This window comes from Neoluteolibacter marinus, from assembly GCF_014904755.1.
GTDB lineage: Bacteria > Verrucomicrobiota > Verrucomicrobiia > Verrucomicrobiales > Akkermansiaceae > Haloferula > Haloferula marina.
The window spans coordinates 1-55526 of the sequence record NZ_JACZFQ010000091.1; the positions used below are offsets into that span (position 1 = coordinate 1).

The 55526-nt window shown below is 67.3% G+C and carries 47 protein-coding genes and 2 pseudogenes; 32 read left to right on the forward strand and 17 right to left on the reverse strand.

The genetic code is table 11. From position 1 onward, the window contains the following. On the reverse strand, positions 1 to 967 hold a 967-nt coding region (locus IG178_RS17215), incomplete at its 3' end, for a hypothetical protein (RefSeq protein ID WP_193213815.1). 171 nt (positions 968 to 1138) lie between these two features. Beyond that, entirely contained in the window at positions 1139 to 2017 is an 879-nt protein-coding gene (locus tag IG178_RS17220; RefSeq protein WP_193213816.1) for a LysR family transcriptional regulator, read from the reverse strand. Positions 2018 to 2100: 83 nt separating this feature from the next. Here IG178_RS17220 and IG178_RS17225 point away from each other — a divergent pair, with 83 nt between their 5' ends. The 5 genes from IG178_RS17225 (at position 2101) to IG178_RS17245 (ending at position 6605) form a co-directional block, all read left to right on the forward strand. Continuing rightward, on the forward strand, positions 2101 to 2892 hold the full coding sequence (locus IG178_RS17225; RefSeq protein ID WP_193213817.1) for a sterol desaturase family protein: 792 nt from the start codon (positions 2101 to 2103) through the stop codon (positions 2890 to 2892). Further along, entirely contained in the window at positions 2889 to 3374 is a 486-nt protein-coding gene (locus IG178_RS17230; protein ID WP_193213818.1) for a hypothetical protein, read from the forward strand. Before IG178_RS17225 ends, IG178_RS17230 begins: the two co-directional genes overlap by 4 nt. Positions 3375 to 3480: 106 nt before the next feature. Further along, a complete protein-coding gene (locus IG178_RS17235; RefSeq protein ID WP_193213819.1) occupies positions 3481 to 4695 on the forward strand; it encodes a DCC1-like thiol-disulfide oxidoreductase family protein in 1215 nt (404 codons plus the stop codon). Between the two features lie 57 nt (positions 4696 to 4752). After that, complete coding sequence (locus IG178_RS17240; protein ID WP_193213820.1) at positions 4753 to 5793, forward strand: permease; 1041 nt, start codon at positions 4753 to 4755, stop codon at positions 5791 to 5793. After that, positions 5790 to 6605 carry a TIGR03943 family putative permease subunit gene (locus tag IG178_RS17245; RefSeq protein ID WP_193213821.1) on the forward strand — a complete coding sequence of 272 codons (816 nt, stop codon included), beginning with the start codon at positions 5790 to 5792 and terminating at the stop codon, positions 6603 to 6605. The genes IG178_RS17240 and IG178_RS17245 overlap by 4 nt, the downstream gene beginning before the upstream one ends. A gap of 124 nt (positions 6606 to 6729) precedes the next feature. Here the strand turns inward: IG178_RS17245 and IG178_RS17250 are convergent, their stop codons facing one another. Continuing rightward, on the reverse strand, positions 6730 to 8610 hold the full coding sequence (locus IG178_RS17250; protein WP_193213822.1) for a heavy metal translocating P-type ATPase: 1881 nt from the start codon (positions 8608 to 8610) through the stop codon (positions 6730 to 6732). A gap of 128 nt (positions 8611 to 8738) precedes the next feature. Here IG178_RS17250 and IG178_RS17255 point away from each other — a divergent pair, with 128 nt between their 5' ends. Further along, positions 8739 to 10616 (forward strand): ankyrin repeat domain-containing protein, encoded by a 1878-nt coding sequence (locus IG178_RS17255; RefSeq protein ID WP_193213823.1) that lies wholly within the window; start codon positions 8739 to 8741, stop codon positions 10614 to 10616. Between the two features lie 7 nt (positions 10617 to 10623). Here the strand turns inward: IG178_RS17255 and IG178_RS17260 are convergent, their stop codons facing one another. The 3 genes from IG178_RS17260 to IG178_RS17270 form a co-directional block, all read right to left on the reverse strand. After that, positions 10624 to 12213 carry a trypsin-like peptidase domain-containing protein gene (locus IG178_RS17260; RefSeq protein WP_193213824.1) on the reverse strand — a complete coding sequence of 530 codons (1590 nt, stop codon included), beginning with the start codon at positions 12211 to 12213 and terminating at the stop codon, positions 10624 to 10626. Positions 12214 to 12291: 78 nt separating this feature from the next. Then, positions 12292 to 13002, reverse strand: coding sequence for a 3-keto-disaccharide hydrolase (locus IG178_RS17265; protein ID WP_193213825.1), 711 nt, complete (start codon positions 13000 to 13002; stop codon positions 12292 to 12294). A 48-nt stretch (positions 13003 to 13050) separates the two neighbouring features. Then, a complete protein-coding gene (locus IG178_RS17270; protein ID WP_193213826.1) occupies positions 13051 to 14652 on the reverse strand; it encodes a ShlB/FhaC/HecB family hemolysin secretion/activation protein in 1602 nt (533 codons plus the stop codon). A gap of 260 nt (positions 14653 to 14912) precedes the next feature. On the opposite strand from IG178_RS17270, the gene IG178_RS26240 reads away from it, so the two are divergent. Both IG178_RS26240 and IG178_RS17280 read left to right on the forward strand, forming a co-directional pair. Next, positions 14913 to 18056, forward strand: coding sequence for a S8 family serine peptidase (locus IG178_RS26240; RefSeq protein ID WP_193213827.1), 3144 nt, complete (start codon positions 14913 to 14915; stop codon positions 18054 to 18056). After that, complete coding sequence (locus IG178_RS17280) at positions 18014 to 20671, forward strand: CHAT domain-containing tetratricopeptide repeat protein (RefSeq protein WP_193213828.1); 2658 nt, start codon at positions 18014 to 18016, stop codon at positions 20669 to 20671. The genes IG178_RS26240 and IG178_RS17280 overlap by 43 nt, the downstream gene beginning before the upstream one ends. 9 nt (positions 20672 to 20680) lie before the next feature. Here IG178_RS17280 and IG178_RS17285 read toward each other — a convergent pair whose 3' ends face one another. Genes IG178_RS17285 through IG178_RS17295 form a run of 3 tightly spaced genes read right to left on the reverse strand, consistent with a single transcriptional unit; the run spans position 20681 to position 23467 of the window. Then, the gene (locus IG178_RS17285; RefSeq protein WP_193213829.1) at positions 20681 to 21787 is read right to left on the reverse strand and encodes a two-partner secretion domain-containing protein; all 1107 of its coding nucleotides are present in this window, start codon (positions 21785 to 21787) and stop codon (positions 20681 to 20683) included. Beyond that, positions 21784 to 22410: a hypothetical protein gene (locus tag IG178_RS17290; RefSeq protein WP_193213830.1), complete on the reverse strand. Its 627-nt coding sequence runs from the start codon at positions 22408 to 22410 to the stop codon at positions 21784 to 21786. Before IG178_RS17290 ends, IG178_RS17285 begins: the two co-directional genes overlap by 4 nt. 13 nt (positions 22411 to 22423) lie before the next feature. After that, a complete protein-coding gene (locus tag IG178_RS17295) occupies positions 22424 to 23467 on the reverse strand; it encodes a hypothetical protein (RefSeq protein WP_193213831.1) in 1044 nt (347 codons plus the stop codon). Between the two features lie 159 nt (positions 23468 to 23626). On the opposite strand from IG178_RS17295, the gene IG178_RS17300 reads away from it, so the two are divergent. The 5 genes from IG178_RS17300 (at position 23627) to IG178_RS17320 (ending at position 28790) form a co-directional block, all read left to right on the forward strand. Then, positions 23627 to 24067: a hypothetical protein gene (locus IG178_RS17300; RefSeq protein ID WP_193213832.1), complete on the forward strand. Its 441-nt coding sequence runs from the start codon at positions 23627 to 23629 to the stop codon at positions 24065 to 24067. A 48-nt stretch (positions 24068 to 24115) separates the two neighbouring features. After that, complete coding sequence (locus tag IG178_RS17305; RefSeq protein WP_193213833.1) at positions 24116 to 25954, forward strand: DUF8740 domain-containing protein; 1839 nt, start codon at positions 24116 to 24118, stop codon at positions 25952 to 25954. A gap of 35 nt (positions 25955 to 25989) precedes the next feature. Next, on the forward strand, positions 25990 to 27405 hold the full coding sequence (locus IG178_RS17310) for a serine hydrolase domain-containing protein (RefSeq protein WP_193213834.1): 1416 nt from the start codon (positions 25990 to 25992) through the stop codon (positions 27403 to 27405). A 464-nt stretch (positions 27406 to 27869) separates the two neighbouring features. Further along, on the forward strand, positions 27870 to 28292 hold the full coding sequence (locus tag IG178_RS17315) for a biotin/lipoyl attachment domain-containing protein (RefSeq protein WP_193213835.1): 423 nt from the start codon (positions 27870 to 27872) through the stop codon (positions 28290 to 28292). A 30-nt stretch (positions 28293 to 28322) separates the two neighbouring features. After that, positions 28323 to 28790: a hypothetical protein gene (locus IG178_RS17320; RefSeq protein WP_193213836.1), complete on the forward strand. Its 468-nt coding sequence runs from the start codon at positions 28323 to 28325 to the stop codon at positions 28788 to 28790. 104 nt (positions 28791 to 28894) lie between these two features. Here IG178_RS17320 and IG178_RS17325 read toward each other — a convergent pair whose 3' ends face one another. After that, positions 28895 to 30970: a prolyl oligopeptidase family serine peptidase gene (locus IG178_RS17325; RefSeq protein WP_226895532.1), complete on the reverse strand. Its 2076-nt coding sequence runs from the start codon at positions 30968 to 30970 to the stop codon at positions 28895 to 28897. Positions 30971 to 31167: 197 nt separating this feature from the next. Between IG178_RS17325 and IG178_RS17330 the strand changes: the two genes are divergently transcribed. The 5 genes from IG178_RS17330 (at position 31168) to IG178_RS17350 (ending at position 37806) form a co-directional block, all read left to right on the forward strand. After that, a complete protein-coding gene (locus IG178_RS17330) occupies positions 31168 to 31914 on the forward strand; it encodes a hypothetical protein (RefSeq protein ID WP_193213838.1) in 747 nt (248 codons plus the stop codon). Further along, complete coding sequence (locus IG178_RS17335) at positions 31911 to 32468, forward strand: hypothetical protein (RefSeq protein ID WP_193213839.1); 558 nt, start codon at positions 31911 to 31913, stop codon at positions 32466 to 32468. The genes IG178_RS17330 and IG178_RS17335 overlap by 4 nt, the downstream gene beginning before the upstream one ends. Positions 32469 to 32518: 50 nt before the next feature. Continuing rightward, positions 32519 to 34750 carry an FdhF/YdeP family oxidoreductase gene (locus IG178_RS17340; RefSeq protein ID WP_343226001.1) on the forward strand — a complete coding sequence of 744 codons (2232 nt, stop codon included), beginning with the start codon at positions 32519 to 32521 and terminating at the stop codon, positions 34748 to 34750. Positions 34751 to 34817: 67 nt separating this feature from the next. Then, complete coding sequence (locus IG178_RS17345) at positions 34818 to 36182, forward strand: HEAT repeat domain-containing protein (RefSeq protein WP_193213840.1); 1365 nt, start codon at positions 34818 to 34820, stop codon at positions 36180 to 36182. Positions 36183 to 36195: 13 nt separating this feature from the next. Then, complete coding sequence (locus IG178_RS17350) at positions 36196 to 37806, forward strand: hypothetical protein (RefSeq protein ID WP_193213841.1); 1611 nt, start codon at positions 36196 to 36198, stop codon at positions 37804 to 37806. On the opposite strand, the gene IG178_RS17355 is transcribed toward IG178_RS17350, so the two are convergent. The 7 genes and pseudogenes from IG178_RS17355 to IG178_RS17385 form a co-directional block, all read right to left on the reverse strand. Continuing rightward, a complete protein-coding gene (locus tag IG178_RS17355) occupies positions 37745 to 38479 on the reverse strand; it encodes a DUF2459 domain-containing protein (RefSeq protein WP_193213842.1) in 735 nt (244 codons plus the stop codon). The genes IG178_RS17350 and IG178_RS17355 overlap by 62 nt on opposite strands. Positions 38480 to 38555: 76 nt before the next feature. Then, positions 38556 to 39329 (reverse strand): formate dehydrogenase accessory sulfurtransferase FdhD, encoded by a 774-nt coding sequence (fdhD, locus tag IG178_RS17360; protein ID WP_193213843.1) that lies wholly within the window; start codon positions 39327 to 39329, stop codon positions 38556 to 38558. A gap of 59 nt (positions 39330 to 39388) precedes the next feature. Next, positions 39389 to 40216, reverse strand: a complete 828-nt coding sequence (locus IG178_RS17365) for an alpha/beta hydrolase (RefSeq protein WP_343226002.1) — start codon at positions 40214 to 40216, stop codon at positions 39389 to 39391. 71 nt (positions 40217 to 40287) lie between these two features. Then, a complete protein-coding gene (locus IG178_RS17370; protein ID WP_193213844.1) occupies positions 40288 to 40644 on the reverse strand; it encodes a lysozyme inhibitor LprI family protein in 357 nt (118 codons plus the stop codon). A gap of 26 nt (positions 40645 to 40670) precedes the next feature. Beyond that, positions 40671 to 41339: a glycoside hydrolase family 127 protein gene (locus tag IG178_RS17375; protein WP_193213860.1), complete on the reverse strand. Its 669-nt coding sequence runs from the start codon at positions 41337 to 41339 to the stop codon at positions 40671 to 40673. 51 nt (positions 41340 to 41390) lie between these two features. Continuing rightward, positions 41391 to 41642: pseudogene (locus IG178_RS26380) on the reverse strand (beta-L-arabinofuranosidase domain-containing protein); the annotation flags it as partial. 12 nt (positions 41643 to 41654) lie between these two features. Continuing rightward, positions 41655 to 41999, reverse strand: a complete 345-nt coding sequence (locus IG178_RS17385) for a beta-L-arabinofuranosidase domain-containing protein (RefSeq protein ID WP_193213845.1) — start codon at positions 41997 to 41999, stop codon at positions 41655 to 41657. A gap of 136 nt (positions 42000 to 42135) precedes the next feature. Between IG178_RS17385 and mgtE the strand changes: the two genes are divergently transcribed. The 14 genes and pseudogenes from mgtE to IG178_RS17455 all read left to right on the forward strand — a co-directional run. Beyond that, the gene (gene mgtE / locus IG178_RS17390; RefSeq protein ID WP_193213846.1) at positions 42136 to 43533 is read left to right on the forward strand and encodes a magnesium transporter; all 1398 of its coding nucleotides are present in this window, start codon (positions 42136 to 42138) and stop codon (positions 43531 to 43533) included. A 133-nt stretch (positions 43534 to 43666) separates the two neighbouring features. Continuing rightward, positions 43667 to 45871 carry a TonB-dependent receptor family protein gene (locus IG178_RS17395; RefSeq protein ID WP_193213847.1) on the forward strand — a complete coding sequence of 735 codons (2205 nt, stop codon included), beginning with the start codon at positions 43667 to 43669 and terminating at the stop codon, positions 45869 to 45871. Positions 45872 to 45975: 104 nt separating this feature from the next. Further along, positions 45976 to 46242, forward strand: a complete 267-nt coding sequence (locus tag IG178_RS17400) for a hypothetical protein (protein WP_193213848.1) — start codon at positions 45976 to 45978, stop codon at positions 46240 to 46242. Further along, positions 46239 to 46673 carry a periplasmic heavy metal sensor gene (locus IG178_RS17405; RefSeq protein WP_193213849.1) on the forward strand — a complete coding sequence of 145 codons (435 nt, stop codon included), beginning with the start codon at positions 46239 to 46241 and terminating at the stop codon, positions 46671 to 46673. Before IG178_RS17400 ends, IG178_RS17405 begins: the two co-directional genes overlap by 4 nt. Beyond that, entirely contained in the window at positions 46651 to 47241 is a 591-nt protein-coding gene (locus IG178_RS17410; RefSeq protein ID WP_193213850.1) for an RNA polymerase sigma factor, read from the forward strand. The genes IG178_RS17405 and IG178_RS17410 overlap by 23 nt, the downstream gene beginning before the upstream one ends. Next, positions 47208 to 47540, forward strand: a pseudogene (locus IG178_RS17415) (VOC family protein); the annotation flags it as partial. The gene IG178_RS17410 and the pseudogene IG178_RS17415, both read left to right, overlap by 34 nt. A 112-nt stretch (positions 47541 to 47652) precedes the next feature. Next, positions 47653 to 49719, forward strand: coding sequence for a TonB-dependent receptor plug domain-containing protein (locus IG178_RS17420; RefSeq protein WP_193213852.1), 2067 nt, complete (start codon positions 47653 to 47655; stop codon positions 49717 to 49719). A gap of 62 nt (positions 49720 to 49781) precedes the next feature. After that, positions 49782 to 50516 (forward strand): DUF3450 family protein, encoded by a 735-nt coding sequence (locus tag IG178_RS17425; RefSeq protein WP_193213853.1) that lies wholly within the window; start codon positions 49782 to 49784, stop codon positions 50514 to 50516. Continuing rightward, a complete protein-coding gene (locus IG178_RS25625) occupies positions 50513 to 51859 on the forward strand; it encodes a MotA/TolQ/ExbB proton channel family protein (protein ID WP_226895533.1) in 1347 nt (448 codons plus the stop codon). The genes IG178_RS17425 and IG178_RS25625 overlap by 4 nt, the downstream gene beginning before the upstream one ends. Next, positions 51856 to 52422 (forward strand): MotA/TolQ/ExbB proton channel family protein, encoded by a 567-nt coding sequence (locus IG178_RS17435; protein WP_193213854.1) that lies wholly within the window; start codon positions 51856 to 51858, stop codon positions 52420 to 52422. The genes IG178_RS25625 and IG178_RS17435 overlap by 4 nt, the downstream gene beginning before the upstream one ends. After that, positions 52419 to 52823 (forward strand): ExbD/TolR family protein, encoded by a 405-nt coding sequence (locus IG178_RS17440; RefSeq protein WP_193213855.1) that lies wholly within the window; start codon positions 52419 to 52421, stop codon positions 52821 to 52823. The genes IG178_RS17435 and IG178_RS17440 overlap by 4 nt, the downstream gene beginning before the upstream one ends. Further along, positions 52820 to 53527 (forward strand): energy transducer TonB, encoded by a 708-nt coding sequence (locus IG178_RS17445; RefSeq protein ID WP_193213856.1) that lies wholly within the window; start codon positions 52820 to 52822, stop codon positions 53525 to 53527. Before IG178_RS17440 ends, IG178_RS17445 begins: the two co-directional genes overlap by 4 nt. Further along, entirely contained in the window at positions 53527 to 54882 is a 1356-nt protein-coding gene (locus IG178_RS17450) for a tetratricopeptide repeat protein (protein WP_193213857.1), read from the forward strand. The genes IG178_RS17445 and IG178_RS17450 overlap by 1 nt, the downstream gene beginning before the upstream one ends. After that, positions 54882 to 55526, forward strand: a 645-nt coding sequence (locus IG178_RS17455; protein WP_226895534.1) for a tetratricopeptide repeat protein, incomplete at its 3' end; no start/stop codon positions are given. The genes IG178_RS17450 and IG178_RS17455, both read left to right, overlap by 1 nt.

The window sequence follows — 55526 nt, forward strand, 5'->3', positions numbered from 1 at the left end:
TGGCGCCGGCGCTGGCGCTGGTGGCGGCGATTCCGCTGGCGGCGAGGTTTGCCACGACCGGTGGCAGCGGCAGGGTCTCGAATGATTCCGCGGCCTGTGGCCAGGAGGATCCGGAGCCGTTGGTGGCCCGGAAGGTGAAATAGTAGGGGGTGCCCGCGGCGAGGCCGTTGACGGCGATCGAAAACGCGCCGCTGTGGAAACCGGGCAGATCCGCCGAGTGCTGCCAGGCGCCGGGGTCGATGCCGCCGTTGGTGGTGCCCCAGAATGCGGTGACCGCGGGCGCGGCGTTGCCGATGTCGGTGATCCCGCCGTTGAGGGTGGCGGTGGTGGTGGTGACCGAGGTGGCGGCCTGGAGCTCGACTGTCGCCCCGCCGGCCGGGACCAGCGAGGTGGCTTCGAGGCGGATATGGTCGAAGTGCGATCGACCGGCGCCGCGGGCCTGGAGCAGGATGCGGATCGTTTGGCCGACCGCGGACGGGGAGTTCGGGGTGTCGAACACCAGGGCCGGGGCGTCGGCGAAAGTCTGGGCGGGCTGGGTGGACGCGTCGAAGACGCCGGTGGCGTGGATCGCGCCGCTGCCGTCCGCCAGCAGGTACTGGCTCTGGTTGCCGGGATTCGTGCTGCCGGTGCGGTGGCCGGTGGCGACCGTCAAGGTGTAGCGCGTGTTCGGCTGATAGGTGACGCCGAGGTCCTGCCAGACGTCATGGCCGAGTTGCATGCCGAGGTGATCGGTGCCGTCGGCAGCGAAGCCGGTGATGTATTCCTCGAAGCCGTTCCCATTGCCGGGGCCGTTGGTCTCCAGCCACTCAGGGCCGAGGTTGTAGTGGTACCCTCCGGGTCCCAGCTGGTTGCTCGCGCCGGCGCCGCTGTTCACTTCGAACGACGGGTCGCCGATCGACACGGGGGTGGCGAGGGCACCGCTGCACAGGACGGCGGCGAGGCACGCCGCGCGTGGGAGGAGAGTCATGGGTTTTGGGCTGGTTTTGGCAGTTGGGGGAAGAAACCATCAAAAAAAATGACGAAAACTACCTTACCAACTCCCTAATACGCCGCGTCCGACTTGTCCATTGCCCAATCGGGTAGCTCTCACCCGGGCGCATTCCCGCTTCACCCCCGGGCATCCGGTCGTCGCCGCCGGTCAATCGGGCTTCGCCCGCCGCCGCAGACCGTCGAGGACCAACGCGGCGAGGGGCGAGAGCTTGCCCCGCCACGCGGCGGCAATCACCAGCTCGGGGCAGTCGGGGATCTGCCACAGGCGGGTGCCTTCCGGGGCGGCGATCCCGGGGGCCTTGATGCTGAGACCGGCGCCGAAGCCGCTGGCGACGTAGGCGTGGACCAGCTCCAGCGAGTTCACCTCGATCCGCGCCGGCCAGTCGAGGCGGGCCTTGGTGAGGGCCTTGGAAAAAAGGCGGCTCATCGAGGTCTCTGCCGGCGGCCGGATCAGCGGCAGGTCGACCGCCATGCCGTGCATGCCGGACCGGGCGATCTTGTACGACGCCGGCAAGAGCAGCATCAGCGGCATCGAGATCAAGACTTCGCTGCGGATGCCGGCCGGCGGGCGGCCGTCGAGTTCGCAGATCGCGAGGTCGACTTCCTCCCGCTCCAGGAGGTCATAGGCGCCGCGTTGGTCGGTGTCCACGAGGGCGAGCTCGAAGTCCGGCCGGGCCTGGCGCACTGCCGCAAGCACGGTCGGCAGGTGCTGGCGGATGACGGTCGCCGGTGCGGCGAGCCGCAGGCGGCGCGAGGCCTTTCCGGCGATCCGCGCGGCGACGTCGGGCAGGGCGCCGAAGAATGGCGCGAGGAATTCGTAGAGTTCGCGGCCCGCCGGGGTGAGCTTGAAGGGCCGGCGTTGGAAGAGCCGCACCCCGAGTTCGCCCTCCAGTTGTGAGATCTGGCCGCTGATCGCCGGCTGCTGGATGCCGTAGGGCATGCTCCGTGCCGCCGCGGTGATCCCGCCGTTGCGGGCGACGTGATAGAACAACTCGAGGTGGTGGAGGTTCGGGGGCAACTGCGTCATCGGCTAAGAGCATCGACAAAAACGATGAAGGCGCAAATTCAATCGACTCACGGGATGCCGCTGGCCGGGCCTATCGTCGCGCCATGCTTTTCCTCCTCGCACTGATCGCGGCGCTGATGCTGGTCATCGAGCGCCTGTGGCCGGGTCAGGCGCTGCCGGTGGTGAAACACTGGAAACTCCGCCTGCTGCTGGTGAACGCCGCCCAGCTCGGCATCGTCATCCTGGCCGGCCTGACCTGGGACCGCTGGCTCGCCCGCGCGTCGCTGTTCCATCTGAGCGATCACCTGCCCGCGCTGCCCGCGGCGGGGGTCGCGTATGTCATCTCCACCTTCGTCTACTATTGGTGGCATCGCTTCCGCCATGAATCGACGTTCTTCTGGAAGCTCTGCCATCAGCTCCATCACTCGGTGAGCCGGATCGAGGTGCTGGCCAGCTTCTACAAGCATCCGGTGGAAATCTGGATCAACTCGGTGATCAGCGCGCTGCTCGTCTACACGGTGCTCGGCTGCTCGATGGAAGCCGCGGCCTGGTACACGGCGATGACCGCGGTGGCGGAGTACTTCTACCACTGGAACATCCGCACGCCGCGCTGGATCGGCTGGCTGGTGCAGCGCCCGGAATCGCACCGGGTCCACCACCAATACCGCCACCACACCCAGAACTTCGCCGACCTGCCAATCTGGGACATGCTCTTCGGCACCTTCCACAATCCGGAAGACTCGCCCCGGCGCTGCGGCTTCGACCGGCGGAAGGAGGCGCGGGTGGCGGAGATGATGGTTTTCCGCGACGTCCACCGCCAGCCGGAGATCCCGCTCGGCTGCTTCGGCTGCCGCAAGCGCTGGGCTTGCCATATGACGAAAGGAGGCCGGTCGTGAAGTGGCGCAACGCGGTGGCGATCGCCCTCGTCGTGGTGGGCTCGCTGCAGATGGCCGGCTACCTGGTCGGCTCGAAGGTCCTGCGCGGGCTGGGTGCGGCCGGGGTGTTCGCCCCGTTCCCGAAGGTCTTCTGCGAAGTGTCCGGCTACGAGGCCTTTGCGGCGTCGTTTTTCCTCGAAGGCGTGCAGCCGGACGGCAGCGCCTGGTCCTGTCCCCTGACGCCGGAGCGCTATGCACGTCTGGCCGGTCCGTACAACCGCCGCAATGTCCACGGCGCGACCCTGGCCTTCGCGCCGCGCTTGCCGGAGGAGCTGCGGGCCGCGCTGCTGGAACGGGCGCTCGCCGCCGACTCCGCGCTGCTGCGTGAACTCGGCGTGCCGGCGGGCTTGAGCGGGCTGCGGGTCCGCATCGTGCCGCGGCCGGGAGCAAGCGACGGCCCGTGGATCTTCGGTGCCACCCCGATTCCCGGCCGGGATGCCTAGGGTGGGTGGGATGATCCTGGAAGCTGCCACCCGCTCCATGACAGGCGGTCTTTGAATTTCATCCCATCCACCCTATCCATCCCGGTCGGCGACCCTTTTCGGACTCATGAAAACCATGTCACCCTGGCAGTTCACGATCTTCCGGATCGTCTTCGGGCTCTACCTCGCGGTGCACTTCGCGCAGCTGGTGGCGTGGGCGCCCGAGTTGTTCGGGGCCCGCGGGGTGCTGCCCGACCCGGCCTTGAATCCGACCCACGGCCTGTTTCCCAACCCGCTCGACCTCGATCTACCCGACGGCGTCGTCAGCGCCTTCGTCGGCGGGCTGGCGGTGCTGGCGCTGCTTTTCGCCGCCGGGGTCTGGCGGCGCACGATGTCGCTGCTGCTGTGGTTCGGCTGGGCCTGCCTGTTCCACCGCAACAACCTGATCTCCAATCCCGGGATTCCCTATGTCGGCCTGTTGCTGATCCTCTGCGCGCTGGTGCCGGCCGGCGAACCCTGGAGCCGCGGGAAGCCCGCCGCGGCGTGGTACATGCCGCTCTGGGTCTATCGCGCCGCCTGGATCCTGCTGGCAGCCGGCTACACCTTCAGCGGTTACACCAAGTTGTTCTCGCCGAGCTGGGTGGACGGCAGCGCCTTGCGCTATCTGTTGGAAAACCCGCTGGCCCGGCCCGGCTGGCCGCGCGAGCTGATGCTGGCCCTGCCGGCGGGGTGGCTGGCCGTCGGGACCTGGGCGACCCTGGCCGCCGAGCTGTTGTTCGCGCCGCTCGCGCTGTGGCGGAAGTCGCGGCCGTTCATCTGGCTGGCGCTGGTGCTCATGCACCTGGGCATCGTGATGCTGGTCGACTTCGCCGACCTCAGCCTGGGCATGCTGATAATCCACGCGTTCACCTTCGATCCCGCCTGGCTGCCGGCCCGGCGCGGGAAGAACCCGCCGCTGGTACTGGCCTTCGACGGCGAGTGCCTGATGTGCAGCGGGGCGATCCGATTCCTGGCCGGTGAAGATGCGGCCGATGCGCTGCGTTTCGTTCCCTTGCAGGGCCCGCGCGGGCAGGAGGTGGAACGGAAAGCCGGCGACGGGCCGTTGAAAACCATGCTGCTGGAGTGCGACGGTGCCATCCTCGCCCGCTCGGACGGGGTCCTGCGCGTGCTGGATGCCCTGGGCGGGCACTGGCGGGTCCTGGCCACCGCAGGCCGCCTGATTCCGCGTCCCCTGCGCGATGCCGCCTACAACTTCATCGCCGCCCGCCGCCACCGGTGGTTCGGCAAGGGCGATGCGTGCGCCCTGCCGGACGAAGCGCTGCGGGCGCGACTGTTGGAGTAGCCGCGCGACCGGCGTCCGGGGTTTGACAGTACCTCCGGCAGCGCCTTTCCTCCGTCCGTGTCGCCGGACTCCAAGCAGGACTTCGCATTCGCTTTCCTCAGCATCCTGTTCGAGGGCGCGCCGTTCATTCTGCTCGGCACGCTGATCAGCGGATTCATCGACATCTATCTGCCGTCCGGCACGATGGACCGCCTGCTGCCCAAGCGGCGCTTCCCGGCGATCCTGGTGGCCGGCTTGTTGGGAATGGTCTTGCCGGTCTGTGAGTGCGCCGTCGTCCCGGTGATCCGGCGGCTGGTCAAGAAGGGCCTGCCGGTGTCCTGCGCGCTGACCTACATGATCGCCGCGCCGATCGTGAACCCGATCACTGCGCTGAGCACCTGGAAGGCTTTCAAGGGGCCGCAGATTCCCTTCGGCGAGGAACTCAGCTATTCCGCCAGCCTGGTGATGACCGCCTCGCGGCTCGGGCTAGGCTTCCTCGTCGCGGTGGCGGTCGGGGTGATCGTCGCGCGGATCCCCTTGGCGAAAATCCTCCGGCAGCGCCTGGTCGACAGCCTCGCCAAGGAAAGCAGCCACAACCACCACCACGATCACGGCCATGACCACGATCATGATCACTGCCACGACCATGGTCACGGCTGCTGCGGCCACGACCATCACCACGACGAGAGAAGCGACAACCGGATGGTGGCCGCCTTCCGCTCGGCGATGCGCGACTTCGTTGATGTCGGCGTTTACTTCACGGTCGGCGTGGCCATCACGGCTCTCTTCAACACCGGCATCGCCCCGGGCGCGGAGTGGCTCGACAGCCTGGCGGAGAACCAGGTCATGGCGCCGGCGGCACTGATGGTGCTGGCCTTCGTCCTCAGCCTTTGCAGCACCTCCGACGCCTTCATCGCGGCCACCCTCGACAAGTTCACCTATGGCGCGAAGCTGGCCTTCTTGGTCTTCGGGCCGATGCTCGACGTGAAGCTGCTCTTCCTCTATCAGACCGTGCTGCGCCGCCGCTTCATCATCGGCCTGGCCATCGGTCTCTTCGTCGCCATCGGCGCGGCTGCCATCGCCTGGCAGTCGGTCATCACCTCGCTTGCCGCCCCGTGAATCCGAAACTCCAGCGCGTGGTCTTCTCGCTCGCCCTGATCGCCTGGGGCGCGGTGATCATCTATTTCTACGCCACCGGCCGGATCACCAAGTACCTCGCGCCGGACTTCCGCCTGATCGCGCTGGCGGGTGGCCTCGGGCTGGTGGTGGTGGGGCTCTTCAACGCGCTGACCTCCGGCCAGGAAGCGTCCTGCGGCCACGATCACGGTCCGGACGACGCCCATGACCACGAGAGCCTCGACGTCCATCCGCTCGCGGCGTTCCTGATCCTGGTTGTGCCGCTCGGCCTCGGCGTGGCCTGGACCAAGGACGAGTTCTCGCTCGGTTCGCTCACCCGCAAGGGCTTGCTCGACTCGCCTGCGGAAAACAGCGCGCTGTTTCTCAACGCGGTGATGCCGAAGCTGACGAAAGAGATCATCGAAAAGCAGCACCCGCAGGACGCCGCCGGCTATCATGACTTCAGCCTGATGGAGTTGTTTTTCAGCAGCGGCGATCCCGAGATGCGCGAGCTGGTCGAGGGCATGCGGGTGGTCACCGAAGGGCGGATCGTCAAGGATCCCGAAGGCGGGATGAACCAGCGGCGGCTCTACCGCCTGTTCATCACCTGCTGCGCCGCCGACAGCCGCGCGATCCCGATTATTGTGCGCTTCCAGGACGCCCCGCCGGAAGTCGAGGAGAACAGCTGGATGAAGATCTCCGGCACCATGCGTTATCCGGATGAAGGCATGGGATTCGTGCCGGTGCTCGAAGTGGACTCGGCCGCCGAAGCCGCGCCGCCGCCCGAGGAGTCGATGCTGCGGCGGGGTTTCTGACCTTGGAGTGCGGTGGCAGAGCGCAGCGGCGACACCGCTTTTTAAGAGGGCATGGCGGATCGCCATACCGGATCGCTCCCCCCAGCACGTAAAAGCTCCGTCGCTGCCGGCGCATTCCAAGGACTCATCGGAACAGTAGGCGCAGGCTGTTCAACACCACGATTACCGTGGAGCCCTCGTGGCCAAGGACGCCGATCGGCAGCGGGATCCAGGATCCCAGCGCGGCGATTCCCAGCAGCACCACGACGCCGAGCGAAATCGCGAGGTTCTGGCGGATGACGACGCGGCAGCGGCGGCTCAGCTGGAGGGCATCGACGATTTTCTCCAAGCGGTCCTGGGTGAGCACCACGTCGGCCTGCTCGAGGACGGCATCGCTGCCCCGCAGTCCCATGCCGATGGAAATATCGGCGGCGGCCAGGCTGGGCGCGTCGTTGACCCCGTCGCCGGCCATGGCGACGCGTTCCCCCTGTTCCCGCCATTCCCGGATCGCCGCGACCTTGTCCTCCGGATGCAAGCCGGCACGAAAATCCTCGAGGCCGAGCTCGCCGGCGACGAGCCGGGCCGACTCCGGCCGGTCGCCGGTCAGCATCGTCACCCGGATGCCTTCCGCGGCCAGCTGACGGATCAACGGGGCGGCTTCGGGGCGCGGGGCATCCCGGAGCAGCAGCCGGCCTTTCAGGTCGCCGGCCTTGACCAGCACCTCGGTCAGCCCCGGCTCGGGATCCGGCAGGCCGGTGAGCCCCTCGTCGTCGGCGAACATCATCCGCCGGCCCTGGCTGGCGGCGGTGCCGGCGATGGTGGCGCGCAGGCCCTGGCCGGCGATCGATTCGAAATCCGCGACCTCGCCCGCGTCCGGCAGCTCCCGGCGCAGCGCTTCTTTCACGATCGCGCGCGACAACGGGTGGGTTGAATTCCCCGACAAGGCGGCGGCGACCGAGACGAGTTCGTCCCCGCGCCCTGGCGGGAGGGTCTCGGCGTCCACCAGTTCCAGTTCGCCCTTGGTCAGGGTGCCGGTCTTGTCGACGGCCAGCCGGCCGATGGTGGCGAGGTTTTCCACCGCCACGCCGCCGCGGAAGAGGATGCCGTTGCGGGCGCCGGCGGCGATGCCGGCGAGGATGGCGCTGGGAATGGAGATCACCAGGGCGCAGGGCGAGCAGACCACCAGCAGGGTCATCGCCCGGTAGAAGGCGGATCTTTCGCCGTGGTCGAGGAAGGCCGGGATGCCGTCGACGAAATGCCAGAACAGGAACATCACCAGCGCGAAGGACAGGATGGCGACGGTGTACGACGTGCCGAAGCGGTCGGTGAACCGCTGCGACGGCGCCTTGCTCGCCTGGGCCTCGCGGATCAGCCGGATGATCCGGGCGTGGGCGCTGTCGCCGGGCGGCCGGCTGACCCCGACCTCAAGCAGGCCCCAGGTGTTGATGGTGCCGCCGAAGACGGTGTCGCCGGGGCCCTTGTCGACGGCCACCGACTCGCCGGTCAGGCTCGATTCATCGGCGGCGCTCTCCCCGCGGGTGATCATCCCGTCCGCGGGGAATTGCTCGCCGGGCAAGACGCGGACGGTCATGCCGGTGTCGAGATCGTCCACGGCCACCTCGCGCGTCCGGCCATCGTTTTCCACCACCAGCGCCTGCTTTGGCGCTTCGTGGAACAGGCTGCGGATCTCGCGTTCGGTGCGCGCCATGGCCATCGCCTCGAGGGCGCCGCTGAGCGAAAACAGGAACAACAGGGCGGCCCCTTCCCACCAGGCGCCGATCACCGCCGCCCCGACCGCCACCGCCAGCATCAGGAAATGGATGTCGAGGCTGAAGCGGCGCAGCTTGCCATAGGTCTCGAGCGCGGCCTCCCAACCGCCGGCAAGATAGGCCAAGGCATAGAGACCGGTCGCGACCTGCGGCGGCGCGGACGTGCGCTCCAGCCAGATGCCGGCGAGCGCGGCCAGCCCGCAAATCCCGGCGGAGGCCAGCAGCTGGGGCCACTCTTCCCTGGCGTGATCGTCCATGTCCCACGCTGTCGTAAGGGCGATGAACCGGCAAGGCGCCGTCTGCGAAATGCCGCGCGCCGCCTGCGGAAAGTTCGCGGATCCACCTTGTTTCCCCCTCCGGGCCGTGTTATGCGGGCCGGGTCGTGATGTCGCCGTATCATGCACTTCGAACCGGTCTGGTCGCGCTGCTCGCGCTGTCCCTGGCCGCGTGCAGTGATTCCCGCCGCGACGCGCTGCGCGAACTCGGCCGCAGGGGCGTGGAAGCGTCGGGCTCGGCGCTGCTTGAATCGGTGGAAAACGGCGAGACCGAGGTCACCCGCTTGTTGCTGCAGGCGGGGGTCTACTCGGGTCAGCGCGATGCCGCGGGAAACAGCCCCCTGCAGGTGGCGCTGGAGCGGAAGCACCTGGCGATCGCCTGGGCGCTGATCGACCACGGTGCAGACCTCGCCACCGCGAATCCGGCCGGCGTGACCCCGCTCTCGCTCGCGGTTTACCAAGGGGAGACGGCTTTGACCGACCGCCTGCTCGAGGCCGGTGCGCCGCCGGTCGGCATGACCCCGGACGGTGACAAGGTGCTGCCGTGGGCGATTCGCAACGGCCGCCTCGCCTTCGTCCGCCACTTGATGGAGCGGGGTGCCGACCCGCACCAGAATGATGCCGCGGGCAACCCGCTGTTCCATGTCGCGATCGAAGCCGGCCGCCGGGATCTCGCCGAGGAACTGCTCGCGCTCGGGGCCGATGCCGCGGCGGTGAATGCCGCCGGCGAGTCCGCGCTGGTCGCCGCCATGCGCAAAAGCTGGCGCGATCTCTACAAGCCGCTGGTTCTTGCAGGAGCGGATCCCAACCTGCCCGACCGCCACGGCCGGCTGCCGCTGCAAGCGGTCATCGAGGCCGGCAACCTCGAGCTCGCGAGGATACTCGTCGATCTGGGCGCGCGGCCCGCGGGCGGATCCTGGGCGAGCGCCCTGTGGCAGGCGATCGAGGCCCGCGACCTCGGCGTCTGCCGCCTGTTGCTGAGCCTCGGGGTGTCGCCGGAAACCCGCGGGCCGTCCGGGTTGCGGCCGCTCGAGGCCGCGCTGGCGGCCGACCGGCCGGACTTCCTCCACCTGTTTCTCTGCTACGGCGCCGACGGCGATCCGCTCTACTACGAAGCTTGCCGTAGAAAGATGGACCACCAGGTCAGCCTGCTGATCGCCCACTGCGGGCTTCCCCGGCCCTTGCCGGCGCCCTTCCTCGATACCCCGCTGGGCCTGGCGATCCGTCACGGCGACCGGCGTGCCGCATCGTTGCTGCTGTCCCGCGGTGCCTCGCCCGAACAGCTGGTGGCGGAAGGCCAATCGCCGCTGTGCCTGGCGATCGTCCTCGGCCGCACGGGCATCGTCGAGGAGTTGCTGGCCCGCGGGGTCGATCCGAACCAGCAGGTGCGCTTGCCGGTTTCGAGCTCCTTTTCGCGGATCGTCCGCGGCGGCACCATGCGCTGGTTGCTGAAAAACGACCGCAACATCACGCCGATCATGCTGGCGGCGGATTCCGGCAAGCCCGGGACCGCCCGTGCGCTGATGAAGGCGGGTGCCAAGACCAGCGTCTGGACCCGCCGCAACCACATGTGGCCGATCAACATCGCGGCGCGCAAGACCGACGTGAAGATGATGCGGGTGATGCTCGGCAAGGATCCCGAGGTCGAGCAGCGGCGGCTGGTGGTGGATCTGTCGGAGCAGCGGGTCTGGGTTTACGACTCGTCCGGGCTGGAGCTCTACACGACGAAGATTTCCACCGGCAAGAAGGGCTACGCGACGCCCACCGGGACCTTCGCGATCACCAACAAGTACCGCAACTGGACATCGACGCTCTACGACGCGAGCATGCCCTGCTTCCAGCGCCTGAGTTGCGGGGACTTCGGCTTCCACCAGGGCTACGTGCCGGGGTATCCCGCCTCGCACGGCTGCATCCGGGTTCCGCCGGGGAACGCGCAGAAGTTGTTCGCGCTGACCGAACTCGGCGACCGGGTGGAGATCCGGCAGTAAGGGAACCTCACTCGGCCAGCTCCACCCGGACCCGGGCGAAGCCGGCGGGTGGCGCCGCCGGCCAGCTGACGGTCCGCTGCACGAAGCCCGGGACGGCGGGGGCGAAGGGTGCCGCGGAAGATGCCGCACCCGGAGGCAGGCCGGGCAGCCAGGACGAGACTTCCATCATTCCGGAGGTTTCGATGACGTACGAAAGTCCCCGTAGCACGGCGTCGTCGCGCTCGGGGAAGGAGATCGAGACCGTGCCGCCCGACTCCGTCATCACCGGAACCAAGGGGTGGTCGCCGGGCAGGCGCATGAGCCCGCTTTCCGGGTCGCCGCCGAAGGCGTACTCGAGCAGGTTCTCCAGCGTGTCCTGGTCCGGGTCCTCGGTTTGTCCGGGCTGGGTGAGACCGTCCGCCCATTCGGCGTAGGACGGGGCGAGGGTGAACGACGGCGAGGCGTCGACGGTCGCGGCGGTGTCGGAGCCGGCACTCAGATCGACGGAGATCGATGGCAGGTCCGGCAGGGCGGTCCAGCTGGCGGTGAAGGCGAGGCTGGTGCCGGCGTCGAGGGTCGCCTTGCGCAGCTCCCAGCTGCCGGAGCCGGTGGCCTCGACCACCGCGCCCGGGGCGCTGATGGAGTCCGGCTGGTGCCCGGCAGGGAAGGTAAGGGTGACGGCGAGGTTGCCCGTCAGCGCGGCCCCGACGTTGGCCACCGAGAAGTTCACGCTGCCGGGATTCAAGCGGCGGAGTGTGGTGGGGCTGGAAGCGGAGGACGGGATGGCCAGCGTGGTGGCGGTGAAGGTCGCCCGCGCGAGGCGGTGACCGGCGGGGGCCAGAATGGCGTCGACTTTGGTCACGTAGTGGGAAAGCAGGGTGTCGAAGCTGGTCGTCACGAGTCCAGTGGTGCCGGCCGCGTGGTGGGTGCCGACAAGGGCGGGTTTGCCCCCCACCAACGAGAAACTCGGACCGCCTGAGTCGCCGGGAGAGAGGGCGCACGCATTGACCGGCGCTAGGGCTGAATTATAGGTCCAGGTGACATCGTAGGTTCCCTCTACAATGGGCCCATCTTCGTCGTCGAATCCCGTGAGGATGGCTTCGCCCGCCCTCGGTGTGCCGTTTGGGTTCTGTCCGAGCACGATAAGGGACTGCCCCTGATAGGCAGCGTCTCCTCCGGCCAGATTGTGCCACGGATAATGGGCGACGGTGGCCGGGAGCGGAGAGGTAAGGGTCACCACGCACAAATCCGAGTTCTCCATCGCGTCGTTCTCTACCACGCCGAAGGATCCGACGGTCCGGTCCACTTGGGTTCCGTTGGAGTCGATGAAGTGCACCACTTTGCCGGGGCCTGCCAAGGCATGGGCGGCGCAGACCAAGTGGCGGGGGCTCACTGCGCAGATCGGTGAGTAAATCGTCCCGTGGTTTGCCGAGATGTAGACCCACCAGCCGACGCCGGTGTAGTTCGATGCTCCATAAATGAAGTTCGGATTCATCAGCGGCGCGCCCGGGAAGCCGGTGAAGCGGTCGTGATCGGTGGCGTTGTAGCCTTGGACCACGAGCCCCTGGGCCGGTAGGGTGGCGGCGAGGAGCAGGCAAAGGTGGTGCGGGTGATTCACTTGCGCTGAATCTACACCGGGGTGAAGAAAACGGCCAGTGCGGGTATTCAAGGCGACCCGCTGGAATGCGGTCCGGGGCTACTCCAGCAGGGGCGCGGTCTCGGCTTCTGTCGCCATGCCGGCGGGCAGCTCGAGGATCCTGATGTTGCGGAAGTGGATCTCGGCACCTTCGGACTCGAGGCAGAGGTAGCCTTTCTTGACCGACGAGTTGCGGATGCCGTTCACGAACTTGCCGTTGATGGCGAGCTTCACCGTGCCGTCGACGCAGACCACGTCGTAGCTGTTCCATTCGCCGTGCGGCTTGCACCGGAGCTCGCGTGACATGCTGCGCTCGCCGCGCGGGTTGTCGGGGGTGCCGGTCAGGCCGTTGGCGCCGAAGAGTTCGCCGCTGATGTAGCCGGCCGGGGCGGGATTGCCGTCGGGATCCTTGTGCTGGTGGATCCAGTCGAGATCAAGCATCTGGACTTCCATGCCCGAGGGCAGGCGGTTGGCGGATGGCCTGGCGTCGCTCCACACGAAGACCCCGGAGTTGCCGCCCGGCTGCATGTGCCGCCACTCGATGTGGAGGATGAAGTTTTCATAGGGACGGTCGCTGCGCATGACGCCGATCGGCTGCCCGCTGCAAATCAAGAGGCCGTCGCGCACGGTCCAGGTTTCGGGCGAGGTGTTGACGTCGACCCAGCCGGCGAGGTCCTTGCCATTGAAAAGAAAGCGCCAGGCGGGTGCCGCGTCTTGGGCCGGCAGGCGGGTGGCGAGGAACAGCAGGGCGAAAAGGGTGGGACGAATCATGAGCCTTCCTACGGCCGCGGTCGCGCCGGCCTCGCGCCGGGACGGCTGTTAGAAGGAAAACATCATTCCGGCGTGGACCTGCGCGCCGGAGCCGTCTTTGAGTCCCCACCCGATGTCGAGCCGGGCCGTGCCGGTGCTGCCGAGGGCGAGACGCGAACCCAGGCCGATGCCGGTCAGCGATTCGTCACCGTCCCCTTCGCTCCAGCCGTGGCCGTGATCGATGAAGACGAGGCCTTGGAGCAACCAGTCCTTGCGGAAAAGTCCCGCCGCGGGGGTCCTCAGTTCCGCGGAAACCGCGTAGCCGCTGTCCGCCAGCTGGATGCGTTCACCGTAGCCGCGGACGCTGTCGTAACCGCCGAGCCCGAGTTGCTCGGTGGGCAACAGCGCGCCGCTGGCGAGTTGGGCGGTCGAGTGGAGCCGCCATGACCAGTTCCCCGGCATGGGGGCCAGCCAGGTGCCCTCGAGGCGGCCGTAGGCATAGGTCGGATCCGCTCCCGGTCGGAAAGCGTCGAACTCCTGGCGGCCGTTCTTTCCCGTCAGGTTGCCCGGACTTGCGACCAAGTCGGCCTGCAATTCGGCGCGGCCGCCCCACAGCGGGCCGCTGCCTTGCCACTCGCCGCGCAGCTGGACCACGTCGACCTCGGTCTGCGGAAAGCGGGTTTGGCCGAAGATCACGAAATTGTCCGCGCGCTTGAACTCGAGGCCGCCGCGGATCTCCTGCCGCCACTCGCCGAGCCGCGGGAGCGGCCGTCCGTAGGCGATCCCGGCGAGCCAGCTGGTGCCGTCGGAGTTGACCGGCAAGCCGCTCTGGTGGTCGACCGCAGAGACATCGGCCCAGGCTCCGGACAGCCGGATGAAGTGATGCAAGCGGTGCAGCGGGATTTCCCACGACAGGGAATGCGCGTGGAAGCGGTCGAGCGAGTCGCCCATCGTGAACTGGTAGCCGAGGACCTGGTCGAGGCCGAAGGCATTGCCGAGGTTGAAGCCGGTGAACCAGCGGTTCTCGCCGACCGCCTCGGCGCCGGTATTGTCGTAACCGGCGTAGGCACGCCACGGCCGTTGCTCGTCGATCCGCAGCAACAGGTCGGCGCTGACCCCGTCGCCGGGGGCGGCGAACAGCTCCGCCTTCCGAAACGGATTGCGGCTCAGCCAGTCGAGGTCGGCCTGCAAGCCCGAGCTGGTGAGTAGATCCCCTTCGGTGAGATGCAGGCCGCGGCGGACCAGGCGGTTATTGAAGCGCGACATCTCCTCGATGCCCACGGCACCGATCCTGCCTTCGACGACCTCGACGACGAGTTGTCCGGCCTCGCCGCTTTGCGGCGGCACCCAGACGTCGTTCATCGGCCGGTCGTGATCGTCGTAGTGGCGGAGGATCACCTCCAGCAGGCGGTCCAGGCCGGCTTCCGTCAGCGGCTTGCCGATCCACCCGGCGAGTTCGCCGGCGAGGTCCCCGGTCGCCGCCACGGACAATCCCGTCAATTGCACGCCGCCGGCGGTGACCGGCGGCGCATCCGTTTCGCTGCCGGAGACGACGAGTTGATCCAGGCGGTCGATCAACACCGGCGAGTCGTCGGCGACCCAGCCGTGGACCCCGGTCGCTTCCCCGAGCCTGACCACTGCGGCCGCTTCGCCTTCCGGATCACGGGGCATCAGATCCTGCGCGGCGGCCCAAGCCGACGTCGCCGCGATCGCAATCAGGAAGGCCCGGGTCAATCTCCGGCGATCCTGTCGCAGTGGTTTCGGGGATGCCCAGCACATTTCCTGATCCGCTCATTCGGCTGTCGCAGGGAGGAGTTTCAAAAAACCGCCGGAAATGTGACACCGGCACCGAGAGGTCCCGAATAGGGGGAAAACCGAGTGACACCCGAACTCGCCAGATGGTGACGAAGCGAACAAACTGCGGGCAGCCCGTGCACCCGATCCAGAACACCCGCCGCCTTTTCCAGCCCCGGACCCTTCCCGGCTGGGGCCTCCTCGGACTTGCCTTGATTTTGCCATCCGGTGTGCGGGCGCAGTCGCGTTTCACCATCGTCGGGGAAGAGCAGAGCTGGGCGTCGCCGGGGGGCACCAGCTCGGCCTATATCGCCGCCCAGGCACTGCCGGGGCCGACGCGGCCGGTGGTGATGGCGGGGAATTTCGAGCAACTGGTGATCTTCCCGCCGGGGTCCCTGCCGTTTCTGTCCGGAACCGCAGGGGTTCCGGCGGTGTTCGCCGGGGTGCTCGACTACGACAGCAGCGACGCCCGCTGGGAGGTCGGGGTCTTCCCGCAGCAGGTCGACAAGCTCGAGCCGCGGAACCCGGTTGCGGCTTCGTCGCCGTCGGCGGAACTCCTCGATCTCGCGGTGGTCGACCGCAACGAGTACTACGTCACCGGGATCGTCGACGATGCGACGTACTTCGAGAACCGCGACGCCACCAATTTCACCGTGGTCGCCGCCTTGCCGATCCCGCCGGTGCGTGGCTTCGTGGCGCTTGCCGACAGCGGCACCTTCACCTCGGTCCATCACACGGATGCCACGATCCAGCCGAAGGCGCTGTCCACGGACGTCGCCGGCAGCTTCCTCGTCATCGCCGGCCAGGAGCGCGACACGCTGGCGGCCGGATACGACGGTGCGGACGCCCAGGTGCATCGTTACAGCCTGCCACTGCCCGCCTCCGGCACGCCGCTGAGTGCCGCGGTGAGCATCAGCGACCCCAAGCTCAACGCCACGGCGCTGAGTGAGGTCGCGGTGTCCTCCTCGGGCGAGACCTGGGTCGGCGGCACCAAGGCGGGCACGGGATTCCTCGGCGGCGTCTCCGACATCTGGCTGGGCCGCGCGGACTTCACCGGTGACCAGATCCTCGATGACTTCCGCGCCGGATCGGAAGGTGTCGACCGCCTCTTCGCGATGGAACGCGGCGAGCACGGGGAAATCTACGTCGCCTTCACGGTGGGCGGCCGCGACGTGGCGTTTGGCGGACTGACCTACGACCTCGACGCGGCGCCGTTCACGGCTGCGGTTTCAACCCACGCCTTCGTCGGCATGATCAAGAGCGACGGCACGCCCGGCTGGCTGAGTCCGCTCGGATTTTCCCAGACGGCCGGCGGCAACCTCAAGCCGAGCGACTTGTCGGTCGATGCCGGCGGCAATGTGTTCGTGACCGTCAATGGCGCCGGCGACTGGCGGATCGAGGGGCTGCTGGAAGTCCTGTCCGGACCGGGACAGATCACCCTCAACGGCAAGGGCCGGGTGGTGGATTTCAGCGAGACGCCCGCCCTCGGTACGGCGAATGCCGGCGCGGTGCCGGATCTGGAAAACCGCCTGGTGCTCGGGCAGACCGGCGTGCAGTCGGCCTTTTCTACCCTCGAGGCGCTGGCGGTGAACCAGAGCAGCCAGTTCATCCGCTGGACCAATCCGACCCTACCCGGCAACACCGTCGAAGCCCTCAGCGCGCTCATCACGTCCTTTGGCGGACAGGTCCACGACGAGCTGGACTACCCCGCCTACGGCACGGTCGGGGTGTCCGCTTGGCTCACCCCGAATCAGATCCGCGCGCTGAACGACGGCTACGGCGGGGTGATGATGATCATGGCCGATCCGCTGATCATCAGCACCGACGAGGGCGGATTCGGTGAGGTGGCGGATCCCGGCTGGGCGCTGGCGCGCTTGTTCGACCCTTATCTTGTCGATCCCGAGGCGCCCGGCGAAAGCTACTACTTTTCCTCCGGTCACGTGACCGGCGATCCGGCGGGCCCGAAGAAGGTGCGCGTCTATGTCATCGACAAGGGCCTGGGCGAGATCGAGCCCTTCGTCTTCCAGGACCTCGCCGGCCAGGGTGGATTGCCGATCGAGTTCGACGGCGCGGGAGGCTTGAACGTCGATTCCCTCGTCCACCCGGTCCAGGACGGCGAAAGCGTGCCCGACACCTCGTCCAATCATCCCCGCCAGGTTGTCAACCTGCTTGCGGCGGCCAACCTCGGTGCCGCGGAAGGCACCGCGATGGAGATCATCTCCGGGGACATGTACTCCGGCGCCTCGCCCGAGATGGGGAATTCCCTGACCTACGCCAGCTACGTTTCGCACGCGATCCTCGAGTGCCTCAGTGACGCCGTGGTGAGGGACCTCGGCGAGGAGCTTCCGACCCTGCTGGTGATCGCCAGCAGCGGCGAGGACCCGCTCGACCAGGTGGACATCGGCGGCGCGATCGACCAGGCCTTGCTGCAGGGCGTGACGGTGATCATTTCCGCGGGCAATGGCGGGCCCTTGGCCGAGGCGGAGGATTTCGTGCCCGCCCAGCACGGCGACAAGAACGGGGTGATCACGGTCGGGGCCACCTCCTTCGCCGCCAACCCGGCGCCGGATGCGTCGCTCGGCGACCTGAATCCGCCCTACTCCAACGGCAACGTCGACAGCACGCACAACGTGATCAGCTTGTACGCTCCGGGCGGCAGCGTGGACACCGGCTACGGCGCGGCGTCGGGCACCAGCTTCTCGTGCGCGTTGGTCGCGGGCCTGGCGGTGAACTACCTGACCTTCCATCCGGAAGCGACGCCGGCCGAGGTCGAACAGGCGCTGGTGCAAATGAGCGTTTACGACGGGGTGGGGCAGCGCCACATCGCCCGCAGCGCCTGCGTCTTCGGCGCGTGGTTGTACCGCCATGGGCTGGGAGAGGTGGCCAGCGGGGCATCGATCGATTTCGAGACCGACTCCGATGAAGACGGCGACAGCGACTTCTTCGAGTTCCTCGGCCGCTCGGATCCCACCGACGATCGGAGCCGGGCGCAGGTGCCGGTGGATTTCACGCTGGCCGGCAAGTCCGCGTCGATCTCGGCGTGGTTGCCCGCCAGCCTTCCGGCCGACGGGAAGATCCTCGCCGACGGTTGCTGGAGCCTGCCGGTCGGGCTGGAGATCGGCGACAACCTCAGTGAATGGCTGAAGGTCGAGCCGGACCAAGTGGTGAACGGACCGGTCTCCGGCGGCCTTCGGGAGTTGCGTTTCGAGATCGATCTGGAACCCTATTTCGACGATCGATGTTTCCTCCGCTTCGACTTTGGGCTGCCGGCCTCGCCCTGATCCTGGGCGCGGGCCGCGGCATGGCGGAAGTGCCGCGGCGCGATCTCGAGTCCCTGCTTGCCGCCGAAAAGTCGCTGGCCGAAGCCGACCGGCAGGCCGGGACCCCGGAGAGCCGCTGGGCATGGATCGAGGCCATCGCCCGCGTCGGCTGGGCACGGGCGGAGGCGGGCGAGCATCACCAGGCGGCGGAGCGCTACCGGGCGGCCATCGCCGTCCTTCCGGCGGACGCGGCCAAGGAAGAACCGGAGTTCGTGGCCCTGCTGCACGACGGGCTCGGCCGGGCCTCGCAGAACGACGGCGATTTCGAAGGCGCCGCGACCCATCTCACAATAGCCCTGGAGTTGCGCGCGGCACAGCCGGGCGGGGAGACGCAGCTGGGTACCAGCGAAGGCCATCTCGGGCTGTTGGAGCTGGTGCGGGGCCACTATGCCAAGGCCGAACGCTTGTTGTTGGCGGCGATGGATCACACGCCCGGGGACCGCGATGACCTGCTGGCTCTGCGCCATGATTGCCTCGGCCGCTACTACCTGGCGCTGCGTGCCCACGAACTGGCGTCAATGCACTACGGCGAAGCCATCCGTCATGCCGCCAAGCAGGTGAAGCCGGATGCGCCGCTGATGGTCGACCTCCGCACCAACCTCGCCTTGTGCCGGTTCCGCGGCGGCGATCCCGACGGCGCCATGATCGAGGTCGAGGGCTTGCTCGACACCACGCGCGGCGGTGCCGACCCGTTGCAGCGGGCCGGCTTGCTCAATCTCGCCGCCACCATCCAGGCTGCGACCGGGGAATCCGCCGCCGCCGGGGCCCGGATCGAGGAGGCTTTGGATCTTCTGGCCGGCAAGGTGCGGAAGGACCATCCGTCCTTTGCCCCGATCCTTGCCAACCTCGGCGCGGTCCGCCTGCAGGCGGGTGACGCCGCCGGGGCGCTGGAGCCGCTCGAGCGGGCGAAGGAGCTGCTGCTGGCGAATGTTTCCGATCACCACCAGGCCCTGGTCGAGGTGCTCTATCAGATCGCCGGCTGCCGGCTGGCGAGCGGCCCGCCCGACGAGGCACGGCGGGCGGTGGTGGCGGCGAGAAGCGCGGCGGGCGAACTGATGTCGGATCTGATCGCGAGCGGTTCGGAGCGCGAGTTGCTGACCTTCCGCCAGCAGGTCGACCTGCATTCGATCGTCTGCCGGCTGGGCGATCCCGCGCTGATCCTCGACAGCCTGCTCGGGGGAAAGGGGCGGATCATGGAAGCGGTGATCGACCGCCGCAGCGGGTCGGGCGCGGGCGGGCGGAGGATCGACCGGCTGCAGGCCGAGCTGGATCGCCTGCTGCTGGTTCCGGAGAGCACGGCCGACGGGCGGATCGATGCGCTGCAGCACGAAATACGAGAACTCTCGTTGCAGGCAGAATCCGATGCGGCCGCGACAACGACGGTGGATTGGCGCGACGTGTCCCGGAGCCTGCCCGCGGGCACCGCGTACGTGGATTGCGTGCGCTACGTGCCGGCGGAAGGAGGCGCGTGCTACGGCGCGGTGGTGGTGACGCGGGAGGGCGAGCCACGCTGGATCCCGCTTGGTGAAGAGAAACTGTTAGGCCGGCTCGACCTGCTCCACCGCAGCCTGGCGCTCCGCGCCGACGTCCTCCGCAACGGCGGTGGCAAGGCCGGGATTCCGATGCTTCCCCTGCTCACCGACCTTTACCGGGCGTTCTGGCAACCGATCGCCAAGGCGTTGCCCGCCGGGGTCGCGGAGGTGATCCTTTGTCCCGAGGCGAAGATGCACCTGCTGCCCTTCGCGGTGCTTCACGATCCGGACGGGCGCTTCCTGTGCGAGGAACTCGCCGGGCTGCGGGTGGTCGATTCCGGCCGCCGCCTGGTCCAGCCGCGGCAGCCGGCGGTCGGGCTCTCGAAACCTTGGGCCGCCGTCGGGGTCGCGGATTTCACGGCCTACCGGAATGCCGGGGAGAGCGGTGCGGTGGCCTGGCCGCCGCGCTGGGCGGAAGCCCTGGCCGGGATCGGCGACCTGCCGACGGTGCGCGCGGAGATCCGGTCGATGAAGCAGCTCGCGCCGGCGGGCAGCACGATCCTGTTGGATTCGAAGGCGACGGAACCGGCCCTGGCCGGGATCGTGGATCCGCCCGCCGTGCTGCACTTCGCCAGCCATGGCTTCCACGTCCCGCTTTCCGGGACCGCCGACCTCGCCGCGGATCCGTCGGCGCTTTACGAGAATGGCATCCTGCTGCGACCGGGCGCGGGCGACGATGGCATCCTGTTTCCCGAGGAAGCGGGGCTGCTCGATCTTCAGGGAACCACGCTGGTGACGCTTTCCACCTGCCGCGGTGCGTTGGGCCGCCCGGTGTCGGGCGAGGGCCTGCTCGGGCTGTGCCGCGGTTTCGCCAAGGCCGGCGCGCGCAACGTGATGGCCAGCCTGTGGGAAATTCCCGATCTCGGCACCGCCGGGTTCATGGCGAAGTACTATGAATCCCTGAAAAAGGGCGGGAGCCCGGGAAACATCCTGTGGTCGATGCAGGCCGAGCGCCTGGGCGCGGCTCGCGGGGAAAAGGCGGACGATGACGCGGTCGAGACGGCGATCCTGAGCTTCGGCGGCTTCACGATGACCTCGCTGTGAAGCGATCGGTCAGCGCTTTTGCGTCACCGTCGCGCGGGTCCGGAAGAACGAGCGCTTGCGGATCGGGGCGACGTTCTCGGCGAGGGCGCCGGACCTGCGTTTGGCCTTCTGTTCCTCCGCCTTGGTGAAGCCGGTGCCGGCGCGCGCGGTGATCGCGGCGCTGGTCGGCACGGTCCTTTTCGTTGTCCGGTTGGCGGCGAGGGAGGGGAATTCGTTCAGAGCCGGCGCCAGTGCCCCGGGGTTGTCCCCTTCGGCCGGTGGGATGAAGGCCACTTCGCCCTGCGGCTTTTCCGAGTAATTCGCTGAGCGGGCGTGGACCACCAGGCCGGCATTGCCGATCAGGATGTTGCCGCCGTCGTTGACCTTGGCGAAGAAGCGTCCCTGACCGTTGCCGGCGCGCATCTCACCGGTCATGCTGAGGGCTTCCTGGCTGACCAGCGCGATGTCGCCGCCTGCCTTGATCGTGCCTCCCTGGATGATCTGCCGACCGCCGCTCGTGGCCGGGGTGGTCGGGGAATTCCGTTGGTAATTCACGCGGTCGCCGGTCACGGCGGTGACCGCGCCGGCGGCATCCATGTCGCCCACAACCTGCAGCTCGCGGCCCACGACCAGCACGTCGCCACGGGTGGTGGTGATGTTGCCGCGGATCACCGTGGTCGGATTCGTCTGCGCGGTGGCGTGGAACTCGATCTCGTTGCGACCGTCGGTGAACTGCGCGGGATCGGCATCGAGCCCGCTGGCGGTGAAGCTGCCGGCGGTGACATTGGCGGTGTTGCGGAACAAGAGCCAGCTGTTCGGGCTGAGGAGGACCACGTTGCCGTTCGAGTTGATGGTTCCGCCGACGAGGGTCGTGCCGGTGCCGGTCACCCGGTTGACCACGGTGTCCCGGGGATTGCTGAAATTGAACTGCATCTCGCGGCCGGACGGCAGCGAGAACGAATCCCACTGGATCACCGTGTTGTCGGTCATGCTGATGATCGTCGACGCGCCGATCACCTCGCAGGTCGCGGTGCCCGGCGTGAGCAGCTTGCCGCCGCCGCTGCAGCCGCAGAAATCGTCGTCCGCCCGCAGCGGGGCGACCGCCAGGCAGGCGAGGAGGCCGGTGATCGTCTTCATGGCTCGTCGGCGGGTTCCGGGAGTTCGGCCAGCAGGTCGAGGATGCGCGGGGCGAGATCCGTTTCGTCGCCGGCGAAGGAGATCGCCGCCGGACCCGTGTCGCCGGCGAAGGGCGCGGTGATTTCACCTGTCGCGCCGTCGACCAGCAGCAAGTTCGGCCGCTTGTTGGATTCCAGGAAGGCGGCAAGGTCGTCGCCGGCCGGGACGACCGCCAGTTGCTCGGGGCGGAAGTAGCCGGACGATTCCAGCGCTTCGGTCTGCGCGGCGCCCAATTGATGGAGGACGACCAGCGAGGGCAGCCCGGCGGTGCCGCCGCCGGATCGGAAGTCCTGGCCCTTGCTGCCACCGGTTTCCACGCCGGACGGAGGCCGCGTGAGAATCACCGCGGCGATCACCAGCATCGCGGTGACCGCGACGGCGGCGAGCTGTGGTCCGCGCAACAGCGAGAACAGTTTCTCGAAGAACGGGACCTTGTCCGGGGCGGAGCGGACCTGGCCGCCGAGCGCCACGCGGACGCTTTCGGGCAAGGGTTCCCTGCCGTGTTGACCGGAGACCCGCGGGTAGCTGTCCGCGAGAACCTGCTTCATGCGCTCGAGGCGCTCGGATGGGTCGGAGGGGTTCATGACCGGGGATGAGTTAGACGGCGAGGGCGTCGGCCAGCCGTTCTAGCGCGGGGTTGATGATGTCTTCCACCCGCCGGCGCAGGGTGGCGGGGGACTGGGTGGCGTCGATGCCGAGGAACGCGAGCTTGGCGGGGTCGGCGATGAGGTCCTTCACCGTGTACTTCTGGGCGACGTAGAGGTCGAAAATGAGGCCCCACTCGACCGGGCTCAGGTCCTCGCGGCATTGCTGGTAGATTTCCTCGAAGCGCCAGGTGGCGGGACGGTCGCGGTCGCTCGCGGCGGGATCGGCGAGCTGCACGGCGCTGCCTTCCTCGCTTTCCATGCCCTCGAGGCTGTGCAGCTGCTCCGGCCGCGCCTTCTGGGTGGTCTTGCGGCGCAGTGCGTCGATCGCGCGGAAGCCGATCCGGCGGCAGAAGTTGGGAATGATCTCTTCGAAGACAATCAGCTCCTCGATCGGTGCCTGCTTCCCGTCGGTCTTGGCCAGGGCGAGCGAGGCCACGGTGTCGTTGAACACTTCCTCTCCGTCCTCGTCGGGCAGACCCTTGCGTTTGAGGATCTGGAAGCCGAAAGGGCGCAGGAAGCGGTCGAGCTGCGACCACTCGGGGTGGGCGAAGCGGCCGTCGGTCTTGCGCTGCTGGAGGGCGGGCAGGTCGAGGTTCCTTTCGTAGCGCGCGTCTTCCGGGTCGCGGTGGCGCTGCTGGTCGCGGCTCAGTTTCCGCTCCTCGGCGACATGCCACTTCGAGGTCTCGGCGGCCTCGCCGAGGACGCTGGCGCTGGTTTCAGCGGGCAGGGCGCTTTCGTCGCGCATCCTCACCTGTTGCAGCAGCAGCGGCTCGCCGATCCTGCGTGCGGTGTCGCGGTCCAACAGCACGCCGGTGACCGGCCGCTGCAAGCGCTCGAGCATCGCATTCCAGAGGTCCTCCCAGAAGACCTCGTTCTCCACCTTTCCGGTCGTGGTCACGTGATCGGAATGCCACCAGAGGTCCCGGGGGGTGGCAACGAAAACCCAACCGGCGGTGAGGCGGGTGGAGTCGGGGAATGGAACGGGCGTGCTCATCGGATGACCTCGATTCGTGAACCGCGGGCGGCGATTTCAAATTTTCGCGACGGATGGAGCGGCACCGGGGGTCGCGGAAAAAAACTCCACGATTTTTGCAATCGGCCGGCGGGGGCTGCGAAGGGACGGCCACAAGGGACAACCGCCCGATCGAAACCAATGAAACAACAATCATCCATCCGCCGCGCCGCGCTTCCCCTGGGACTGGGGGTCCTCGCGCTGACAACCGCCGCCTCCCCTGCCCTGGAAGTGGTCGCCGCTTCCTTCGGGGGCTGCGGCCTCAGTGGCAGCGCCAACTACACGACGCTCGGCACCAGCGCCCCGTCCGCCGCCCGCCCGGTCGGCTGCGCTTCGTCGATGCTCTGCCCGGGTCCGCTGTTCAGCGCCTACCGGCCCTCGCTCAGCGGCCTGCCGAAGGTGCACCTGGTCAAGTCCGGCCCCGGCGTCCTCACGCTGATGGCCGTGCCCGATGCCCCCGGCTGGTCCTGGCAGCAGTCGACCAACCTCGTCAGCTGGACGCCGATGGCGGAACCGCTGGCAAACCCGCAGCTCATCCCGATGGACCAGCCGCGCCGCTTCTTCCGCCTCGAACAACCCTGACCGACTTCCACACCGAATCCTTCTTCCAACCAAACAAGACCAACCATCATGAAAACCAACCTTATCATTCCCGCCATCGCTTCCGTCCTGACCCTCACCGCCATGGCCGACGTGCCGCACATGATCCACCACCAGGGGATCCTGCAGGACAACGAAGGCGTGCCGGTCAACGGCCCCGCCGAGTTCAAGTTCGCCTTCGTCAACCAGGCCGGTGACGAGAGCTTCTGGAGCAACGACGGCACCAGCGTGGCCGGCGCGGAGCCGACCAACTTCGTCGCGCTGCCGGTCAGCGACGGCCTCTTCAACGTGCAGCTCGGCGACACCGGGATCGGCATGCTGGAGCTGCCGCCCTCGGTATTCGCCTCCAACGAGGTCTTCCTGCGCATCTGGGTCAACGGCGAGCAGCTCGCCCCCGACCGCCAGGTCACGTCGGTCGGCTTCGCGATGCAGGCCGCCACCGTCGCCGCCGGTGCCATCAATCCCGGCAGCATCCCGGACAACACGATCCAGTCGAACCACATCGTCGACCACAGCATCACCTCGGCCGACCTCGCCCCGGCGCTGACGATCAACTCCCTCAACCTCGAGCAGGCCGGCAAGCTGCGCACCGAGCTGTCGTCTTCGGCCGGCGGACGCCTGCGCTTGTGGGACGGACTCGACACCATGACCGCCTACCTCGGCACCACCGTCGGTGGCGGCGACCTGAACCTGTTCCAGATGAACGGCAAGCCCGGGATCATGCTCAATGGCGACGCCGCGACCTATTCCAACGGCGCCTCCGCCGGCGGTGAACTCACCGTGCACGACAGCGCCGGCAACGTCGGCGTGCTGCTCGACGGCCAGAACAACGGCGGCGCGCGCATCTCGGTGAACAAGCCGGGCGGCTTCCAGCCCTTCGTCGACATCTTCGGCAACGGCAGCAACGACGGTGCCGAGGTCCGGGTGCTCGGCAACAAGGGCGTGAAAGGCGTCGAGATCTTCGGCCAAGGCAGCCCCGGCGGCCTCGGCAACGCCGATCCCAACAACCCCGACGGCCGCAATGTCGATGGTGCGGGCCAGATCAACCTCTATCAGTCCGGCGGCCTCGGCGCGGTGATCTACGGCAGCGCGGTCGGCGGCGGCGGTGCCATCAGTCTGCGCAACCAGGCCACCGACACGAAATTCATCCTGAGCGGCGGCCCTTACTCCGCGAGCATGAAGATGGCCCAGAATTCCGGCGTCGTCAGCATCGAGGCCGATGCCGCCCACGGCACCTTCGGCGGATCCCGCTTCGTGATGCGCCAGGACGTCACCAACAAGGGCGCGGTCAACACCATCCAGCTCGACGGCGGCACCAACGACCTCGGCGACGGCGGCGGCCGCGTGCGGCTGCGCAACGAAAGCGGCCAGGTGACCGTTGAACTCGATGCCGCCGACGGCGACGGCAACGGCCTGGTCCGCACCCAGGTGCTCGAGATCACCGGCGGCAGCGACCTTTCCGAGCAATTCAACATCAACGGCAACGACCTCAAGCCGGAGCCCGGCATGCTGGTCTCGATCGATCCCGTCAACGCCGGCGAGCTGGTGCTCAGCACCACCGCCTACGACCGCACCGCGGCCGGGGTCATCAGCGGCGCCGGCGGCGTGAATCCCGGGATGATGATGGGCCAGGACGGCTCGATCGCCGACGGCGATCATCCGGTCGCCCTCACCGGCCGCGTCTACTGCTACGTCGACGCCTCCTTCGGGGCGATCGAACCGGGCGACCTGATCACCACCTCGTCCACGCCGGGCCACGGCATGAAGGTCGGCGACCACGACCAGGCGCAGGGCGCGATCGTCGGCAAGGCGATGACCAGCCTCAAGGACGGCCGCGGCCTGGTGCTGGTGCTGGTTTCGCTCCAGTGAGCCGGCGGCCTGGGAACCCGAACCCGAACCACGAGATGAAAACCAAGCTTCTTCAAATCGCCGCGACCGCCCTGGTGGTCGCGGCCATCCCCACCGCCCCGGCGGTGCCCGCCGTCTCCGGCCGGCCGGTGCCTGAGCTGACCGACCTCGACGACATGATGTCGAACTACATGGACGCCAACGGCATCACCGCCGGCGTGCTCGGCCTGGTCCAGGATGGCCGCATCGTCTACCTCCGCGGCTTCGGCGAGGACTACAACGGCGACGACCTGCCGGAGAATGCGCTGTTCCGCATCGCCAGCCTCACCAAGCCGGTCACCGCGGCGGCGATCCGCAAGCTGGTCGCGGATCCGTCCAACACCAATGCCTTCAACCTCGGCCAGCCGGGCGGCGGCATCCTCAACCTCGCGGCCTGGCCGTCTCTCGGTGACAACCGCTGGCAGAACGTGTCCGTCTTCCACCTGATCAACCACCAGGGCGGCCAGAACGTGGATCCCGACGGAGACGGCACCAACGACGTTCCCGACTGGACCTATCAGGAGGCGAACATTGCCGGCCAGATGGGGGTGGATTCACCGCCGGGACGCGTTTCGACCATGCGCTTCATCCTCGGCCAGCCGCTCCAGCAGAATCCGGGCAATGGCACCATCTTCGGGACCTGGGCGACCGGACGGACCTACTCGAACGCGGGTTACCTCGCGCTGGGACTCATCGTCGAGCAGCTCAGCGGCCAGAGCTACATCAACTACATCCGGCGGAGCGTCCTGACGCCGGCGATGTGGGTGCCGTCCACCGAGATCCACTCCGGCCGCACCTTCCGCGAATGGCAGAACGCCCGCGAGCCTCGCTACCACAGCGACGGCGACTTCGCCAACGTCTACGACAACTACGGTCCGGACGAGGTCGAGGCGCCCTACGGTTCCTGGGACCACGACGCCCGCACCGGCCAGGGCTCCTTCGTCACCTCCGCGGCGGCCTACCTGACCCTGGCCGACCACTACCGCGTCGGCTATTCGGGCGGCAACATGGGCGAGTCACTCGACGACTTCCCGCTGGTCAACCAGACCGGCCACACCGGCTCGATGCCCAGCGGCTCGAACAGCGCCGTCACCCAGCGGACCGACGGTTATCGGATCTTCGTCGCCTTCAACCGCACCGGCTCGCCGAACTTCGCAGGAGCCATGCAGGGGCTGGTCGACGACTACCTCGACAACAACATCATCCCCGAGATCCATCGTACTTCCGACGGATTCTGGACCGAGCCCAGCGGAGGCGCCGGCACCGACGTCGGCGGCTTCCACCAGCCCTTCCATTCCTTCGCCTCGGCGATGGCCAAGACCACCAGCGGCAGCAAGATCCGCCTCAAGCCCGGCAGCACCGGTTGGACCGGCACCATCAAGAAACGCACCCGCCTCGATGCCCCGCTCGGCATCGCGAGGATCGGGCTGTGATTCGACCGTTTGATCAAGTGCCGGCGCATTCGCGAAAGCGCAATGCGCCGGCTTCGCTGTACGTATGTCACCCCGCCACCTCGCTAGCGGGTTTCGCGGAACCCGTCCTCGTTCTCCTTCCCGTCCCTCGTCCTCGACGCCTCCGGAAGCGATGGGGGCCCTGCGGATCATGAGATCCTCTCGGGCGTTCGATGGCGGGGAACCCAGCTTCAGGGTAGCCCGGTTCCCCGTCTCCCCGGATTGTTCGCGCGGCAGTCAACTTGACGATCTTCAGACAATAGGCCCTCTGACATGGCCAATTGGATCAGGCGATTGACCCCCGACCTTCGGATTGCTAGATCCACGGTATCACGAATGGTAGCTTGCCTTGGAGCCCTGGCCTCGACTCCTTGATGAGGATCAGAGAGGCGCATCGGATGGGAAACCGGCTGCGCCCTGGCGTCGGATTGTGAGAAGGGAAGTTCATGAAGGGAATCCCGATATATGCGGACGGTTGGGTCGGGGGATTGGGACTTCCCCGTTATGATTCATGGAAGCTCAGCCGATGGCTGGTAGGCGACGGGGAGTCCATCAAGCATTCGGCGATCGTTGCCGAACTCGAATGCGAAGCCGCCGTGATCGAGCTCGAGGTTTTCTACCGGGGAACACTCCACCAACGGATTGCCCAGGGTGAGTCGTTCTCGCGGTCAGAGCCCATCGGCTTCATCCGTTGTTCCGACGAGGAATACGCGGAGTACCTGCAATCAGAGAACGCGCGCCGCATTTGCATTTCCCTCGAGCCGGGGGAGCTTCGTGAAGTTGAAAGCTTGAAGGGCGGTGAATCGAACGAGGATTTTGTCACCCGTGTCTTCCGCGCCGGACTTTCGCAATTCCGGCCTGCCCCATGAACGCCGGATGGAGCCCAACCCCCCCACGAAATGAGCTTTTCGCCACGCGACACAGTTGAAGGTCCCCAGGTTGTCCAGAGATGGAAAGGGTTTCTCTCTGCATTGGGGTGTCAGAGCTCCGAGAAAGAGACGTCTGGATTCTGCGCTGCCGATCGGTTCGTCTTTCCGGAGACGACTTTTCGAATCGAGAGGGGAGATCGATGGTACGGCTGCGTGTTTGATCTGGCGGACTCCAAGGACATCACCGCGGGAATGGTCGCGGATCATGGGTACCTGGCGATCGCGGGTTCAGCAGGCGGCTCCAGTCTTCTCATCAATGTGATGCCTGACCGCTTCGGGTGGTGCCGATGGCTTGCTCCAGGCTGGGATCACGCCGACCCGAAGGATTTCGACTTGATCGTTACCGGTCTCACCGGGCCGCCTTGGGAAGTCATTGAAGACATGATGGAGTATGACGACGAATACATCGATGATGTGCGATTCCCGCGGTGGATGTGAAGCGTGGTCTGTCCGGATTCCGGAGCGCAACGATCTAACAGACTCACGTCCCCGGCCATCGCGCCGGGCGTTTTGGTCGGGGAGCGGAACACCGCGCCGGCGGGTCACTTCCCGAGCTCCGCTTCCAGGAAGGCCCACTCGTCGGCGGTGCGGTCGATGACCTTGGCGAGGGCCGTGCCGGCGCCATGGCCGGCGCTGGTGTCGATGCGGATCAAGACCGGCGGGCCGCCGGCTGCCTGGCATTCCTGGAGGCGGGCGGCGAACTTGAAGCTGTGGGCGGGGACAACGCGGTCGTCGTGGTCGGCGGTGGTCACCATCGTGGCGGGGTAGCGGGTGCCGGCGCGCAGGTTGTGATACGGGGAGTATCGTAGCAGGGCCTGGAACTCATCCGGGTTCTCCGGGCTGCCGTAGTCCTTTTCCCAGGCCCAGCCGATCGTGAACTTGTGGAAGCGGAGCATGTCCATGACGCCGACGGCGGGCAGGCAGGCGCCGAAGAGGTCGGGCCGCTGGGTCATGCAGGCGCCGACCAGCAGGCCGCCGTTGCTGCCACCCTGGATGGCGAGGCGGGAGGAACGGGTGTATTTCTCCCGCACCAGCCATTCGGCGACGGCGATGAAGTCGTCGAAGACATTCTGCTTGCGCAGGCGGGTGCCGGCGGCGTGCCACTCGCTGCCGTATTCACCGCCGCCGCGGAGGTTCGCCACGGCGAGGATGCCGCCACGTTCCAGCCAGACCGCGCGGGAGACCGAGAAGCCGGGGGTCAGGCTGATGTTGAACCCGCCGTAGCCATAGAGTAGCGCGCGGTGGCTGCCGTCGGGGACCAGGCCCTTCTTGTGAACGAGGAAGACCGGGACCTTGGTGCCGTCCTTGCCGGGCACGAATACCTGGGTGGTCTCGTAGGCGTCGCCGTTGAAGTCGACCTTCGGCCGCTTCCACAGCGTGCTCTTGCCGCTGGCGAGGTCGTAGCGGTAGATCGCGCCGGGATCGGTGAAGCCGGTGAACGAGTAGAAGGTCCGGGTTTCGCCGCGGCGGCCCGCGAAGCCATCGACGCTGCCGATGCCGGGCAGCTCGACCTCGCGGATGAGCTTGCCGGCCAGGTCGCGGGCGACGACCGCGCTCCGGGCGTCCCGCAGGTAGAGGCAGATCAGCTGGCCGCCGACGTTGCGGACGTCGCGGAGCAGGTCCTTGCCTTCGGGGATGATCTCTTTCCAGAAGTCGCGCTCCGGCTGCTTGACGTCGATCGCGATCACCCGGTGGCGCGGGGCGTCGAGACCGGTGAGGAAGAACATCACGTCGCCCTCGTTGCCGATGAACTCGTAGTGCGCGTCGGCCTTGTCGAGGAGTTCGACGACCGGCGCGTCTTCCTTGGCGAGGTCGCGGTAGAAGACGCGGTTCTTGGGGTCGGTGCCGTCGCTGACGTGGATGATCAGGAAGCGCCCGTCATCGGTCACGCCGCCGTTGAAGCCCCATTGGGGCTGGTCCTTGCGCTCATAGACGAGGCGATCTTCCGACTGCGGGGTGCCGAGGCGGTGAAAGCACAGCTTCTGGAACTCGTTCTTCTGGGTGAGCTCGTCGCCGTCGCCGGGCTCGGCGTAGCGGCTGTAGTAGAAGCCGCTGCCATCCTTGGCCCAGGAGAGGCCGCTGAACTTCACCCATTTCAAGTGGTCGCCCGTGTCCCGGCCGGTGGCGACGTCGCGGACGAGGATCTCGTTCCAGTCGCTGCCGCCGCGCGAGATGGAGTAGGCGATCCGGCTGCCATCCTCGCTGGGCTCGAAGTCGGCGAGGGCCACGGTGCCGTCGTCCGACAGCCGGTTGGGGTCGAGCAGCACCCGGGGTTCGCCGTCGAGGCGGTCCGCGACCATCAGTACCGACTGGTTCTGCAGCCCGGTGTTGTGGTGGTAAAACCAGCGGCCGCCGTGCTCGCGGGGCTGGCCGGTGCGCTCGAAGTTCCAGGCCTCGGCGAGGCGGGCGCGGATCTCGGCGCGGTGGGGGAGCGTCGAGAGGAAGGTTTGGGTGACCTGGTTCTGCGCTTTGACCCAGGCTTTGGTTTCCTCCGAGTTGTCATCCTCGAGCCAGCGGTAGGGGTCGGCCACCGTGCTGCCGTGGAGTTCCTCGGTAAGGTCGAGCTTGCGGCTTTCAGGGTAGTCGATCGCGGCGGCGACGCCGTGCAGAGAGCTCATGGTGATTAGGATGCGGAGAATGTTCGAATTCATGGAATCAAAGGCAAGGTGAGCCGAAAGGATGGTAATTGATGCACTTTGGTGGCTCGAAAGTGACTGATTGTGCCGAATAAATGTCTCGATTGGCGAGCCTCTAACACGGAAATTGACGCGCTTGCGATGCTTTGATGATCATCGCTAACCCCCAAAACCAAGCAATGAAAAGCAACACTCCCCTCCTGGTGTCGTTGGCTTCGGCCATTCTTTCCGTCGTCCCGGCCCAGGCCACCGTTCCGGAAAACTACATCACCGTGAACGCCAAGGTCTCCTACCAACAGGGCGAGATCTACAGCGGATCCAACGCCCGCGCGGTGGGCGGCACGGTCAAAGGCGTGCTCGGCACGCTGCGGATCAGCACCAAGGACCTGCTCAAGGTTCTCGCCGACGATCTGGCCATCACCCTGCCGAAGGGCGCCCGCTTCCTCCACTACAACGGTGGGACATTCCTGACCGCCTCCGCCAAGGGTGACCCGAACACGATGTGGATCGTCGACAAGGACGGCAACACGATCGCCAACGTCAGCAGCTACTTCAACCTGTACTTCAATCTCTACAGCCTGATTTACGAAGGGAAATACAACTTCGAGAACGGCGACGAGAACACCAAGAACCGGTTTCCGTTCGAAATCATGTTCGACTACTACATCTATGGTGGATCCCCGGCGCTCCAGGCGCGCGGCAGTTCTTCCTCGATGGGTGTCTACCTGCAGGGCAACGGCGTGATCAAGGAAGACTTCCACGCCAAGCAGAAGGACTTCGAGTACAAGGCGAGCAACACCGGCAAGGGTGACGGCTATGTCGTCGGCTACGTCGGCGACAACGTGAAGCGTGGCCTGGAAGGCGCCAATGCGATGGGTTACTTCAGCATCCGCTTCAACGGCGAGCAGGTCTACTTCGACGAATGACCCGCAGCACTTCCCTTGCGCTCGGCGGCGTCGCGCTGCTGGTCGCCGTGATCGCCGGTTACCGGATCGTCCCCCGCGGGGGGGAGGATCCCCCGGCGGCTGCGGCCCCCGCGGCGCACGCAACGGCGAAGGCCCGGCCGGTGAATGAGCCGGCGGGGGGCAGCGCGATCGTCAAGGTTGCGGTGGCCGACATGCCGGACCCCCAGCTTTCGCCGCACACCGCCGGCTCGGAGGCCCACGAGGCATGGGTGAAGGAACGTTCCAAGGAACTGCTCGAACTGGCGTGGAATGACGACCGCGAGTCGATGCTCGAGATCGTCACCGAGTTGCGGAATCCCGATCCGGAGATCCGTGAAGTGGCGGAGGACGCCACCCGTGAGTTCAGCAGCCGGGACGCGATTCCGGTGTTGCAGGCGATGGTTGCGGCGGACCTGACGGCCGAGCAGAAGGCGGCCTGCCACAAGCTGATCGAGTGGCTGGAACTGCCGACACTGAGCGAGCACGTCGCGGAGCAGCGACGGCTGCATCCGCCGCCGGCGGATGCGGACAAGTAAGCGTGAAGAGCGGCTTTGCGCGGAGGGGGCGCGGGGATTAGGGTGGTGGCGTGAGCGACAACCCGGATTTCCATGCCCCCGAGTCCCAGGCCGCGGGCATGCCGGCGGTGGTTTCGTCGCTGCGCCAGGTCTACGGCAAGGCCGGGGTGATCCGCGGGACCCGGGCCTTGCTCCGCCTGAACCAGGCCGGAGGCTTCGATTGTCCGAGCTGCGCCTGGCCGGATCCCGACGGCGAGCGCTCGGCCGCCGAGTTCTGTGAGAACGGTGCCAAGGCGATCGCCTCCGAGGCCATGGACCGGACGATCGGCCGGGAGTTCTTCGCCGCGCACTCCATCGATGAGCTGCTGGCGGAGAGCGATGCCTGGCACGACCTGCAGGGCCGGCTGGCCGAACCGATGCTGCTGCGCGAGGGCGCGACGCATTACGAACCGGTGGCCTGGGGCGAGGCTTTCGCGATCCTGGCGGACGAGCTGCGCGGGCTGGCGTCGCCGGACGAGGCGGTCTTCTACACGTCCGGCCGCGCCAGCAACGAGGCCGCCTTTCTCTATCAGTTGTTTGCGCGGGTCTTCGGGACCAACAACCTTCCCGACTGCTCGAACATGTGCCACGAGTCGAGCGGCCTGGCCTTGAAGGAGTCGATCGGGGTGGGCAAGGGGACCGTCACGCTGGACGACTTCCTTGAGGCGGAGGTGATCCTCTGCGTCGGGCAGAATCCCGGAACCAATCATCCGCGGATGCTTTCGACCCTGGAGGCGGCGGTGAAGAAGGGTGCGAAGGTGGTGGCGGTCAATCCCTTGAAGGAAGCGGGGCTGATCGGATTCGCCCACCCGCAGCATGTCGCCGGGTTGATGGGGCGGGCCACGCCGCTCGCCTCGACCTACCTGCAGGTGAGGGTCAACGGGGACATGGCCTTGTTCCGCGGGGTGGCGAAGGTGCTGGCGGAGCGCGGGTGCATCGACGAAGGTTTCATTGCGGAACACGGTTCGGGCTACGAGGAATACCGTAGACTGCTCGATGATACCGGCTGGGATGATGTCGAGGCGATGTCGGGGCTGGGGCGAGGGGAGATCGAGTCCCTCGCCGGGCTGCTTGCCGGCGGCGGACGGAGGGTAATCACCTGCTGGGCGATGGGGCTGACGCAGCACCGCAACGCGGTGGCGACGATCCGTGAGATTGCCAACGTGCACCTGATGCTCGGGGCGATCGGCCGCCCGGGCGCAGGCCTGTGCCCGGTGCGCGGGCACAGCAACGTGCAGGGCGACCGCACGATGGGGATCTTCGAGAAGATGCCGGAGAGCTTCCTCGCATCCTTGGAAAAGCAGGCCGGTGTCGCCGTGCCGCGCGAGCATGGGCTCGACACCGTCGGGTCGATCCTGGCGATGCATGACGGCCGCGCGAAGGTCCTGTTCGCGCTCGGCGGGAATTTCGTGCAGGCAACGCCGGACAGCGGGTTCACCGAGGCGGCGGTGCGGCGCTGCCGGCTGACCTGCCATGTTTCGACGAAGCTCAACCGCAGCCACCTGGTCCATGGCCGCCGCGCCCTCATCCTGCCATGCCTCGGCCGCAGCGAGGACGACGCGGGACGCATCGTGACCACGGAGAACTCGATGGGCGTGGTCCAGGCCTCGCGCGGGCGGCTCACGCCGGCGTCGGAGCACTTGCTGAGCGAGATCGAGATCGTCGCCCGCCTGGGCGAGACGGTGGCGGGTGATGTCGGGAAGATCCGCTGGCGCTGGTTGGCGGAGGACTACGACCGGATCCGCCAATGGATCGAGGCGGTGGTGCCGGGCTTCGGGCGCTACAATGAACGGGTTCGCGAGGCGGGTGGATTTTATCTGCCCAACGCGGCGAAGGATCGGGTCTGGCACACCCCGGATGGCAAGGCGCGCTTCAGCGCGTCGCCGCTCGAGGCGGTGGCCGCGGCACCCGGCCGGTTCCTGCTGCAGACGCTGCGCAGTCACGATCAGTTCAACACCACGGTCTACGGCCTGGACGACCGCTACCGCGGGATCTCCGGGATGCGTGATATCGTTTTCCTCCATCCCGGTGACCTTGCGGCGCTCGGCGTGAAGCCCGGCGGGCGGATCGACGTGACCAGCCATTGGCGCGACGGCGAGCGCCATCTCGCGGGCTTCCGCGCCATTCCTTACGACCTGCCGGCCGGCACGGCGGCGGCCTACTTTCCCGAGGCGAACGTGCTGGTCCCGGTCGGGCATGTGGCGCTCGGCAGCAACACGCCGGCCAGCAAGAGCATCGAGGTCAGCATCGCGCCGGCAGGTTGAGGGATCGTTAGACAAAAGGGTTTGAAAAGGCGGCGGAATCGGTGCGAGATTCATGATCGCCATGAAGGTGAGACGTCTCCTCCCGCGTCTGGTCCGCTGGCCGAAGACTGCCCTGGGCCGGGTGGCATTCGGGTTCGGTCTGTTGTTCGGGATCGTGGTCGCGGGAATCGGTCTGATCGCGGGCAGCGTGTGGATGGAGCACAAGTATCCCAGCGACGAGGAGGGCATGGCCATCCTGCCGCGGACCCAGCGCTGGATCACCCGGCCGATCGTCGCGGCCTTGGGCCGCGAGATCCAAAGCCACTACCGGCGGACGTCGGAGGCGCGCTACCTGGAGACCGGACTTTCCCTGGCGGAAACCATCGGGCGCTTCCTCGATGTAGATGAAGACCTGGTCACGCGCCGCGAGCTGGCCTTCCGCCTCGCCCGCGAGGGCACACCCGAGGCGCTTGCCGCCTTGGAGGCGGTGTTGCAATCCGCGGCGACGGCGGACCAGGTGTTCATTCTGCGGCTGATCGGCCGGGCAGGGAATCCGGCGACGATCCCGCTGCTGGTCCAGATGGCCCGTGACCCGGCGAAGAAGGCGGCTTGCGGGGCGATCGAGGCGCTGGGGATGATCGGTGGCGACGAGGCCACCGCCCGGGTGGCGACAATCCTGTCGGGCGACGCGTGGCCGCGGTCGTCGCGGATCCAGGCGGCGATCACGCTGGGGTCGATGGGCACCACCGCGTCGCGGCTGGCGCTGGGGGATGCGTTCGGGGCGATGCCTTCGCCGGAACTTGCCGCTGAAATCCTCAGCGGGCTGGGTCGCTACGATTTCGAGCAGGTGGCGCCGACTTTCCGGTCGTTCCTTGCGGACGAGGGAGCCGACGGCGCGCTGCGGGTGGTGGCGGTGGAAGCGCTTGCGAATTCGTCGCCCGACGCGGTGCCGTACCTGATCGAACTTGCCCGTGCCGACGGCGATGCCGAGGTCCGGGAATCGGCGGCGTGGGCGATCAGCACCCAACCGGGCATCGGGGCTTTCGGCGATCCCTTGGTCGACATGACCGCGGTGGAACCCGAGGAGGACGTCCGGCGCCGCTTGTATGAGGCGATGCTCCATTTGCCCGGGCTCCCACCCGGACGGATCCTCCCGCTGGTGCTGGAAGAAACCGACACGGCGGCGCGGGTTGCGGGTCTCAATGCGCTCGGCCGAGCGGCGCGGGAGCATCCGGGATCGGCGGAAACCGCTCGATTCGACCTGGAACTGGTCCCCGAGCTGCGCCGGATCGCCACCCGGCCGAACAGCCTGAATCTCCAGATGCGCGCGGTTTTCGCCCTGCGGCGCGCAGGTACCCCGGCGGCGGGCGAAGCACTCGCCGCCATTGCAAACGAAGCCCCGCCGCCGGTCGCCGCGGCGGCGCGCAACGGACTGGCGGCGATCTCCCCGTGAAAGACCACGCATCATGAAAGCACTCCCTCTCCTCCCGCGGATCACCTTTTCCGCGCTGCTGGCGGTCCTGGCATGGACCGGCCACGCCGGCGCGACCGGCGAAGACGACTTCGACAACAACCACAAGAGCAACGACAAGTGGGGCGCTGACATCAAGTGGGGCAACGGCGTCCTGACCGAGACCAACCAGCGGGCCGAGTACACCTGCGCCAATGCCACCACCTTCGACCAGTTGAACTGGCCGTGGCAGGCGGCGCGCTTGCCCTACAACGCCGACTGGGAGGTGCAGGTCGAGGTTTACAACATGACCGCACCGACCGAGTCGTTCCAGGAAAGCAGCCTCGGGATCTCGATCGATAGTCCGCTTTCGGCCGGCGATTTCTTCTACAACGAGCTCTACAAATCGGTGTTCCTCGCCAACCCCGCGGACTCGGGCTTCCACGGTTCGCTTTACAAGAACGACTCGAACGTCGATTTCACCGATACCAGCAACCTCCCGACCTCGATGGGGGCGGTGCGGATCACTTGGAATGCCGCCACCAAGGTCGCGACCTTGTACTACGACACCAATCCGGGCGACGGTTACCAATGGACGGAGTACGGGAGTTTCGGGCTCGCGGGTTCCGGCGGGGCCACCGCCAATACCAACTGGGGAATGGGCGACAGCGACCAGTTCTTCATGTCGATCTACGGCTACTCCTCGCTGATGCTGGCCTCGGGCGGTCAGATGTATCTGGACAACTTTTCAGAGACCGGTGGCGTGGCCTCGAACGGCGGCCAGCGGCCGGATCCGACCGGCAACTTCGAGTTTCCCTTCCCGGTCGGCAACGACCTGCTGACCCGGATCTCCAGCCTGACCGGCAACTACCAGGGGGTGTCGCCGGTCATCCCGAACCGGTCCTACAATTTCGACGTGGCGCAGGACGAATCCGGCAAGGTCATGGGGATGGGCACGGTGTCCGGGGTCGAGGACCAGAACGGCAACAGCGACCTCGACCTGAGCCTCGGCAAGGTGAAGACCTCCAACGACGAACCCGTCGCCGAGATCAAGAACAACTTCAAGGGAACCGCCGATGGCATGGACGCGACTTTCAAATCGAAGGGCGTGTTTCCGCTCGAGCTGGTGGAGGTCGGTTCGGTTCCGCTGCTGGCCGGCGGGGTGGCGCTGCCGATGGGTGTGACCGGCTCCGCTTCATACAATGGCAAGGTTGCCGGTGTTCCCTTCAAAGGGAAGAACGAGCCGCTTGAGTTCGAATCCCCGCCCGGGGCCTCGGACAACCTCAAGCAGGACTGGACGCTGCAGCTCGATATCGCCCGCAAGGAAATCAAGGGCAAGGAACGCACGGTGGCGTCGGCCGTCCTGACCCTGCCGACCGGTGAGGTCGTCGAGTTCCCCGAAAAGCCGGTGAAGTATTCGCAGACCAAGGGCTACAAGATCTCCTTCAAGAAGGGCACCAACACGACAGTGGTGCCGAACGCGATCGACAAGAAGACGTCGGTGGTGCTCACGGGATTGAATTTCGAGCAGCAGGGAGACGACTGGATCCCCAATGCCGGAACCATCAGTTACCGCTTTCTCGGCCAGCGGGGAGTGGCGGACTTGACCGAGTTCCTGGCGCCTTGACGGGGTCCCAGATCAGGCGGAAGCCGCTGCCGGGCGACGTCGCCTGCCGGATGACGTCGCCGGCCGTGAGGGTCGCCGTGCCGTCGACGGGGAGACCGGCGGAGGCGAGGGCTTCCGCCGTCCAGCGGTTGCACATGCGCGGGAAGCGGTAGCTCAGCTCGTCCGGGCAGCGGATCAGTCGACCGTCGCCCCAGCTGGTGGCGGCCACGGTCAGCGGCCGGCCCTGCTCGTCGAGCTGGGCGTGGGCATTCAGGAAGCGGGCGAGCGGGACCCCGGACGAGCGCGGCAGCTCGGCGACATAGACCCGCTGGTGCAGGCAGACTTCCTCGACCTTCCAATCGAAGGGGATGCACTCCATCACCGACGGGGTCGGCAGCACCAGCGCCCGGAACACCTGGACCGGGGACAGCCAGCGCTCCTGGACGTAGGCCGTTTCATCGCCCCAGCTCATGGACACGTAGCGGTGGTTGCCGATCCCCGGCGGCTTCACATAGCCGCACTCCTCGAGCCAGCGCAGCTCGAAGACCAGGCCGGTGTGCAGCGGGTCGGCCAGCAGGTGGACCTGCACCCGGCCGCCATCTGCCAGCGGAGTGGGGACGGGCGCGGGCAAGCGGCTCGACGATGCGACCATCAGGGCACCTGCCAGGGGCCGGAGCGGGAGGGGAGGTGGCATGGCGGACAGGGGAAAAACCTCGCTGGCATGATGCCCCGCCGTGGATGCCCGAACCAGACCAAAGTCGGAACTTCCGTCACGGGATCACGCGCTGCGGTCCACTGTAGACCTTGCAACGCGGCGGGCGGAGGAAGGCCACCAGGGTCTGGTTGGCCTGGCGGGCGAAGTCGATCGCCAGCGAGGACGGCGCGGAGATCGCGGCGACCAGCGGGATGCGGCCGGCCAGGGCCTTCTGCATGATCTCGAACGAAACCCTGCCGGACACCAGCAGGAAGCAGTCGTCCAGGCAGGTGCCATGCTGCAGCGCGTGGCCGAGCACCTTGTCGACGGCATTGTGGCGGCCGATGTCCTCACGTACGACGATCGGCGTACCATCGGCCCGGAAGATCCCCGCGGCGTGGAGACCGCCGGTGCGGGCGAAGACGGACTGGCGGGCGGCCAGCTGGTCCGGTGCGGCCATCAGCACCTCGCGGCGGAAATCCGGACCGTCCGGCAGCGGGGGCAGGCAGGCGGTGATCGCGTCGATCGACGCCTTGCCACACATCCCGCAGGACGAGGCGGTGAACACGTGCCGCGTCAACCGGGCGAGATCGACCTCGACGCCGTCGTGGAGAAACACCAGCGCGTGGTTGTCGCGGGACCCGGTGTCGATCTTCCGCACCTGGCCGGCGGAAGTGACCACGCCTTCGGTAAGCAGGAAGCCGAGCGCCAGTTCCGCGTCGTCGCCGGGGGTGCGCATGGTCACCGCGACCGGATGGCCGTCGACGACGATCTGCAGCGGCTCCTCGATCACCACCCGGTCGATGGCTTCCCCGCCGCTGGCGTCGATGGCCGTGACTTGCTTGTCCATGCGGGCTCTTGGGTAGGCGCTGGACGCGGGCGGTGAAAGCGTCGAATCCGCTGCAGCGGCTACTTCAACCAGCCGAGCGCAGCGAGGAAGCGGTCGGCCTCGGCCAGCGTTTTGGAGGCGAAGGGCTTGCGGTTGAAGAAGCCGTGCGGCTGCTTTTCGTAGCCGACGAGTTCGCACGGCCGGCCGGTCTTCTTCATCTCCGCGGTGAAGGCGGCGGCCGTCGCATAGGGCACGGTGGCGTCGCCGGTGCCGTGAAGGATCAGGGTCGGTGGCGTGTGGGGGCCGATGTGGTGGGCCGGCGAGAGGTCGGCGGGCTTCGCGCCGAGGCGCTTTTCCCCGACCCGCGTGCCGAATCCCTCGGGCGACTTCCCGCCGAGTGGCGCGAGCACCAGGGCGGGATTGAACAGGATCATCGCGTCAGAACGTTCCTCGGTGCCGAAGCCCGGCAGCGTTCCCGTGCAGGCGGCGACATGGCCGCCTGCCGATCCCCCGGCGGCCGCGATGCGGGTGGGATCGATGCCAAGCCGCGGCGCGTTCTTCCGGACCCAGGCGATACAAGCCTTGCCGTCCTTCACGCATTCGACGGCCGGCACCTGCTGGCGTGACTTGACCCGGTAGTCGGCGGTGATGGCGATCATCCCTTTCTCCGCGAAATGGCGGCACTGCTTTTCGAACTGGGCCGGGGATCCGGTGTTCCAACCGCCGCCGAAGAAGAACACGATGGCGGGCTTCGGGTGGTCCGGCGCGGCGTCCCCGAAGATCCACAGCTTCAGCCGGGTTTCCCCCACCTCGCGGTAGACCTCGGCGCGGGAGCCGGCCATCTGCGGCGGGTAGTCGAAGGCGTGCGCGGAAATCGCGGTCAGCAGGAGCAGCAGGGCGCGGAACACGGGGAGAGTAACCGGTCGGAACGCGCCAATGTTTCGCGGATCCGCGACAAAGGCGGATGCGGGCAGCCGCGTCAGCGGCCGTCGTCGATCAGCAGCTCCTTCAAGCTCTTCACCCGCTGGGCGGTGAGGCGGCCGCGGATGCCTTCGTGGATCATCGGCCACATGCTGCCGCCGCGGGCCTCGGCATCGGCGCGGAAGGTGGCCTCGGCATCGCGGAAGGCGACCCAGGCGCGCTGGGCGACCTTGAGCCGTTGCTTGCTCTCGTCGTCCAGCTCGCGCATCACCTTCACGTAGACTTGGTTGAGCTCCTTGTCGGCTTTCTCGAAAGCCGCGGCCGCTTCGGCGTTCATCTCGGCTTGGGATTGGGCCGGCGCGATTGCGGGCACGCAGGTCGCGGACAGGAGGAGGGCAAGCCATGGCGCTTTCATGGCGGAAGCGTGGCAAAGCGACGGCGTCACTTCAACGGGAAGTAAATCGAGTAGCGTTCGAGCCCGATGCGGTGGAACGGCAGCATCGGCCGCGGGCCGGTGGTGGTCGCGAGGGTATAGCGGAGCTCATCGCCGGCGGACCGCGTCAAAAGCCCGGCGCCACCGCCGCGCGGCACCGCGGGAACCTTGTCCGGGTCCATCTCCTTGCGGACGAGCTGGATGAAGGGAACGCTGCCATCGGCGTAGAAGTCGGATTTCTCCAGCCCTTCGCGGCCGAGCGGGGCGGCCAGCAGGAGGGGACCGTGGAAAAACGCCGCGTAGCCGCCGCCGGCGCTGGTTTCGATGCGCGGCGCGGTGGGGAAGTAGGCTTGGAGGACGTCGCCGCCGCTCCAGGTCCGTTGGAGATCGAAGTAGCTGCCGGCGTGGACTTCCTGGCCGAGGTCCTTGCCGTTGAGGCGGAAGCGGACCTTCGCCGCATCGACCCAGCCGGGGATGCGGACCGACAGGGTGAAGTCGGCCGGCCGGTCGGCCTTCACGCCGAGCGTGACGATGCCGTCGTCCGGGTAGGCGGTGGTTTGGCGCAATTCGATGCCCTTCTCCCGCCAATGCACCACCGACGGGATGAAGAGGTTGACCATCAGCCGCCGGTCGTTGGCCGAGTAGATGTAGGAACCGTAGCGGCCGTGGTTTTCCATGCCGCTGCCGACGCAGCACCAGAAGGCATCGAAGGGCTGCGAGTAGCGCTTTTAGTGGCCGGGCCGGGTGTGGGTGTAGTAGGCGAAGCCGTTGCCGGGTGCGGGGCCGATGGACGGCAGGATGTGATTGTAGAGGGCGCGCTCGATGTCGTCGGCGTAGCGGGCCTCGGGCTGAAGCTCGTGGAGCTGGCGGGTCAGCTTGAGGAGATTGTAGGTGTTGCAGGTCTCGGGACCGCAGATCTCGGTCAGCTTGCGGTCGAAGTCGGCCGGGGGAATGAAGGCCTCCCAGATGCTGTTGCCGCCGAAGGCGAAGGTTTACTGGTGGAGGACCGCTTCGCGGAAATTCCGCGCCGCCGTGTGCCAGCGCGGCTCGCCGGTGGCCGCGAACATCCAGGCGCAGGCGCTGAGGTAGTGGCTGACGATGGCCGATCCGTTCTTCTCCCAACCGCCGCAGAGCGGTGCCTCCGGCTTCAGGCCTGCCGCGGCGCGCATGCCGGAAAGCAGGCGATCGGATTCCAGCTCCAGCAGGTAGTCCAGATCCCGCCGCTGGGCGTCCTTGAACGGACTGTCCAGCAGCCGGACGTCCCCGACGGGCACCGCCGGCATCTCCAGGCGGGGGATTCCGGCGCTCGCCACGTCGGCCAGCAGAGGGAAAAACATTAAACAAGCGCGTTTCACGGGGCAAATTGCCAGCGATCGGGAGATTTCTCGCAAGGAAGGGCGATCTTTTTCACCGGAAGTCGCGCTTCGCCTTCTCCGCTCTTGGCGGGTCGGGCTCCGCCCCTACAATTCCGCCATGCCGGATGACGAAGCCACCCTCCCCGTCGAAGACCTGCTGCGTGCGGTCGATGCGGAGGATCGCAGCGCCATTCGCGCGCTGGCCGAGGAAATCCACTACGCCGACCTGGCGCACGCCTACCAGGAAATCGAGGCGGACCAGCGCGAGCAGTTCCTGAAGACCATCGGCCCGGCCGAGGCGGCGGACATGATCGTCGAGCTGCCCGACACGATGATCGAGGAGGCGCTTGATGCCTTCAGCCCCTCCGAGCTCAAGGTGCTGTTCCGCGAACTTTCCGACGACGACCGCGTCGACGTGCTGCAGGACGTGGGCGACGAGGCCCGGCTGCGCTTCCTCGGCCTGCTCGGACCGGAGGACGAGGAGCTCACCCGTTCGCTGCTCAAATACGAGCACGACACCGCCGGCGGCCGGATGACCACCAAGACCGGCCGGGTTTTCGCCAACCAGACGGTCAAGCAGGCGATCGAGATGCTGCGCCGCAGCCAGGAGTCGACCGAGACCCTGAGCCGGATCTTCGTGGTCGATGCCAAGGGCAGGCTGATTGGCAAGCTGCGCTTCCGCGACCTCGCCTTCAACACCTGGGACACGCCGATCCGCGACATCATGCGCGAGATCGGCCCCGAGCGCGTGCTGGCCTCGGCCGACCAGGAAGAGGCGGCCAACATGCTGCTGAAATACGACCTCATCGCGCTGCCGGTGATCGATGAATTCGAGCACCTGCTCGGCATCATCACCCACGACGACGCGATGGAGATCCTGCAGGAAGAAAGCACCGAGGACATCGAGAAGATCGCGGGTATCGGCGGCGACCAGTCGGAGGAGACCTACCTCAACACCTCCATCCTCACCCAGTTCCGCAAGCGCGCCGGCTGGCTGACCGGGCTGGCTTTCGTATCGATCATTTCCGGTTACGTGATGATGCGCTTCGGCACAGTCCTCAGCCAGGTGTTCCTGCTGTCCCTGTTCCTGCCGATGGTGGTGGCGGCCGGCGGCAATACCGGCGGCCAGGCCTCGACGATGGTCATCCGCGCGATGTCGCTGGGCGAGATCGAGCCCGGCCAGGCCCTGCGGGTGTCGTGGAAGGAACTGCGCACCGGCTTTTTCCTCGGGCTGCTGCTCGGGACCTGCATGGCGGTTTTCACCCTGTTCATCCTGCCCGCCTTCCAGATCAAGCTCCCCGAAGGCATGACCCTGCCGAAGATGGCTCTGACCGTGGCCGTCGCCCTCACCAGCCAGGTGACCTCGGCGACCTTCCTCGGCTCGCTGCTGCCGCTCGGCGCGCGGGCGGTGAAGCTCGACCCGGCGGTGGTCTCGGCCCCGGCGATCGCGGCGATCGTCGATGTCTCGGGCATGGTGATCTATTTCACCGTCGCCCGGGCAATCCTGGGCCTCTGAGATCCAGCGCCTTGCCGGCCGGCCAAGTGACAGGATCGGGTGCGTTTTACGATTGACCCCGGGAGGGCTTTGCGGCCCTCTTCCGGCTCTTGCGACGCATTCGCAATAAATATCCTCTTTGAAGTGCCCTGTCATGAACCCCAGCACCCGAATTGAACTCACCACCACCGCCGCGCTGCTCGCGGTGATCACCGCGGCCTCTGCCCAGGATGCCATGACGCCGATCGACAACACGCTCGAAGGCCTGACGGTGGTCGGCAGTGCCGAGGAAATCTGGACCCTGCCGGGCTCCGCCTACTACGTGGACACCGAGGAGATCCGCGAGCACGGCTACACCAGCATCAACCAGGTGCTGGCCAAAGTGCCGGGCGTGTATGTCCGCGAGGAGGACGGTTTCGGCAACTTTCCCAACGTCTCGCTGCGCGGCGCCGACGGCACCCGCAGCCAGAAGGTGACGATCATGGAAGACGGCATCCTGACCGCGCCGTCGCCGTACTCCGCTCCGGCCGCCTATTACTCGCCGAAAGTGGCGCGCATGTCGGGCGTCGAAGTGCTGAAAGGCTCCAGCCAGGTCCGCTACGGCCCGCACACCACCGGCGGCGTGCTCAATTTCCTCTCCACCGAGATCCCGGACGAGGCGACCTTCTACTCGCGCACCACCGGCGGCAGCTACGGCACCTTTTTCAACCACACCTACTACGGCGACACGATCGAGACCGAGGCCGGCCGCTTCGGCTACCTGCTCGAGGTGATGGCGCAGACCACCGACGGCTTCCGTGACATCGATGGTGGCGGTGACAGCGGCTTCGACCTGGTCGAGCCGATGATCAAGTTGTTCTGGGAGCCGAACACCGCGCTCAAGCAGCGCTTCGAGTTCAAGTTCGGCGCCAGCGACCAGGAGGCCGACGAAACCTACCTCGGCTTGAGCGAATTCGACGTCCGGGCCTTCCCCGACCGCCGCTACGCCGCGACCCGCTTCGATTCCTTCGACTCCGAAGCGACCCGCACCTACCTGAAATGGATCGCCGAACCGAGCGACCTGCTGCGGATCGAAAGCGCGGCCTACTTCAACACCTTCAACCGCAGCTGGGACAAGCTCGACCAGGTGAACGGCACCTCGCTGCACCAGGCGCTGCTCGATCCGGCCCGCGTCGCGGTGCTCAACGGCTCGGCGGCGGGGACCCTCCGCACCACCGACAACATGCGCGACCACGAGGCCTTCGGCTGGCAGAACCAGGCGAACTTCCGTTTCGATACCGGCCCGCTCGCCCACGACCTGGCCGTCGGGTTCCGCCTCCACTACGACCGCGAGGACCGCCTCCAGCAGCGCGACACCTACACCGGCAACGGCGCCGGCAACTTCGCGCTGACCGGTGCCACGCCGATCACCTTCGGCGGCATCAACGAGGTCTTCGCCACCGCCCTCTTCGTCGAGGATGAGATCAAGACCGGTCGCCTGACCTTGCGCCCCGGCGTCCGCTACGAGTTCCTCGATCTCGACTACACCAACTCCGGCTGGAGCCAGTTCTCGGGCAACGAGAACCTGTTCATGGCCGGCATCGGCGCGAACTACGAACTCGACGACTGCAACAGCATCATCGGCGGCATCTACCGCGGCATGTCGTCGCCGGCGCCGAACGCCTACCTCACCGCCGGCACCGAGGCCGAGGAAAGCCTCGGCTATGAGATTGGATGGCGCCACCGCCGCGACGCGTTCAGCGCGGAGCTTGTCGGCTTCTACACCGACTTCGACCAGCTGATCTCCACCGACGCCGGCTTCGGCGTGGGCGCGCCCAGCCAGAACGCCGGCGAGGCGGACATCATCGGCATCGAGTCGCTCGTCCAGTACGACGCCGGCCAGGCCGCCGGTTGGGCGCTGAGCGTGCCGACCTATGTCAGCGCCACCTGGACCAGCGCCGAGTTCAAGAACACCACCAGCTTCCTGGCCGGCGGCGGCGACGCCGTCTATCAGGGCGGCCGCGACGGCAACGAGATCCCCTACGTCCCGGACTGGAAGCTTGCCGCCGGCATCGGCGTGGCGGGTGAAAAGTGGGGCGTGAACCTCGACATGTACTACGTCAATACGAGCTGGGGCACCGGCTTCAACGGCGACTCGCGTGCCGCGCTGACCGGCGGCACCCCGACGATCCGCGACGGCAAGATCGACGCCCTGCTGACTTTCGATCTCACCGGCCACTACCAGGTGACCGAGAACGTCAGGCTGGTCGGTGGCATCACCAACCTCTTCGACGAACGCGGGATCGTCAGCCGCATCCCGGAAGGCCCGCGCACCAACGCGCCGCGCATGTGGTTCACCGGGGCCGAGCTGACTTTCTAACATTCATCTGTTTGCGCATCGGCCGGGCCGGGGTCTCCTCACGGGGACTCCGGTCCTGCCATTTTCGCCTAGCCCGCCGGAATCCGGGGGGTAGATTCGCCGCAATGACGCCGACGCTCGAGGACACCTTGGATCGCGCCCGCCGGGACCGTCCCGGAGCCCTGCCCGCGGACTTTTCCTCCGCCTTGATGGCGCGGATCGCGGCGGAAGGGGAGCGGTTCCGGATCGGCCCGCAGCTTGCCGTCGCCCTTGCCGCCGCGGTGATGCTCGCCGCCACGGCGATCGGCCGCTGGCAGTCGCACGGGGGTGAGCGCCCGACGCTGACCGTATTCGGCACCGCCTCCACCAGCTCGCCCTTCGTGAATCCGTGAGGCGCCCCGCGGCCATCGCCCTGTGGGCCACCGCGACGGTTGCCCTCGCGGGAGTCACCGCGTTCCTGGTGTCCCGGCCGGACCACCACCACGCGGGATCGGAGGAGGACTTCCACCAGTGGATGCACGATCAGTTGCACATCAGCGTGGAACAGGAAGCGGCGCTTGCCCCGTTCGAGAAGTCCTTCGAGAAGGAGCGGTTGCGGCTCCGTGATGAGATCGCAGGGGCCGGCCGTGCCCTCGCCGACGCGGTGCGGCAGGGCGATCCGGATTCGCCGGAAATCAAGCAGGCCCTGACCCGCCTCAACTCGCTTCAGGCCGAGCTCCAGCGGGCGACCTTGGAGCATTTCTTCGCGATGAAGGAGCACCTCGATCCCGGCCAGGCGGAGAAACTCCTGCAATGGACCCATGACAGCATCGTCCCTGAATAGTGCCCTCGGCTGTGCCGCCCTGCCGGCGGTCGCGACGCCGGACGAGGCCCTCGAGGCGGGTCTGGTGGAGGCCGCGCAAGGCGGCTGCCCGGACGCTTTCCGCTCCCTGGTCGAGCGTCACCAGCAGCGGATCTATCACTTTTGCTTCCACTACCTCCGCCATGCCTGCGAGGCCCGCGAAGCCTGTCAGGACACCTTCATCCGGGCGCATCGGGCGCTCGGGAGCTACCGGCCGCGGGCCCGCTTCAGCACCTGGCTGTTCCGGATCGCGCTCAACCTCTGCCGCGACCGTGCCCGTCGCCGGCGCGTGCCGACGGAAGCGATCGATCCCGAACTGCCCTGTCCGCGCGGCGCGCCCGACGATTCGGCGATGCGCGACGCCGACCTGGCCAAGCTCGACCGCGGCCTCGCGGCCCTGCCGGAGAAGTTCCGCGCGGTGATCGTGTTGAGCTGCCTCGACGGCCTCAGCCACGCCGAGTGCGCGGCGGTCTTGAAATGCTCCGAGCGCTCGGTCGAAGGCCGGCTCTACCGGGCCCGGCGGAAGCTCGCGGCGTGGTGGGAGGAGTAGGGTTCTCCGTCAGCCTGCGAGAGCGGGGTGGCGGGCCCACGTTCAAGCACAGCGAGGCGTTTTCGTTCCAGGTCGCGACCGACACCCAGGAGCAAACGGACCGCCATTGGGATGCGATCGTCGGCAACGGCGGCGAGGAAAGCGCCTGCGACTGGTGCCCGGACCGCTGGGGGATTTCCTGGCAGATCACGCCCCGCATTCTCACCGGGGCCCTGCCCGCCGGCGGGGACGAGGCGAGGAACGTAGCGCGACTTTTCAAGTTGCGGGCGGGTGCAGCCGAGTTCGGCCCGACGGATTGAAGCCATGATCCGGTGTCCGAACCGCAAGGTTCCAGAGCGCCGGCAGATGCGCGCAACTTGAAAAGTTACGTTACTTCCGTGGGATGTGTCCGCTGTTTCCGTTCCAAGAAGCGTGACCCGCTTTCCCGCCCTCATCCTCACGGTTCCCCTGCTCGCGACCGCCCAGGAAGCTCCCGATGCTGCCAGCGACGATTCCGTGCTTGGAGCGCTTGATTCCATCGTCGTCACCGGCAAGGCCGAGAACCTGCTCGGCGAGGCGCTGGCGGCTTCCAAAGGCCAGTCCGACCGCCAGGAGCTGCTCGACCGGCCCTATCTCCGCCGCGGTGAGCTGCTGGAGGTGGTACCCGGCATGGTGGTCACCCAGCATGCCGGCGGCGGCAAGGCGAACCAGTACTTCGTCCGCGGCTACAACCTCGACCACGGCACCGACTTCGGGATCTTCGTCGATGGCATGCCGGCCAACTACCGCGCCCACGGCCACGGCCAGGGGTACGCGGACATGAACTTTCTCATCCCGGAGTTCGTTGAGCGCCTCGACTACCAGAAAGGTCCCTATGACCCCCGCATGGGCGACCTGACCACGGCCGGCTCGGCCGAGTTCTCGTTGGTCGAGGCGCTCGACCGCGGTTTCGCCGGCGTCACCGTGGGGGAGGACGAATACTTCCGGCTGGTCGCGGGTGACTCGGTGCAGGCGGGCATGGGCACCCTGACCTTCGGCGGCGAGGCGACCTACTACAACGGCCCGTGGCTTTTGGAGCAGGATTTCCACCGCTTCAACGGCATGGTCCGCTGGCACGCGGGCGACGAGGAAAACTTCTTCAACCTGACACTGCTCGGCTACCAGTCGGAGTGGACGTCCAGCGACCAGATTCCCGAGCGCGCGGTCTTCGCCGGGCAGCTCGATCCGCTGGGCTTCATCGATCCGACCAACGGTGGCGAGTCGCAGCGCTACTCGCTTTCCATGAACTGGGGCCGGCAATGCGAGGACGTGCGGTGGCGCGCCAACGCCTACGTCGGCTACTACGACCTCGATCTCTACTCGAACTTCACCTACTTCCTCGACGATCCGGTCAACGGCGACCAGTTCCGCCAGTCCGACCAGCGGATCTTCTTCGGCGGCGAAATCTCGGCCACCCTGGAAGACCGCAAACTCTTCGGCGCGCCGACCGACTACACGCTCGGTTTCCAGACCCGCAACGACTCGATCTGGGACCTCGAGCTCGCCCGCACCCGCGCCCGCGCCGACGTCAACCCGATCCGCGAGGATGACGTGTTCACCGGCAACTACTCGGTTTTCGCCGGGGCTGAAACGAAGTGGAATGACTGGTTCCGCACCGAGGCCGGCGTGCGCGCCGACGCCTTCTACTTCGACGTCGACAGCGACCTGCCCGTCAACAGCGGCAACGAGTGGGACGGCATCGCGGTGCCGAAACTCAACTTCATCTTCGGACCGTGGGCCGACACCGAGTACTACATGAACCTCGGCGGCGGCTTCCACTCGAACGACGCCCGCGGTCTCTTCACCCGCATCGACCCGAACGACGGCGTGACCCCGGTGGCACCGGTCGATCCTCTGGTCCGCACCTGGGGCGCGGAAATCGGCACCCGCAGCCAGTGGAGCGACTGCTTCACCACCACCGCCTCGCTCTGGTACATCTACAGCGAGTCCGAGCTGCTCTACGTCGGCGACGCCGGCAACGTCGAGGCTGGTCCCTCGACCGACCGCTACGGGATCGAGCTCGCCGGCTACTGGCGGCCGAACGACTGGTTTGGCTTCGACGCCGAGATCGCCCTCTCGGAAGGCCGCTACACCGACACCTCCGGCGGGGCTTTCGTGGAGAACCAGGTGCCGTTTATCATCTCCTCGGGCATCACCCTCGGTGATGACCGCGGCTTCTACGGGGCGTTGCGGGCCCGCTACTTCTCCGAGCGTCCACTGACCGCCAACAAGACCATCGAGTCGGAGGATTCGCTGCAGGTCAATGCCCGCATCGGCTACCGGCTGGAGAACTGGGATTTCGCCATCGACGTGCTCAACCTGCTCGACCGCAAGGACAACGACATCGAGTATTACTACACATCGCGCCTGCCCGGCGAGGCGGCCGCGGGCATCGATGACACGCACTTCCACCCTGCCGAACCGCGGTCGATCCGGGCCTCGGTGAGCTACTTCTGGTGAAAGCGGATCTTTCTTGTTGCGAATCAGTCTCAAATAAGGAACCTGCGCGTATGCGCACGTGCATGATCTGGTTGGCGGCGGGATTGCCGCTGTGGGCGGCGGAGTCCGCGCCCGATGCGGCCGTCGTCGAGCTGCGCGAGACGATTTCCAAGGTCGTCGACGTGAAGTCGCAGACGTCGGCGGAACGCCTCGACTGGGAGGCGCGCAAAGCGGAGATGAACGAATTGCTCGGCCTGCACCGCCGCGAGCTGCAATTGCTCGACGAGGAGCTGTCGAAGGCCGGCCAATCGGCGGGCGGCTACGACGAGCAGAAGCAAGCGGCGGAAGCGGAGATCGCGCTCCTGAAGCAGGCGCGCCGGGCCTCCCGCGAGGCGGTTGCCCGCAACCAGCCGCGGATGCTGGCCCTGGCGAAGCGCTTTCCCGCGCCCCTTGCTGGCGACACCGAGATCGAGCGGATCATGCTGGAGGCTTGGAAGCCCGGCGATGAGCCGCGCGACGGCCTGCAGGCGATCCTCGGCATGATTGCCAAGGCGGAGCAGTTCAACCGCCGAATCACCCGGGCAAAGGAAGAGCGCGACGGCCGCGAGGTCGAGGTGCTCTACCTGGGCCTCGCGGGCGCCTACTACGCCGACCGTAGCGGCAATGCCGGGACCGGCGAGCCCGCGGAGGAGGGATGGGTCTGGGCGTCGCGGCCCGAGCTCAACGGCGAGGTGCTGAACGCCTTCGACCAGCTCGACAAGAAACGGCCGCCGGCGCTGGTGGAGCTGCCGGTGAAAATCAAGGAGGGCGGACGATGAAGAGGGGATGGATGATCGCGCTGCTGGTCGCGGCCTTGCCGGTGCATGCGGAAACCACCGTGCCGGAAGCCCTCGACCAGGCGAAGAAGGACCTGGCGTCATCGCTGGCGAAGCTGGAGGAAACCCGCTCGGCGATCACGGCGGAGAAGCCCGGCCTGACGAAAGAATTCGAGGAGATCGAACTCGACCTGCGCGAGAAGCGCCGGCTGGTGCGGATCGCGAGGATGAGCAAGGACGACCGCGAGCAGCAGCTGCGCGAACTCCAGCGCGACCAGCTGGTGCGGCGGCAGGATGTCTCTTACCTCGCCGGACTTCTGAAGGATCACGCCCTGAAAATCGAGACCCTGCGGGGACCGGGCGAGCCGCCGATCGCGGTGGAGGAGAAGGTCATCGCCGCCGAGGCGGACGAGCCCGCGAAGGCGCTGGAAGACCGCCTGCAGATCGTGGATGCGTCGCTCGACCGCCTTGAGATGCTGTTCGGTGGATCGAAGCAGCCGGGCAAGGCATCGACGGCGGGCGGCGAGGTGGTCGAAGGTGAATTTGCGGCGGCGGGTCCGCTGGCCTGGTTCTCCGGCGGCCAAGCGGCCGGGGCGGTGGTTTGGGAAAAGGGGGCATCGCTGCCCAAGGTGCACGAGGGCAATGCCGACGCGATCCGGGCGCTCGTCGCGGGCAATGAGGCGGTGGCGGGACTCGACGTCACCGGCGGCAAGGCCCGCGCGCTCGAGGAAGTTGGCGGCGGCTTCACCGACCTGGTCCGCAAGGGCGGGTTGTGGGTGTGGCCGATCATCCTGCTGGCCCTGCTCAGCCTGGTCTTCGGCTTGATCAAGCTGGCCCGTTTCGCCGGTTTCCGCGAGCCGGGCGAGGCCTGGGTGAATGCCATCCTGGCGGCGATGCGCACCGGTGACCGCGCCAAGGCGGAACAACTGGCGGTGCAGATGAAGCATCCGGCCGGCCCGGTGATGGGCAAGCTGGTCGATGTGTCCGGCAACTCCGCCGACGTGGTCGAGGAGACCCTTTACGAGCAACTGATGGGCGTGCAGCAGAAGGTCGGCTCGATGCTGCCGGTCATCGCCGTGACCGCCGCGACGGCACCCTTGCTCGGACTCCTGGGCACGGTGTCGGGGATGATCCGGACCTTCAACCTGATCACGGTGTTCGGGTCCGGCGATCCGAAGCCGCTGGCCGGCGGGATTTCCGAGGCCCTGGTGACCACCTTGTTCGGCCTGGTGGTGGCGATCCCGGCGCTGATCCTGCATGCCTTCCTGTCACGCCGCAGCCAAGGGATCGTCCAGACGACCGAGCGGCTCGGGCTTTCCTTCGTCAACGCACTGAGGGGCAAATGAAAAATGCGATCCTGCTGACTCTCCGCGAAGGCGGGCTCACGCTGTGGGCGCTGCTGGTGCTGGCGGTCATGATCTACGCGCTGGTGTGGGCGGTGTGGCGGCACGGTCGCCGCACCCGGGCGCGGGTCGAGGCACAGGAATGGAAGAAGCAGGGAAAGGTGGCCGGCGGCTTGCCGTGGCAGCAGAACGCCCGGGACCTGCGGGAAATCGAACGCGGCTTCGCTGCCTTCGAGCTGGATGAGATGGCCTGGGTCGAGCGCCGCCTGCCCTTCCTCGGCGTCCTGATCGGCGCGGCACCGCTGCTCGGTTTGTTAGGGACGGTGGCGGGGATGCTGGCGACCTTCGGCGGGATGGCGGCGGCGGGACGCGGCGCACCGATCGACACCATTTCGACCGGGATTTCCAAGGCCCTGGTCACGACCCAGGCGGGGCTGGTGATCGCGGTGCCGGCGGCCTTCCTGCTGGCGCTGCTGAAGCGCCAGGCGGAATCGACCCACCTGGAACTGCAGCGGCAGCTGCACGAGGAACTGGGTGAAAGCAAATCAAAGGAGGTGTCCCGATGAGACGCTTCCGTCACAGCACCGGCAACGAGACCGTCAGCACGGTCGACATCTCGCCCCTGATCGACGTGGTCTTCCTGCTGCTGATCTTCTTCATCGTCACCACGGTGTTCGTGAAGGAGACCGGGGTGGAGATTTCCAAGCCGCGCGCGGCGAGTTCCGATGACTTGAACAAGCAGGCGATCCTGATCGCGGTGACCTCGGAAGGACGGGTCTGGCACGGTGGCCGGGAGATCGGGATGGATGGCGTGCGTGCCGTGGTGGCGACCTTGTTGGAGGAGGATGCGGAGACCCCGGTGGTGATCCGCGCCGATGCCAACGCGGCGACCGAAGCGACCGTGAAGGTGATCGATTCCGCCAAGCTCGCCGGCGCCCAGTCGGTGTCCCTCGCAACCGAGAAATGAGGATTCCGAGCACCATCGTGGGAATCGTGGTGGCCGCCATGTTGTTGGCGGTGCTCGGCTTGACCCGCCTGCTGACACCCGGCGGGCAGCTGCCGGAGATCGAGGTGCGGGAGATCGAGATCACCGCGATGCCCGACCCCCCGCCGCCCCCGCCGGAGGACGAGCCGCCGCCGGACGCCCCGCCGCCGCCGCCATCGCTGACGGAGATCAGCGACGTGCCGGACCCGACCCGGGTGCCGGTGCCGAAGGCCGACGTGCCGATGGACCTGAGCACCCCCGTTGATCCTTTCTTCACCGACATCGCGCCGGCCCCGCTGCCCCAGCCGGTGGTCGCCAAGGCGAGGCCGAAGGTCGAAACGCGGCGGCCCGCAAAGCCGACCCCGGCCAAACGGCCGCCGGCGCCTTCGCGGAAGTCGCACTACAGCGTCGGCGAACTCGATTCCAAGCCGCGCCTGATCCGCCACGGCCCGGCGACCTTTCCGTCCTCCCTGGCACGCAAGGGAGTCACCAGCGGGACGGTGATGTTCGAGGTCGAGCTGAACGAGCGCGGCAGCGTGTCGATCCGCCGGGTGATTTCGTCGAGCCATCCCGAGATTGTCGCGCCCGCCCGCCGCGTCGCGCTGGGGTCCCGTTACACGGCGCCGACCCGGCACGGCCAGCCGGTGAAGTTGATCATGAGATTGCCGGTCACCATCAAGAAGTGATGAAAGCGTTCTGTTTCAAGTTTTCAGTGTTCAGTTCCGGCCTGGCGATGCTTGCGGGGGCTGCCGAGCCCTTGCCACTATCGACCTCGTACTGGAAGGACCCGGCCTTCCAGAAGGCGTTCAACGGCAGCTACCGGATCGAGGCGCGGATCGAGCCGACCGTGTCGAGCGAGGAGCGCGGCCTGCTGGTCGAGGTGCAGGGCTTGATGGAAAAGGGCGACCGCAAGGCGGCGCTGGCGAAGCTGAAGGGCAGTGCGCTGACCGCGAAATCGGCGGCGCTGACCTTCAATCTCGGGAACCTCCACTTCGAGGAGGGCGATCTCGACGCGGCGGTGAAATCCTACGAATCGGCGATCAAGGACTACCCGTCGTTCCGCCGCGCCCACCGCAACCTGGCGATGGCGCTGGTGCGGTTGAAGAAGACGGAGGAAGCGCTGGGGCACCTGATCGAAGCGGTGCGGCTGGGCGACTCCGAAGGGGCGACCTACGGCTTGCTGGGGTATTGCCGCGTCGAGCGCGGCGAGTGGGCGAGCGCGCTGCAGGCCTACCGCATGGCGCAGGTCAGCGAGCCGGACACGGCGGAGTGGAAGGCCGGGGTGGCGCAGTGTCTGGAAAACCTGAATGCCCGCGACGAGGCGGTGGCCTTGCTCGACGAGGTGATCCGGCAGCGGCCGGAGGTACCGTCCTATTCGACCTTGCAGGCAAGCATCCTGCTCGACCTCGGGCGCAGCGAAGATGCCGTGAAGGCCCTGGAATTCCCGCGGCGCCTGGGCCGGCTGGATGGCGACGGCCTGCTGCTTCTGGCGGAACTCGACCTGCGCGCCGAGCGGGCGGACGACGCGAAGGAGGTCATCGACGAGGCGTTCGCGCTGGAAGTGAAGCCGACCACGGCGCGGGTGCTGTCGGTCACCGGCGCGGCGGCGATGCTCCGCGAATGGGACCTCGCGGAGATGCTGGTCGGCAAGGCGATGCCGGCGGAAGGCGAAGCACCGCGGGCACTGCGGCTGGCCGCGGCACGGATCAAGATCGAGTCGGGCAAGGCCCCGGAAGAAGGCGCCGGGGATCTGGCGAAGCTGCTGAAGGAAGATCCCACCGACGGCGAGGCGCTGATGGCGCTGGGCAAGTACGACGTTTCCCGTGAAAAGTTCGGCGAGGCCGAGCTGCTGTTCGAGCGGGCGACCGCGGTCCAGGAGACGGCGGCGGACGCCTGGGTGGAGCTGGCGCGCCTGAGGGTCGGCGCGACCCGCTACGAGGAGGCCCTGAAGGCCGTCGACGAGGCCTTGAAGATCCGGCCCGGAGGAAGTCTCGAGGCTTACCGGGCGAGCTTGCAGAAACTCGTCGATGCGGCGGGCTGATGGATCCCCGCGCCGCGAACGAGGCCGCTAACCGGTCGATCCTGCGGGGGATCGACCTGTTGGGGTGCGGGGACGAAGCGTCGGTGAAGCAGGCGCTGGAGGAATTCGACCGGGCGATCGCCTTGCGGCGCGGGCTGCCGCTGGATGAAGACCCGGTCTACCGCTGGGGCTTGGCGGCCGGCTGGATGAATCGGGGCGATGCCTTGCTGCGGCTGGACGATCCGGGTGAGTCGGCGGCTTCCTACGACGAGGCAATCCGCGTGCTCGGCGGGTTGGAGCCGGTGGCGGCGGTCCGCCATCGCCTGGCGCTCGCCTGGAACGGCCGCGGCATGGCGTCGGGGCAACGCGGGGATTTCACCCGGGCGATCGAAGTGCTCGGCGAGCCGGTGGACGACGGGCAGCGGGTGACCCTGGCCGCGATCCGCTTGCACCGCAGTCGGGTCGAGGCGGCGCGGGACGACAGCCTGGCCGATGCGCTTGCCGCTCTGGCACTGGTGAGGCCACTGGAGAAGACGGAACAAGCGGCCGCGGAGATCGGCCTGAAGGCGCGTCACCGGATCTGCCGGGCCTGGTGCGAGTGGCTGGAGAAACCGGGCGCCTCGCCGCGTCCGGTTGACGACTGGATCGCGGCGAGTTCCGACATG

Excerpts from the sequence above, each read along its gene's own strand:
- IG178_RS17220 (WP_193213816.1), bottom strand. The coding sequence starts at position 2,017 with ATGACGCAGTTGCCCCCGAACCTCCACCACCTCGAGTTGTTCTATCAC.
- IG178_RS17225 (WP_193213817.1), top strand. The coding sequence starts at position 2,101 with ATGCTTTTCCTCCTCGCACTGATCGCGGCGCTGATGCTGGTCATCGAG.
- IG178_RS17235 (WP_193213819.1), top strand. The coding sequence starts at position 3,481 with ATGAAAACCATGTCACCCTGGCAGTTCACGATCTTCCGGATCGTCTTC.
- IG178_RS17250 (WP_193213822.1), bottom strand. The coding sequence starts at position 8,610 with ATGGACGATCACGCCAGGGAAGAGTGGCCCCAGCTGCTGGCCTCCGCC.
- IG178_RS17255 (WP_193213823.1), top strand. The coding sequence starts at position 8,739 with ATGTCGCCGTATCATGCACTTCGAACCGGTCTGGTCGCGCTGCTCGCG.
- IG178_RS17265 (WP_193213825.1), bottom strand. The coding sequence starts at position 13,002 with ATGATTCGTCCCACCCTTTTCGCCCTGCTGTTCCTCGCCACCCGCCTG.
- IG178_RS17270 (WP_193213826.1), bottom strand. The coding sequence starts at position 14,652 with ATGCCCCGTGATCCGGAAGGCGAAGCGGCCGCAGTGGTCAGGCTCGGG.
- IG178_RS17280 (WP_193213828.1), top strand. The coding sequence starts at position 18,014 with ATGTTTCCTCCGCTTCGACTTTGGGCTGCCGGCCTCGCCCTGATCCTG.
- IG178_RS17285 (WP_193213829.1), bottom strand. The coding sequence starts at position 21,787 with ATGAAGACGATCACCGGCCTCCTCGCCTGCCTGGCGGTCGCCCCGCTG.
- IG178_RS17290 (WP_193213830.1), bottom strand. The coding sequence starts at position 22,410 with ATGAACCCCTCCGACCCATCCGAGCGCCTCGAGCGCATGAAGCAGGTT.
- IG178_RS17295 (WP_193213831.1), bottom strand. The coding sequence starts at position 23,467 with ATGAGCACGCCCGTTCCATTCCCCGACTCCACCCGCCTCACCGCCGGT.
- IG178_RS17300 (WP_193213832.1), top strand. The coding sequence starts at position 23,627 with ATGAAACAACAATCATCCATCCGCCGCGCCGCGCTTCCCCTGGGACTG.
- IG178_RS17305 (WP_193213833.1), top strand. The coding sequence starts at position 24,116 with ATGAAAACCAACCTTATCATTCCCGCCATCGCTTCCGTCCTGACCCTC.
- IG178_RS17310 (WP_193213834.1), top strand. The coding sequence starts at position 25,990 with ATGAAAACCAAGCTTCTTCAAATCGCCGCGACCGCCCTGGTGGTCGCG.
- IG178_RS17315 (WP_193213835.1), top strand. The coding sequence starts at position 27,870 with ATGAAGGGAATCCCGATATATGCGGACGGTTGGGTCGGGGGATTGGGA.
- IG178_RS17320 (WP_193213836.1), top strand. The coding sequence starts at position 28,323 with ATGAGCTTTTCGCCACGCGACACAGTTGAAGGTCCCCAGGTTGTCCAG.
- IG178_RS17325 (WP_226895532.1), bottom strand. The coding sequence starts at position 30,970 with ATGAGCTCTCTGCACGGCGTCGCCGCCGCGATCGACTACCCTGAAAGC.
- IG178_RS17330 (WP_193213838.1), top strand. The coding sequence starts at position 31,168 with ATGAAAAGCAACACTCCCCTCCTGGTGTCGTTGGCTTCGGCCATTCTT.
- IG178_RS17335 (WP_193213839.1), top strand. The coding sequence starts at position 31,911 with ATGACCCGCAGCACTTCCCTTGCGCTCGGCGGCGTCGCGCTGCTGGTC.
- IG178_RS17350 (WP_193213841.1), top strand. The coding sequence starts at position 36,196 with ATGAAAGCACTCCCTCTCCTCCCGCGGATCACCTTTTCCGCGCTGCTG.
- IG178_RS17355 (WP_193213842.1), bottom strand. The coding sequence starts at position 38,479 with ATGCCACCTCCCCTCCCGCTCCGGCCCCTGGCAGGTGCCCTGATGGTC.
- fdhD (WP_193213843.1), bottom strand. The coding sequence starts at position 39,329 with ATGGACAAGCAAGTCACGGCCATCGACGCCAGCGGCGGGGAAGCCATC.
- IG178_RS17370 (WP_193213844.1), bottom strand. The coding sequence starts at position 40,644 with ATGAAAGCGCCATGGCTTGCCCTCCTCCTGTCCGCGACCTGCGTGCCC.
- IG178_RS17375 (WP_193213860.1), bottom strand. The coding sequence starts at position 41,339 with ATGGAAAACCACGGCCGCTACGGTTCCTACATCTACTCGGCCAACGAC.
- IG178_RS17385 (WP_193213845.1), bottom strand. The coding sequence starts at position 41,999 with ATGTTTTTCCCTCTGCTGGCCGACGTGGCGAGCGCCGGAATCCCCCGC.
- mgtE (WP_193213846.1), top strand. The coding sequence starts at position 42,136 with ATGCCGGATGACGAAGCCACCCTCCCCGTCGAAGACCTGCTGCGTGCG.
- IG178_RS17395 (WP_193213847.1), top strand. The coding sequence starts at position 43,667 with ATGAACCCCAGCACCCGAATTGAACTCACCACCACCGCCGCGCTGCTC.
- IG178_RS17400 (WP_193213848.1), top strand. The coding sequence starts at position 45,976 with ATGACGCCGACGCTCGAGGACACCTTGGATCGCGCCCGCCGGGACCGT.
- IG178_RS17410 (WP_193213850.1), top strand. The coding sequence starts at position 46,651 with ATGACAGCATCGTCCCTGAATAGTGCCCTCGGCTGTGCCGCCCTGCCG.
- IG178_RS17425 (WP_193213853.1), top strand. The coding sequence starts at position 49,782 with ATGATCTGGTTGGCGGCGGGATTGCCGCTGTGGGCGGCGGAGTCCGCG.
- IG178_RS25625 (WP_226895533.1), top strand. The coding sequence starts at position 50,513 with ATGAAGAGGGGATGGATGATCGCGCTGCTGGTCGCGGCCTTGCCGGTG.
- IG178_RS17435 (WP_193213854.1), top strand. The coding sequence starts at position 51,856 with ATGAAAAATGCGATCCTGCTGACTCTCCGCGAAGGCGGGCTCACGCTG.
- IG178_RS17440 (WP_193213855.1), top strand. The coding sequence starts at position 52,419 with ATGAGACGCTTCCGTCACAGCACCGGCAACGAGACCGTCAGCACGGTC.
- IG178_RS17445 (WP_193213856.1), top strand. The coding sequence starts at position 52,820 with ATGAGGATTCCGAGCACCATCGTGGGAATCGTGGTGGCCGCCATGTTG.
- IG178_RS17450 (WP_193213857.1), top strand. The coding sequence starts at position 53,527 with ATGAAAGCGTTCTGTTTCAAGTTTTCAGTGTTCAGTTCCGGCCTGGCG.